We start from the raw sequence: 54,015 nt of genomic DNA, 5'->3' as shown, positions 1-54,015 counted from the left end.
CCTCGACAAAGCATCCTTGCTGACGAACAGGAGGCGTCGTCGAAAGGCAGTAGGGCTCTCGGCGACCAGCACGCCCTTCAGTGATTGCAGGCCGCCGGCAAAGAACGGCTCCCTCAGCCCATTACCATGATCCTCGGTCCATTCCGGCACTGGTAATCCGTGAACGCGCGCAAGATGCTCCGCTACTGCCGCCACGTAGGCGTCATGCAAAGCATCAATCTGATCCGGGCGCCCCTCGATCGCCTGCTGACGCGCGTGCGGATTCATGTAGAACCAATCGAGAAATTCGCGAAGTGACGGATCAAACTTCTGTTGACCAGCTCTTACGCGCCGCACGACATCACTTAGCGTTCTGGGCTTGTTGTCAAACAGGCTCATGGCGGGCTCGACCTCGGCGTTTCGTCGCTCTCTGATCCAATCGTCAGATTTGAGAAGATCTCCTCGAGCCCCAGGCGGGTTTTGGGTTGGAGCATATTATGCGGGTAGAATCTCTCGACCAGGGTCAGTGCGTCCTGGCTATTCTTTATCCCTATTGCGCGCGCGAGCAGCTTGATGTCGTCGATGTCCGAGTTCGTTTCAATACCGCCGACACGCATTGCTCGGCATTTCATGGCAAACAAGTATTCCGGTTTTGCCGTGTAGACGCGAAGTCCCGGTTGGTCCTCTGAGGGGTAGGTCTTGAATAGAGCTCTAACTTCGGGATCGGAGTCTCTCTTGCTCAACCAGCCCTTCACCCCGTCGTTTAGCCAATTTTCATCCCACTCGAACTCCTCGGCCATCTCGGCCGCCAGCTTCTTGATGAAGTCCCTGTTTCCTTCGAAAACTGCATCGACATCGCCCGTGTTGATTTCGCGGTTCAAGGTCAGGAGAAGTGCCGATCCGCCGTAGATCACGATTTCGACCGTGCGGCCCGCAGCAAAGGCCCTTCGACCGAGCTCGGCCAGCGCATATTCCAAAGTTGCTCGATCGAAGTTCTTTTCGCTCATCGCCGGTTCCGCAATTCGCGGAACGATACGTCCACCAACTGAACCCGGCAATAGCCTAGCCTATCCAGGCCGCTGGCCGGATGATCTATTGGCATCGATGGGCAACGAGAGGACAAAACGACATGCGGCGCAGCGCTTGCGGGGTCGAGGGACCGACTCAAGGGGTGGACCGAACTTTCGAACTTCTCGCCGATCCGCGCGAATGGTCGCAAGAAGTCTTTAAAATCGATCATTCGCAGCTTAGATTAGTGCTGCTTCGCACACCGCTCGGCCAGCCTTGCCGGAGCGATGCACTCAGCCAGGAGAACTCCATGAGCACTCTGACCGAATGGAGGGTGCCGCCGGCGAACCAGCCGCGGGCGAGCGACTACGGTTTCGATCTCGACCGCGCACTCGGCTCCGTCGTCGGCCTGCACGCCATCATCCCGCCGGACGCCTTCAGTGCCGAGACGCTGGGCACCGAACGCGCCGGCAACGGCGTCGTGATCGATGACGGCCTGGTGCTCACGATAGGTTATCTCATCACCGAGGCAGAGTCGGTCTGGCTGCACCGCGCCGACGGACGCGTGGTGGAGGGCCATGCGCTCGGTTTCGATTCCGAGACCGGGTTCGGGCTGGTGCAGGCGCTCGGTCAGCTCGACATTGCGCCGCTGCCGCTCGGCTCGTCGGCAGCGGTACGGATCGGCGACCGCGTCGTGGTCGGCGGCGCCGGCGGACGCACGCGCTCGGTCGCGAGCCAGGTCGTGGCCAGGCAGGAATTCGCCGGTTACTGGGAATATCTGCTGGACGAGGCCATCTTCACTGCTCCCGCGCATCCGAACTGGGGCGGCACGGCGCTGCTCAACGAACGCGGCGAGCTGATCGGCATCGGCTCGCTCCAGCTCGAGCGTGAACGTGACGGCAAGGCCGAGCACGTCAACATGATCGTGCCGATCGACCTCCTGAAGCCGGTCCTTGAGGACTTGCGAAACTTCGGCCGCGTCAACAAGCCGGCACGGCCCTGGCTCGGACTCTACTCGACCGAGATCGACAACCGCGTGGTGGTGATCGGCATCTCCACCAACGGCCCGGCCGCCCGTGCCGAGCTCAAGACCGGCGACGTCATTCTCGCCGTGAACGGCGACAAGGTGACGAGCCAGACCGCCTTCTACAAGAAGATGTGGGCGCTCGGCGCCGCCGGCGTCGACGTGCCGCTCACGGTTCATCATGAAGGCGTCACCTTCGACGTCACGGTGACGTCGACCGACCGCTTCAAGCTCCTGAAGGCGCCGAAGCTGCACTGATCCCTAAGGGCTCTGAGGAAGCGGCGATGACCGAGGCCGTGGTGGACGACATCGTGGCCGTGCTGCCGCCGCTGCTCAACGCGCTGGAAGCGCTCGGCTTCTTCCAGCGGCATCTGCATCCGCCGGCCTTCGCTTCGGTGATGGATGCGATCGGCACACCGGACGAGGCGCTGCAGACGGCGCACGCCGCAATCGGCGATTGGCCGGAGCAGTTCGCTGGGCTGCGCGAGCGACTGGATCGCGCCTGCGGCGAGACGCTCGCTGCCTTTTCCGGAATTCGTGAGGTCGAGCGTGGCCGTGGCGATCTCGTCGCGGTGTTCCGCGCCTTGCGCCATGTCCCGCGCGCGCAGGAGGCGCTCTATCCGCTGGCGGTGCAATTTCCGCCGGTGAGCAGCTTCTTTCTGAATGCCGCCAATCGCGACAATGCGGATGTGTTGTCGCGGCTCCAAGCCGGCGCGAACGAGGACACCGGCATCTTCCAGGACCACAACGAGCCTGGCAGCCGCGGCGGCTTCTCGGTCTATGTCCCCGAATATTATGCGCCCGAGCGTGCCATGCCGCTGGTGATGGCGCTGCATGGCGGCAGCGGCAACGGACGCGGCTTTCTGTGGAGCTGGCTCCGCGACGCCCGCAGCCTCGGCGCGATCCTGGTGGCGCCGACCGCGACCGGACAGACCTGGGCGCTGATGGGCGAGGACACCGACACGCCGAACCTCATGCGCATCATCGAGGAGGTGCGCGGCCGCTGGCGCATCGATCCCTCGCGCATGCTGCTGACCGGCATGAGCGACGGCGGCACCTTCTGCTACGTCACCGGCCTCGACCATTCCTCGCCCTTCACGCATCTCGCGCCTGTTGCGGCGACCTTCCATCCGCTGATGGCCGAAATGGCCGACGCAACGCGCCTGCAAGGCCTGCCGGTCTTTATCACTCACGGCAAGCTCGACTGGATGTTTCCGGTGCAGACCGCGCGGCAGACGCAGGCGGCGCTCTCCGCCGCCGGTGCCCAAGTCACCTATCGCGAGATCGACGACCTCAGCCACACCTATCCGCGCGAGATCAATGCCGAGCTGATGACGTGGCTGAATGGAAAATGAACGACCTCTCCTTAGATGCGCCGCATGGTCGCGGAACCATCACTCCGGGCCGACGTTATTGCCCGTCACCGGAGGTTCGCCATGCAGACTTTTTTCGGAATGATCCTGGGCGCGCTGCTGCTTGCGGGCGGCGTCTACGTCTATGATTCCATGCAGACGTCGTCGGTCGCCAAGGGCGATGTCGCGGCCGCCAACCGCACCATCGTGAACTGGGACGTCGCCAAGGCCGATTGGGATGCGCTGCGCGATCGCGCGCACAAGGACTGGGTCCGGATCTCGTCGAAGTAATTTCGTTCGATCAACATGAACAAGGCGCCGTCGCGAGCTCCGCGGCGGCGCCTTTGTATTGCGTCCAGAAATAGCGCCGGCTCAGTTCATCTTGGCCTTGCGGGCGTCGGCGATGACCTGCTCGAACTCGGTCATGCTGAGCACGCCGGGCACGCGGTACTTTCCGACGATGAAGGACGGGGTGCCCTGGAAGCCGAAGGCTTCAGCCTGCTCGTTGTTGCGCTTGAGGATGGCGTCGATGTCCTTGGCGTGGCCGGTGAGATCGCGCTTCAGCCGGTCCATGTCGACCCCGGCGGCCGCAAGCAGCTCGTTGATGCGGGGTTCGGTCAGGCGCGAAGAGACGCCGATCATGGCGTCATGGGCCTGGTGGTACTTGCCCTGGAATTTGGCCGCCAGCGCGCTCCGCGCCGCGGTGACCGACACCGGCCCGAGGATCGGCCAGTCCTTCATCACCAGCCGCACCTTGCCGTCGTCCTGAACGACCTGGCGCAGCTCGGGCTCGAGCTTGCGGCAATAGGGACAATTGTAGTCGGACCATTCGACGATGGTGATGTTGCCGTCGGGATTGCCTGCGACGGGCGTGTCGGGATCGCGCAGCACCTTGGCTTCGGTCAGCACCTCCTCATCGCTAGCCGCTGCCCGCGCAGAGGTGATGCCGCCCGCAACGAGCGCCGTCGCTCCGATCAGCGTCAGCGCCGCACGCCGGGTCGGTACCAGACGGCCCTTGTTCCCAAATCCAGTCATATCTCGTCCCGTTTCGGTCCCATCTTCGGCAAATACGGCTGAGGACCGGGCATTGTTACCGACCATATAGAGTGTCGCGGCGGCGATGTCATCGCACCAGCAGTGTGACCGCCAGCGGCACCAGGAACGAGGTCACCAGAGCGTTCAGGCTCATGGCGATGCCGGAAAAGACGCCGGCGATCTCGTCGACCTGGAACGCGCGGGCCGTGCCGATGCCATGCGCAGCAAGGCCGGCGGCAAAGCCGCGGGCCCGGTAATCGGTGATGCCGGTGCGGTTCATCAGCGGTGTCACGATGATCGCGCCCATGATGCCGGTGAGGATCACGGCGACGGCCGCCAGCGAAGGATCGGCGTGCAGGGATTCGGCGATGCCCATGGCGACGCCTGCGGTGACCGATTTCGGCGCCAGCGACAGCACGACATCGCGCGGCAGTCCGGCGAGCTCGGCCAGCAGCACCACAGACACCACCGCCGTGATCGATCCCACGATCAGCGCCACCAGCATCGGCACGATCGATGCGACCACGCGCTTGCGGTTCTCGTAGAGCGGCACGGCGAGCGCGACGGTCGCGGGGCCCAGCAGGAAGTGCACGAACTGCGCGCCGGCGAAATAGGTCGTGTAGGAGGTACCGGTCAGGAGCAGGAACGCGCCGATGATCCACATCGCGTGCAGCACGGGGTTGACCAGCGGATGGCGCCGCGTCGCCAGCGAGACCGCGTCCGTAGTTGCATAGACCAGCAGCGTTACGGTCAGCCACAGCAGTGGCGATTGCGAAAGATAGACCCACAGCGAGAACGGATTGTCCTTCATCGCGCGTCCTGTTGCCTCAACAGGCGGCTGACGAGGCGAAAGGTCAGCACGGTCGCGAGCAGCGTGACGACCACGGACAGCGCGAGCACAAGGGTGATCGCGATGCCGTGAGAGGCGAGCAGGTCGAGCTTCTGCACGACGCCGACGCCGGCCGGCACGAACAATAGTGAGAGATGGGCCAGCAGGCCCTTGCTTGCCGTCTCGACACCGTCATTGCGCAGCGGCCCGCGCGCGAGCAGCGAAAAGCGGTCCCGCGTCATCAGCAGGATCAAGAGCAGCAGGAGGCCCAGCACGGGTCCCGGCAACGGCAGGCCGAGGCCGCGCACGACGGCTTCGCCGATCAATTGGCAGAGCAGGATGAGGCCGAGACTTGCAAGCATGACCATCGCATCAAGGGATGCGCTGGCACGCTTGTCAATCGCCGCTATGCACGCGAATCGCGCCGGCCCAGCTAAGCCGCCGGCAGCATCGCCATCAACGTCCCGCTCATCGTCGCGATCAGCGTGGTCTTGCCGTCATGCTCGGCATAGGCCTTTGCCTCGCAGAAGGTCAGCGTACGGCCGGGCTTGACCACTTCGGCCTTGAAGACGAAGCGCTCGCCGCGGGCGGGCGCGAGCAGCGTGGTCTTGAATTCGACGGTGAGGATACCGGCCTCCGGCGGCATCAAGCTGAAGGCCGCGACGCCGCAGGCGTTGTCGAGCCCGGTCGTGATGATGCCGGCATGGATGAAACCGTTCTGCTGGGTGAGGGCCGGCGCGTGCAGCATTGCCAGCTCGACCTCGCCCGGCGCGAGACGGACGATCACGATGCCGAGCGTGCGCATGGCCGGTTGGGCATCGAACATGGTGATGGCCGCCGCGCGATAGCCCGGGTTCTTCGGCTCGAAGGCGATCATGGCCTACGCCTCGGCCGGTTCGTCGAGATGCTTCAAGGCAGCCTTGCGAATGCAATCGGCGAACGGGGCGGACTTGCGGAGCTGACGGTCCATGTGCACGCCGGTGATCTCGCACGTCGCGGCGAGCTCGCCGGTCTCGGCATTCGTCATGTCGTGCCGGAAGCGGATCGACTTGTCCCTGATCTCGAGCAGATGGCTGCGGATCTCGACGATGTCGCCGGCGAGCAGCTCGCGCTTGTAGGCGATGTTCTGCTGCACGGCGGCCATGCCGCGGCCGGAGGAGCGCAAATAGCTCGGCGTCAGGCCGAGGCGGGCGAACAGGTTCCAGTTGGCCTCGTCGAATTTGCCGACATACCACATGATGTTCATGTGCCCGACATGGTCGCATTGCCACGGATAGACCGTGCCGCGATAGGTTGCCTCCTGCTCCATCGCATCTCCCTCCAGCGATTTCGTCTTTTGATCGTTGATACGGTAGCGTATCAAACCCGCCTAGCGTTAGCAATACGGCACCGTATCAAGTCCGGGTGAGGCTTCCTTCATGAGCGACGGCAAGGGCGATGTCTGGGTCGAGGCTGGATTTGCCGAGCTCGCCCGCGCGGGGGTGGAGGGCGTGCGGGTCGAGGTCCTCGCCAAGAGCCTGGGCGTCACCAAGGGCGGCTTCTACCGGCGCTTCGCCGATCGCGCCGCGCTGCTCGAGGCCATGCTCGAGGCCTGGCGCAAGGGTCGCATCGCCGCGATCGCGCAGCAGACAAGTCTCGGTGGGCAAGAACCCCGCGAGCGGCTGAAGGCGGTGATCCAGCTCTATTCCGAGCGGCTCAATCCCGAAGGCATGGCGATCGAGCTCGCGATCCGGCAATGGGCCCGCTCGGACCAGAACGCCGCGGCGGCGGTGGCGAGCGTCGATGCGACGCGGCTCAAGCACGTCGGCGACCTCTATCGCGCGACCGGCCTTGCGACTGAAGAGGCCGACGCGCAGGCCTTCCTGTTCTACTGCTTCATCTTCGGCCAGAGCCTGTTGTTCGTCGAGAGCGGTCCGCGCAGGCGGTCGCAGCTCGTGGCGAAATCGGCCGAGAAGCTGCTCGACTAGGCTCGGGTCAAACAAATGGCCGGAGCTTTGCTCCGGCCATTGCGTCCTGTTGCGTCAAGGCTCAGGCGGCGCCCTTCAGCTTCTTGGTGCATTCGCTGTAATAGCCGCCGCCTTTCTGGATCCACTTCAAGCCGCCGTTGCCGTTGGTGGTCTTGTTGGCATTGTACTGGTCGACGCAGGTGTGCAGGCGCGCCTTGCCGGGAGTCTCCTTGGCATATTTCGGGTCGACCGCGTTCGGATAGACCGCCGGTCCCGCCGGCAGGGCCGGCGTAGCGGCGGGTGCCTCTTCCTTCTTGGCCTGCTTCGGCTCCGCGGGAGCTGCAGGCGCAGCCGCGGCCGGCGCAGCGGCGGGCGTCGCATCGGCCCCGCACTGGGCCTTGCGGAAGTCATTCCACTTCATGGTGCCGAGCGAGCCGTCCTTCTTGGCGGCCTGGTACTTCGCGCCGCACTCCTGCGCGGTCAGTGCCTGCGCCGGCGCGCTCGCCAGCAATGCCGCGACACCGGACGCAGCGATCGCACACAACAATTTCGTCTGAATGGTCATCCCTGGGTCTCCTGCTTGGTCTTCCCGACGGAAGTGAATTGAGGATTGCTATCCTAGCGTGCCGGCCGCTTGCGACAAGGATGCGATGAGTTGCGCCGGCAAAATATAGTGATCCCGCCGCTCAACTCATTCATGTCGCGTTCAGCAACGTGAGCCGACGTTTCAGCCCTTCGCAATTCTCGCAAGCAGAGTGCACCACATGACCTTCACGTCCCGCCTCGCCGCCGTCGCGCTCACCTCCCTGCTCGTGACCGGCACCGCCTTCGCGCAGACCACCGCGCCGGCCACCAAGACCGACACTGCCGCCCCTGTGGCCGACAAGAAGGCAACGAAGGAGCGATCGGCGGAATCGCTGGAGTGCTCCAGGCAGGCGGACGCCAAGGGATTGAAGGGCAAGGAGCGCAAGAAATTCCGTCGCGAATGCAAGAAGGAGGCGAAGGCCGGCAGCGCAGCCGCCGCTCCCGCCACTCCCGCAGCCGACAAGAAATAGGCCCGTCACGATTCCTTCCGAGCCTCCGCGGGAGAGCTCGCGCATTGCGGCATGACCAGCCTGCAATTGTGCGCCTCGCGCCGATTTGCGATAAGGTGGCGTGAAGCACATCACCGCCTCCCTGTCGTTCGAATGGCCGAGCCGTGCCAAGATCCTGAGCACGGTGGAGACGCTCGTCATCGGCACCGCCGGCGGGCTCGTATTTCTGCTCGCCGGCCTTCCCGGCGGGCTGATCTCGGGCTCGATGATCGCGGTCGGAATCGCCGCGATCGCCGGCCGTCAGCTGACCTTGCCGCCGATCCTGACCCAGACCGTGCTGGTGCTGCTCGGCATCTCGCTGGGCTCGGTCGTCTCGCGCCATCTGCTTCAGCAGGTCAGCGCCTATCCCGTCACCATCGGCCTGCTTGCGCTCGCCACGTTCTGCTCCACGTTCGGTTCGAGCTATTACCTCCAGCGCATCCATGGCTGGGACCGCACCTCTGCCTTCCTGGCCGGCAGTCCCGGCGCGCTGTCGCAGATCACGATCCTGGCGGTCGAGCGCGGTGCCGATTTGCCGGGCATTGCGGTGGTGCAGACCATGCGCGTCATCATCCTGACCGCCGCGCTGCCGCTGGTGCTGGCGATTGCAGGCGTCACGCCCTCCGCTGCACCGTCGCTGACGACGGCGATCGCCTCGCCGCTCGACCTGCTCGAGCTGGCCGCCGCATCGCTGGCCGCAGCGCTGGTGTTGCGGCTGATCAGGTTTCCCGCGAGCTGGATGTTCGGCGCGATGATCGGCTCCAGCGTGCTGCATGGTGCCGGATGGGTCGAGGGCGGCCTCCCGGACTGGATGCGTGGCGTTGCGCTGATCGGGATCGGCGCACTGATCGGCAGCCGTTTCGCGCGGATGCGGATCAAGACGCTCGCCGGACACCTCCGCGCGGCACTGGGCTCGTTTGCCGTGGCCATCGCCGTCTCCGCCATCTTCATCGGCATCGTGGCGCTGACCACCGAGGTGAAATTCTCCGACGTCGTCGTCGCCTTCGCGCCCGGCGCGATGGACGCGATGCTGGCGCTGGCCTTGACGCTGCACATCGACCCGATCTTCGTCGGCGCCCACCATTTGTCGCGTTTCGTCTTCGTGACGATCGCAACGCCCGGCATCGTGCACCTGTTCGGACGCACGCAGGACGACGTGGACGATTGAGCTAAAGCGCGATGCGATTAGGATGAATAGTCATCGCGCTTTAGGTTGTTGTTTGGGCATGATCTTTTCGGAAAACCGCTTCACACTTTTCCGGATCATGCTCTAGCGCTTCATTGTCCGCACGAATCCCCACGCGGCGATCGCGGCCATCGAGAGCGAGATCAGCACGTTGTAGCCGGCGAGCGAGAGGCCGAGGAAGCGCCACTGCACCTCGTCGCAGCGCACCACCTTCACGGTGTCGAGCTTCGACAAGAGATCAGCAGCGCTGCCGAGATTGACGACGGGACCGGAGCAATCGGTCGGCCCCTTCCAGAACCCCCATTCTACGCCGGAATGGTAAGCGCCGAGGCCGGCATTGGCGAGCATCGCCAAAGCGAGGATCGCGAGCCCCGCCAGCAGCAGCGGACGCGGCGCACCGCTTCGCGCCGCGAGCGCCGTCAGCGCACCGAGCGGTATCGCGAGGTAATAGGCGTAGCGCTGCTCCAAGCACAACGGGCAGGGCAGGATCTCCAGGACGAGCTGGAAGAACCAGGCGCCCGCAATCGTGGCTGCGCCGATCAGCGTGACCAGGACCGCGGAGGTCAGCGCCGGGCTGGTGGCGGCCGGCTTGAACGCAGGTACGGCGGCACTCTGGGTGGTCACGGCAGCCTCTTTCGCATCTCTCGCGCGCCCCAAGCCTCTAGCCCCGGCCCATGCGGCTGTCGAGAACGACCGGGATCACTTTGGCGCGGGTTGACCCCGTCCCGTCCATGGCTATAGTCCGCCGGCTTCGCGACGCCGCCTATGGGGCCGACCGAGGGCCCCTGTGGCGGAACTGGTAGACGCGCTCGACTCAAAATCGAGTTCCGCAAGGAGTGCTGGTTCGATTCCGGCCAGGGGCACCACGCTTCGCCCTTCGGGCTTCGCGTGGCGCAGCCAGGCGGGGCCCAAAGGGCGAAGCGTGTCCGGCGAAGCCTCTTGGCGAAGACGGACTGGTTCAGCAAACTCAAGACACACCTGTCCCCTCTCGCGGCGCATCACGCCCGAGTCTTTTGCCTGCTCTTGACGCCCCTTCATCGGAAAGGGCGCAGGGAAGACCGGGCGCCGGCTGGCACCCGCGGTCCGCTGTGCGCAAATTGCGCGAAGACAGATGCACAGCGGCATACCGGGCAGCCTGGGGCATCCCGGCCGTCCCTGCGCAGTGGTTTGACGGCTTATGGCGCGCTGTCCCCGGGGAGCGATGCACTATTGCCCCCGTCGTCTTGCCGATAGCTGATGCGCGCGCCCGGTCGGGCCGCCTCACCACCGCAAGCCTTGACGCACAGACTCCGGGCGCCAGGACCACACGCTTTTGCCGTACGCGAAACGCACCGGTCGTGTGCGCGCCGCTCAATCGCTCACAGGCCAAACCCGCCCTGCAATTGCTGGCGCGGCGACGCAGATGCCGGGAACCCCACCGTGGAAGTTTGCTTTATCTACAAAGGAAGCAAGACATGGATACACGCGTCAGACATCGCAGGGTCCGGATCGGATCCGTGGACACCTTCTACCGGGAAGCAGGTCCTGAACGCGCGCCCGTCGTTTTGCTGCCGCACGGCTATCCCTGTTCATCCTACGAATTCCGCAATCTGATGCCCCGACTGGCCGACAGATGGCGGCTGATTGCTCCCGATTATCCCGGGTTCGGCTATAGCGGGACACCTGATGACTTCGATTACAGCTTCGACGGCCATGCCGCCTGGCTCGACCAGTTCGTGAAACAGCTGAAGATCGAACGCTTCGTGATCTACCTTCATGATTTCGGCTCACCGATCGGGGCCAGGCTGGCGATCATGCGGCCTGAGAGAGTGGTGGCCCAGATCATCCAGAACGGCGACATACCTTACGAAGATGCGCTTGGCCCGGCATACGCCGATATCGAGAAGTCCTGGTCACTGCCCGATCGGGAGCTGCGTGCGGCGATGAGGGAGGCTGTCACTGAAGAGAATTTCCGCGACGAGTTCCTGAACGATTTGCGTGCGGATCTGGCCGGACTGATCGCGCCGGACCTTTGGCGATTGCACTGGTCGCTGATGACCGAGCGGCGGAAGGACGCCGCCGCAGACGTTCTGTTTGGCCTCAAGGCGAACCGCCAATGGTTTCCCGAGCACCGCCGATATCTTCGGCAGCACAAGCCGCCGACATTGATCCTGTGGGGCCCGCAAGATCATTACATGCCCGAAAGGTCGGCGCGAGCCTATCTCCGCGACCTGCCGGATGCCGAACTGCATCTCCTGGATGGCGGCCATTGGTTGCTCGAAACCAACCTCGATGAGGTTGTCTCGCTGACGCGATCATTTCTCGAACGGATCGAATCCTGACGGGCAACGACGGCCATGCCGCTCGCCGACGGCACTCGCGGCCGGCTTGCCTGATCCGATAGGGCGTTCGACTTCCCCCGGATATTCCCTATATCGTGCGGCAACGATTGTTGACGCAGCGGGACAGCTTCAATGGCCAGGAGACGCGACACGGACGCCGCCGACCTTCCCCGCTATTTCGTCTGGGTCCGGGGCCTCGAAGGACCCGAGCCGCAGAAATGGACGGCGATGGATTTCGGCATTGGCGATTGGAAGCGGCCCCTCGTGCTGGCCTATCTGGAGCTGCCGGAAGACGAACGGCCGCTGTCGCTGTCAGTCCTGGCGCGGCGCTATCCGCCGCCGCGGGTTGATCTGTCGTGAGCCGGATTGGCGGCGGCGCCCTCGCCTGACAACGTCAGGCCGGCACATGGTGGTCCGTGACCTTCACGCCCCCATGATTATGGGTGTCACGGCATCCCCCCTCCGGCTAGACTTGCCTGGCGCCGCGGGGGACACGCGGGTCGCGGGACCATGGACATGACCGAACAGGGCGAGACGGGTGAAGCCATCACCATCCTCCTCGTCGAGGACGACGCGCCGACCTGCTGGCGGCTCCAGGATGCGCTGGCCAAGGCCGGTTACGAGGTGCGCAGTGCAGGTACGCTCAGCGAGGCGCGGCAGGCCCTCGCCGCCGGTGCGCCGCGCGTGCTGCTGACCGACCTGCGGCTGCCCGACGGCCACGGCGTCGAGCTGATCCGCGAGATGCGGCAGCGCTTCCCCGACACCGAGATCATGGTGATCTCCGCGCTCGGCGACGAGGAGAGCGTGATCTCCGCGATCACGGTCGGCGCCACCGGCTACCTGCTCAAGGACGCCTTCCCCACCGACATCGCCACCACCGTGCGCGACCTGGTCGCCGGACATTCACCGATCTCGGCCTCGATCGCGCGCTTCATCGTGCGCAGGACGCAAGGGGCCGCGCAGAGTTCGGCGGAGCCGCCGCCCGGGCCCGCCCTCAACACGGCGCGGCTGACCCCGCGCGAGATCGACATTCTCTGGGGCATCGCCAAAGGCTTCAGCTATGCCGAGATCGCCAGCCATCTCGGCCTGTCCAAGCAGACCGTGCCCGGCCATATCAAGAACATCTATCGCAAGCTCGAGGTGCACACGCGCAGCGAGGCGGTGTTCGAGGCGGTGCAGCAGGGCCTGATCAAGCTGTGAGCGAGATCGCGGCGAAGGCGGCTCTAAAGCCCGCGCGGCGCCGGCTGCTGGCCTCGCGCCTGGTGCCCTATCTGCTGCTTCAGGCTCTGATCGTGATCGTCACGATCCTTGGGCTTCGGCTGCTGCAGCCGAGCGATCCCGAAGACTACGCCGTGACCGATTTCTCGGCGCGGGAGGACGGTCTGACGCGCCCCGTGACGCTGCCGCATTTCACGTCCTCGCGCCACTCGCTGGCCGACCCGCCGTTCTACGCCGGCACCTTCACATTCCGGAGCGGCGACGCGGCCTCGGGCTGGTCGGTGTACCTGCCGCGCTTCAGCAACGCGGTGGAGGTCGCCGTCAACGGCGTCGTCGTGCTCGACTCCCGGCGCGATGCCAACGCCAACCGGCCCGACCGCAACACGCCGCAGATCGCCGTCATCCCCGCCTCGCTGCTGCGCGAGGGCGCCAACGAGATCACGGTGCGGCTGTTCGTGTGGGGACCGCTCAAGGGCTTCCTCGATACCGTCTATGTCGGGCCGGATGCCGCCTTGCGCCCGGCCTATGAGACGCGCACGCTGCTGTTCGTCACCCTGCCGGTCGTGTTCTCCGCCTGGCAGGCGATCCTGGGCGTCATCCTCGCCATCATGTGGCTGATGCGGCGCCGCGAACCGGTCTACGGCGTGCTCGCCGCGGCGATGGTGCTCGGCGTGGTGCAGGCGTTCGCGCCGCCGCCGGTGCCGCCGGCCACGGTCTCGAGGCTCGCCGCGGTGCTGCTGGCCTCCGCACCGATCGAGAGCGCGCTGGTCGTCGCGTTCGGCGTGCTGTTCTTCGGCTGGCGCTGGCCGCGCTACGGCACGCTGCTGTTCGTTCCTGGAATCGTCGTGTTCGTGGTCGGGCTGATCGGGGGCCCGCCGCTGCCGCGCATCCTGTTCCTGGTGCTGGGCATTCCCACCGTCGGGCTCTGCCTGTTCCTGATGGCCTGCGTCACGGCCATCGCGGTGGTGCGGCGGCAGGACGCGGCGAGCTTCACGATCGGCTGCGCGGTGACCATCGTGCTGGTCTGCTGGGTCCATGACATGCTCACCGTGCTCGAGTTGGTGAACAACGACCGCATCTTCGTCTCGCGCCTGTCCTATTCGGCGATGCTGGTCGCGATCGGCGCCGGGCTGACCTGGCGCTTTGCCCGCGCCCTGAACCAGGTCGACAGCTTTGCCGGCCAGCTGGTGACGCGGGTGCGCGAAGCCGAGGAGCGGCTGAAGGCGAGCTTTGCCCGCGAGGAGGAGCGCGCCCGCGCGGCGGCGCTCGCCAACGAGCGCACGCGCCTGATGCGGGACCTGCATGACGGTCTCGGCGGCCAGCTCGTCAGCATCGTCGCGCTGTCGGAGCGCGGCCATGAGGGCACGGCCATCACGGACGCCGCCCGCGCGGCGCTGAAGGATCTCCGTCTCGTCATCGATTCCATGGACGATATCGGCGGCGACCTGATGCTGGCGCTCGGCTCCTGGCGCGAGCGGGCCACGGCACAATTGCGGCCGCACGACATCGCGCTCGACTGGCGCGTGGCGACGCCGCAGGGCCTGCCGCTGCATCCCGAGCTGAGACCATGGCACGTCATCCAGATCGTGCGCATCCTCGACGAGGCCGTGACCAATGCGGTCAAGCACGCGCAGGCCCGCCGCATCGCGGTCACCATCGACACGTTCGACGCAGGCCAGGGGGCGTACGGCGTGATCAGCGTGACCGACGACGGTAGCGGCTTTGCGCCGGCCGGCAATGGCGAGGCCGCGGGCGCCGGCCAGACCGCACGTGGCCTGCGCAACATGAAAGGCCGCGCGGCGCGCTGCGGCGCGGTGCTCGATCTGACGTCTGATAACTCCGGCACGCGCGTGCGGCTGAAATTGCCGCGGCGTTTTCCCGACAGCGACCTGGCCGCCGGCTGAAAGGCCCCCTCCCCGAACGTGTGGGGCGCACGGAGAGAGGGGACGGGCCGGGGTAAAATTACCCGCGGAGGACGGGGGGTGTTCGTCCGCAGGCCCCTTGGCCCGAAGCGATCCAATCAATTCAATGAAGCGGAAATATCAGCGCACGCCGACGCGATTGACCGGGCCGCCGCGATTCATCGGCGTGCCGGCGCGCACGCCGACACCTGGCGCGCCGACGCCGGGGGTCGCGACGGCAGCCCGCGCGACCGGCGCTCCCACCACCACCGCACCAGCCGGCCGCACCACGCAGCCCTTCGGCACGCCGACGGTCTTGCAATAGACCACCGCCTGCGCCGGACTCGTTCCCAGCGACACCATCGCCGCGCCGGCCAGCACCATGACCGTCAGCCCCGCGCCCAGCGCTCCAGCTCTCTTCGACATTCTTGCTCTCCTGCTTCCCGTTCGGCGTCCCGATGCAATCACCGGGTTTAGCCGCCGAGGTGCAGCCTGAATGACAAAAGTCGGCGCGCGGATACATGCCATGAAGATGGGGGTACCGCGGGCGGGAGGACTGGCCGCTGCCATGAACATGGCATGGACCCAAGGCCGGGCTTTGCGAGATGGTCCGGCCCGATTGATCCCGGTCGGGACCAACGAGAATTCCAAAGAGGTGCTCTATGAAGATTTCGGTTCTTGCCGCGCTGCTGCTTGCAGCTGCCGCCCTGCCTGCTGCCGCGCAGTCCGGTCCATCCGTCCAGGAGCAAATGGCCTGCCGCGGCGACGCCAGCAAATTCTGCGCCGAGCATATCGGCAAGCCGCCGCAGATGAATGCCTGCCTGCGCGAGAACAAGCCGAAGCTGTCGGATTCCTGCCGCAAGGTGGTTGAATCCCGCGGAGGCTAGTCCCTTTATCCCTCTCTCTCGGGAGAAGACAGAGAGGGCGGCGCTCTGCCGCCCTCTCGATAAAATGTCGAAGGCGTGCCGCTATTCCTGCATCGTCTCGCCGCTGCCGCCGAACTCGGCCGGAAAATCCTTCAGCTTGGGCAGGCCATCGCGCATCGGCAGCACGGTTTCGGCATAGTTGACGTGGACGCCGGGCGTGAACGCGAGCGTGGGTATGGTGGCGGTGAAGACGTCGACCAGACCGAACGGCGGATGGTTGGTCATGAGATGGCCGCCGCACGTCCTGCAAAACTTGCGCTGGCTGAGCGGCGTCTTGGCGAAAGTCTCGACATTCTGAGCGCCTTCGGTGACGCGCACGGCCTCCGGCTTCCACAGGCTGAAGGCGTTGACCGGACCGCCCGACCACGAGCGGCAGGAGCGGCAATGGCAATAACCCATCGCCTCCGGTGCGCCCGTGACCTCGACCGTGACCGCGCCGCAGAAGCAGTTTCCGACATGTTTCATTTGGGCGTCTCCCTTTTTCTGATGGATTGTTATTGCGCGTCGGCGCCGCGCGCGCCCTTCTTTCGATTGGACGCGCGCGGCTTGGCCGAGACTATACCGACCGGCGCCAGGGAATAAGCATCGAGACGCGTTGCTTGTACTGCCGGTACTCGTCGCCGAAGAGATCGACGAGATCGCTCTCCTCCAGCGCGATGCCGACGAAGATGTAGAGCGTGGTCACGACCGCGAACAAAAGATGACCCGCGGTCATGACCGGCGCCGCCCAGAACGCGACGATGAAACCGAGATAGATCGGGTGGCGGACGAACTTGTACAGCAGCGGCGTCTTGAAGCGCGGCGGCTCCATCTCCTTGCCGACGAGATGGTTGGTCACCTGATGCAGGCCGAACAGCTCGAAATGGTTGATGATGAAGGTCGAGGTGAACACCAGCACCCAGCCGGCGAAGGACAGCGTGACCATTGTCACGGCAAGATCCGGGTTCTCGACGCTCCATATGACCGACGGCAGCGGGCGCCACTGCCAGAACAGGAGCAGCAGTGACAGGCTCGCGAACAGCACATAGGTGCTTCGCTCCACCGGCTTGGGGACGAACTGGGTCCACCAATCCTTGAATTGCCGGCGTGCCATCACGCTGTGTTGAACCGCGAACAGCGACATCAGCAGCAGATTGATGACGACCGCACGAACGACGGGCGCTTCGGCACCGGTGTCGATGGTCTTGGGCACCATCACCCCCATGACGAAGCCGATCGCATAGAGAATGGTGACGAAAAACACGAGATACGCCGCAATTCCGTATAGAAAGGCAATGAACCTGAAAATGCGAGAGCCCGTAACATCCGGGCCGAGGGAATGAACCTGGTGATCAAGTTGGGTCATAGAACACTCCGTTGTGCCGAGGCATCGACACGGTTTGGTCTTCGCACCATGCCGGATCGGACGTCCCGCGGCTTTCGCGGACGGTTGATTTTCGCCTGAGACGACTTTGATTTTTGCTTGAGACGACGAAAACGTGCGATTTCGCTTTGAAAACAACGTGCTCGACGGTGACCTTCGGGAGCTCACTTGCGACGGGGCGGCCGTTCCGTTGCAGCCGCAAGTGTTCGATCTCTTGCTTTATCTGGTCACGCAACGGGCGCGAGTGGTCAGCAAGGATGACCTGATCAGCCAGGTCTGGAACGATCGCATCGTCTCGGATTCCGCCCTCAACAGCCGGATCAACGCCGCGCGCAAGGCGCTGGGCGACGACGGCGCGACCCAGCGCCTGATCAAGACCATTCCGCGCAAGGGCTTTCGTTTCGTCGGCGAGGTTCGCGAAGAGGCGGCTGCATCGCCCGCGCAGGCAGTGTCCAGGCCTGCTCTCGCGCGCGCGGCAGAGCGCCCGGCAATCGCGGTGCTCGCCTTCGAGAACATGAGCGGCGATCCCGCGCAAGACTATTTCGGCGACGGCATCAGCGAGGACATCCTCACCGCGCTGTCGAAGCAGCGCTGGTTCATGGTGATCGCCCGCAACTCGTCCTTCACCTACAAGGGACGCGCGGTCCATCTCAGGCAGATCGCCGAGGAGCTCGGTGTCCGCTACATCGTCGAAGGCAGCGTGCGCAAGGTGGACAAGAGGGTACGCATCACCGCGCAGCTCAATGACGCCGTGTCGGGCAATCATCTCTGGGCCGAGCGCTATGACCGCGAGCTCGTCGACGTATTCGCCGTGCAGGACGAGATCACCAACGCGATCGCCGCGGCGATCGAGCCGCAGATCCATGCAGCCGAGAATTTCCGCAGCCATCGCAAGCCGCCGGCGAGCCTCGACGCCTGGGACCTCCTGATGCGCGCGCTGTCGCATTATTGGCGCGTGACGCGCCAGGATCACGAGGCCGCGAAGGCGCTGCTCGCGCGCGCGATCGCGGTCGATCCGAATTACGGCCAGGCGCTGTCGCTGCTGGCCGTGAACGACATGTTCGGCGTGCATCTCGGCTGGGTCGAGCTGGCCGCGGTCGCACCGGCCGCGGAAGCCGCAGCGCTCAAAGCGGTGCGCTGCGACCATGAGGATGCCTGGTCGCATGCCGCGCTCGGCAGCGTCTGCTTTTCGACCCGCAGGCTCGCAGACGCGCTGTCCGAGTTCGAGCAGGCGCTCGCGCTCAACCCGAACTTCTCGCTGGCGCAGGGCTATTACGCGCTGGCGCTGTCCTATGCCGGACGCGCGAAGGACTCGTTCGAGGCCGCGCAAAAGGCGATCCGGCTGTCGCCGCGCGATCCGTCACTGGCGATCTATCACGGTATTGCCGCCTATGCGCGCTTCACCGAACGGCGCTATGGCGAGGCCATCGCGCTGGCGCGCGAGGCGATCCGGCACCGCGGCGACCTCACCGGCGCCTACCGCGTGCTCGCAGTTTCCGCCGGCATGACCGGCGAAAGTGCGCTTGCGGAAATGGCGCTCGGGGAGCTCCGCCGCACCCAGCCGGGCATCTCCCTGCACTGGATCGCGACGCAACTGCCGTGGGCCAACGAGCGAGATCGCGACCACTATCTGGAGGGCTTCCGGCGCGCAGGGTTGCAGTGAGCGGGTGGGCGCTAGGCTGGCTTCCGGCGCAAATGGACGATGACGTCGAGCCGCGCGATCTCGTGGCCGGGAAGCGCCTCAGGCATCTTGGTGAAAGCGAGGCCCTCGGCAACGTCGACCAGCACGTCCTCGCCCTCGAGATAGAAGTGCGGATGCACCGACGTGTCGGTGTCGAAGAACGACTTGATGCCGTCGGCCGCGATCCGCCGCAACAGGCCGGCTTCGGTGAACTGGTTCAGCGTGTTGTAGACGGTCGCGAGCGACAGGTACGCGTTCGCGGCCATCGCCTCTTCGTAGAGACTTTCTGCGGTGACGTGACGATGGCCGCCCAGGAACAGCAATCGGCCAAGCGCCAGGCGCTGGCGGGTCGGACGCAAGCCGGCATTGCCGAGCAATCGCAGGCAGTACCGCACGCCCGCATCCGACGCCGCATCCAGACCGGCGACATCAGATCCGCTGACGTCCTCCGCAGGGATAGTCGTGGCCTGAATGTCCATCGATCGATCGTCTCATGGCTCAAGGGAACAGGACGCGCCCCGGCATCCCGCTATTCGCCATTCGATCGCAAGAGCGCCGGGCCGGCTTTGATCCGGATCAAATTTGACGCCGACCGCCTCTGATCCCGCCTCTGACTTGGCGCAAGGCGGTCCGGCTCGTTCCCGGCCAGAATGCGGAGCCATCGATGAGGTTCGCATGTCCAAGCCGGTTCCCGACAAGGCAGAGGTCGCACTCGAATATCCCGACAAGTTCTATGTCGGCACCTTCGAGCATTCATCCCGCTTCGAGGCGAAGCTCGACGGCAGCGGCGTCGCGCTGGTGCTGCAACATCCGGGCGCGCCCGACGAACGCAAATCGGTGCACCTGCACATCAACTTCGGCCTGCTGGCCGGCATCCTGCGGGAGCTCGCCGGCAGCGTCGCCGCGATCCCTGCGGACGACATCGCGCACCGCGAGCAGCTTGCTGAGGCGCTCGACGAATTGCGGCGGGCGCTCGGCACAACGTGACGGCCTGATGCTTTTGGTCGCAGGGCGCGGACTTGTGCACCGCCACGGCACGCTCTGACCACGACTGAACGCCGCCTGATCCCTCGGAGCGGGCCGATCTGCCGTGTCGTCGCACATTTGGAAAAACAGGACGCGCTGTACATTTTTTGGGCGAGCACTGTCGCGACTTTCATCTTGCCGCGCCGAACGGGACTGTGTGAGCCTCGGTGGTGGATGGGGACTGGGATGGACCGACCGTCGCTTTGCGCGCGAGCACGCCCGCGAAGCGCTGACGGCTGGTCTTGCTTGAGAAAGATACGACATGCCAAAACGAGTGTTGCTTGGTCTCCTGCTGGCTTGCGGCCCCGGCGCTGGCACAAGAGCCGAAGACGGGCGGTGTGATCAATGCCGTGATCCAGCCCGAGCCGCCCGGCCTGATGCTTGCGCAGGTCCAGAACGGCCCGACCCAGATGGTCTCGGGCAACATCTTCGAAGGCCTCCTGCGCTACAGCCCCAAGCTCGATCCGCTGCCGGAGCTCGCCGAAAGCTGGAGCGTCAGCGAGGACGCCAAGACCTACACGTTCAAGCTGAAGAAGGGCGTGACCTGGCACGACGGCAAGCCCTTCACCGCCGCCGACGTGCTGTTCTCGATCGAGATGCTGAAGCAGACCCATGCGCGTGCCCGCACCAATCTGGCGCAGGTCGACAAGGTCGAGACGCCGGACCAGCATACGGTGGTCTTCACGCTGAAGCAGCCGTTCGGCCCGTTCCTCGGCATCTTCGAGGTCGGCTCGATGCCGATGGTGCCGAAACATCTCTATGACGGCACCGACTGGAAGACCAATCCCTACAACAACGCGCCCATCGGCACCGGGCCCTTCATGTTCAAGGAATGGCAGAAGGGCTCGTTCATTCGCCTGGTCAAGAATCCGAACTACCACGAGAAGGGCAAGCCCTATCTCGACGAGATCTACTGGCAGATCATCCCCGACGCCGCGGCGCGCTCGGTGGCGTACGAGACCGGCAAGGTCGACGTGCTGCCCGGCGGCTCGGTCGAGAATTTCGACGTGCCGCGGCTGTCCAAGCTGAAGGACACCTGCGTCACCGGCGCCGGCTGGGAATTCTTCTCGCCGCTGGCCTGGCTGTGGCTCAACAACCGCCAGGGTCCGCTCGCCGACAAGCGGGTGCGGCAAGCGATCATGTATGCGATCGACCGCGATTTCGCCAAGGACGTGATCTGGAACGGGCTCGGCAAGGTCGCGACCGGTCCGTCCGCCTCGACCATCAAGTTCTATACCGATGACGTGAAGAAATATCCCTACGATCCGGCCAAGGCCAAGGCGCTGCTGAAGGAAGCCGGCTACAAGGGCGAGAAGATCCGCATGCAGCCGCTCGCCTATGGCGAGACCTGGCAGCGTTGGGGTGAAGCCGTGAAGCAGAACCTCCAGGACGCCGGCATGACCATCGAGACCATCGCCACCGACGTTGCCGGCGGCAACCAGAAGATCGCGGAATGGGACTACGACATCGCCTTCACCTATCTCTACCAGTATGGCGATCCCGCGCTCGGGGTGGGGCGCAACTACATCTCCAGCAACATCGCCAAGGGCCAGGTCTTCAACAACGTCGAGGGCTATTCCAACCCGGAGATCGACAAGCTGTTCGCCGAGGGCGCGGTTGCGACGCCCGACTCCAAGCGCAAGGAGATCTACGAGAAGGCGCAGAAGATCCTGGTCGAGGACGTGCCGGTGGCCTGGATGCTCGAGCTGCAATTCCCGACCATCATGCGCTGCAAGGTCAAGAACCTGATCACCACGGGGATCGGGGTCAATGACGGCTTCAAGGACGCATGGCTCGACAAGTGAGGGCGGCGCCCACCTCTCCCTCCGGGAGAGGTCGGATCGCATCGTCACATGCGATCCGGGTGAGGGTTTACGCTCTCTCGTGGAACCTGATCCCCCTCACCCGCGCCTTCGGCCCGACCTCTCCCCGTTGGGGAGAGGTGTCGCGTGCGGCACGGCCGCTCCAACCAATTAGTTTGCGAACTTAGATGCTCTCCTTCGTTGCTCAGCGTGTCCTGAAGGGCGTGATCGTCCTGCTCGCGATCGTGGTCCTCAACTTCTTCCTGATCCGGCTGGCACCCGGCGACCCCGCGGTGGTGATGGCGGGCGAGGCCGGGGCCAGTGACCAGGTCTTCGTCAAGCAGCTCCGGGAGAAGTTCGGCCTCGACAAGCCGCTGCCCGAGCAGCTCTTCATCTACGTCAAGGGCGTCTTGACGCTCGACCTCGGCTTTTCCTTCCGCCAGCAGGCGCCGGTCGCAAAGCTGATCGGCGAGCGGCTGCCGGCGACGCTGCTATTGACGCTGACTGCCTTCGCGATCTCGCTCACGCTCGGCATCCTGTTCGGCACCTTCGCCGCGCGCTTCGCCGGAACCATCCTCGACACCGGCATCACCGTATTCGCGCTGATCTTCTACGCCATGCCGATCTTCTGGGTGGCACTGATGGGCATCCTGCTGTTCTCGGTCACATTCGATTGGCTGCCGAGCTTCGGCTACGAGACGGTCGGCGCCAACCTCAAAGGCCTTGCCCATGCGGTCGATGTCGCAAAGCACCTGATCATGCCGGCGATGACGCTCGGCCTGTTCTTCATGGCGACCTACACCCGCATGACGCGCGCCTCGATGCTGGAGGTGAAACGCCTCGACTTCGTCAAGACCGCGCGCGCCAAAGGCCTCTCGGATGCCGTGATCCAGCGCCGCCACGTGCTGCGCAACGCGCTGCTGCCGGTGGTGACACTCGCCGGCGTGCATTCCGGCACGCTGATCGGCGGCGCCGTCATCACCGAGACCGTGTTCGCCTGGCCCGGCATCGGGCGCCTGATGTACGACGCGCTGCTGCAGCGGGACTACAACCTGCTGCTCGGCGTGTTCGTGATCTGCTCCGCCATGGTCCTCATTTTCAACCTCGTCACCGACCTCGTCTATCGCCTGGTCGATCCGCGCATCGAATTCGCCTCATGAAACAGTTCTGGAAATCGATGCTGAAGAGTCCCAGCGGCGTCATCGGGCTCGTCATCCTCCTGCTCGCAATCTCGGTCGCATTGTTCGGACCGATGCTGTTCCCGAACTCGCCCTGGCGCATGGTGCAGCGGCCATTCCTGCCGCCCTTCACGCTCTCGACTGTGCCGCTCGGCACCGACGCGCTCGGCCGCGACGTGTTCGCCGGCATGATCTTTGGCGCCCGCGTGTCACTGCTGGTCGGCCTCGTCTCGACCCTGGTCGCCCTGATCGTCGGCATGCCGATCGGCGCCATGGCCGGCTATTTCGGCGGCAAGGTCGACGACGCGCTGATGCGCTTCACCGAGTTCTTCCAGACCATTCCGAGCTTCGCGCTGGCGATCGTGCTGGTCGCGATCCTGCAGCCCTCGATCTATTCGATCGTGGCCTCGATCGCCATCGTGAGCTGGCCGCCGGTGGCCCGCCTCGTCCGCGGCGAGGTGCTGTCGCTGCGCACGCGCGAATATGTCCAGGCCGCGGTGGTCACCGGCCAGAGCAACAGCTGGATCATCCTGCGCGAGATCCTGCCGAATGCGCTGTCGCCCGTGATCGTGCTGGCCTCGTTGATGGTGGCAACCGCGATCCTGCTGGAATCCTCGCTGTCCTTCCTCGGCCTCGGCGATCCCAATCTGATCTCCTGGGGCTACATGGTCGGCGCCGGCCGCACCGTGATCCGACAGGCCTGGTGGATCACCGTGTTTCCCGGCGTCGCCATCCTGATCTCGGTGCTCGGCCTCAATCTGATCGGCGAAGGCCTCAACGACGCGCTCAATCCGCGCCTGTCGCGCGAGGGCCGCTGATGATGACCGCACTGCCCGCCGTCACCATCAAGAATTTGAGGATCGCGCTGCCTGAGGGAGCCGAGCGCCCGTTCGCCGTCGACGGCGTCTCGCTCGATTTGCGGCCCGGCAAGATCGTCTGCGTGGTCGGCGAGTCCGGCTCCGGCAAGTCGATGTGCGCGCATGCGCTGATGGGGCTGCTGCCGGATACGGTGTCGGTCACATCAGGCGAGATACAGTTCGAGGGCCGCGACCTGCTCAAGCTCGACGACGACGGCTGGCGCGACCTGCGCGGCCGCAGGCTGGCGATGATCTTCCAGGAGCCGATGACCGCGCTCAATCCGCTGATGCGGATCGGCGACCAGATGGCGGAGATGTTCGAGGCGCACGGCCTGCTCACGCCGAAGGAGCGGCGCGCCAAGGCGCTGTCGCTGGCTCGCGAGGTCGGCCTGCCCGACCCCGAGCGCATCGTGCGCGCCTATCCGCATCAGCTCTCCGGCGGCCAGCGCCAGCGCGCCATGATCGCGATGGCGCTCGCGCTCGAGCCTGCGGTGCTGGTGGCCGACGAGCCCACCACCGCCCTCGACGTCACCACCCAGGCACAGATCCTGAAGCTGATCCGCAATCTCCAGCGTAACCGCAACATGGCGGTGATGTTCATTACTCATGACTTTGGCGTCGTCGCCGACATCGCGGACCAGGTCGTGGTGCTCCGCCACGGCAAGGTCGTCGAGGAAGGTCCGGCTAGGGCCATCTTCAACGATCCACAGCACGACTACACCAAGGCATTGCTTGCCGCCGTGCCCTCGATGGATCCGCCGCTGCGACAGCCGCTGGACGATCGGGTCAGGGCCGTCGAGGTGATCGGCCTGGACAAGACCTATGTCACATCGGGTGGTTGGTTTCGCGAGGATCGCCGCGTCGATGCGGCGCGCGCGGTCAATTTCAACATTCTCAAGGGCGAGACGCTCGGCCTGGTCGGCGAATCCGGCTCGGGCAAGTCGTCGGTGGCGCGTCTGGTGATGCGGCTGATCGAGGCCGATCGCGGCACGGTGCGGATCGGCGAGACCGATCTCACCTCGCTGTCCGGCAAGGCGCTGCGCGCCGAGCGCCATCGCATCCAGATGATCTTCCAGGACCCGTTCGCCTCGCTCAATCCGCGCCGCAAGATCGGTCACATCATCGCCGACGGCCCGATCGCAGCCGGTACGGATCCGAAAGTTGCGTTCGACCGCGCCCGCGATCTCCTCAAGATGGTGGGCCTGGATGCCGGCGCGCTCGAACGCTATCCGCATGAATTCTCCGGCGGCCAGCGCCAGCGCATCGGCATTGCCCGCGCGCTAGCGCTCGAGCCGGAGATCATCGTCGCGGACGAGGCTGTTTCCGCGCTCGACGTCTCCGTGCAGGCGCAGGTGTTGAAGCTGCTGGAAGACCTCAAGGCGCGCCTCGGCCTGTCGATGCTGTTCATCACCCACGATCTGCGCGTCGCGGCCCAGATCTGCGACCGCATCGCGGTGATGCAACGCGGCGCCATCGTCGAGCTGAAGCCGACCGCGCAACTGTTCGCCGCGCCGGAGCACGCCTATACCCGCGAATTGCTCGCCGCCGTGCCCGGACGGAAGGAGCACGCGCCGGCGGCCTGAGACGGCTCGTCTTCGTTCATCGATTTCCGTGATGGTTCCAAAAACTTGCACGCTGAACGCGACGAAACCAATTCGATCTGGCAGCATTTGCCTTCGTGAGACCATCCTTGCTCAGGTCGGCAAGGGGTGGGTTGATCCAAATACTCGCTCGTCGCGGCTGGCGCCGCACAACGAACGTGACGTGGTGATCAGCTCTACAACCCAGCAAGCGAGACGCACCGGGATGCTGGGAATCGCGCGGCGCGGTCACGCGCTTTTTATCCGGTCGTGACCGGACCCGCCGCTTCAAAGCCGAAGGCGGCACCATAGATGACGATTGAATGATCGACGTCATCTCATGACGGACTCACACTGATATTCGGAGCCAACATGGGCGAAGTTATTCGATTTGTTTCAAAATCCGAGCGCGAGCGAGCACGCCTCATCGAGGAGGCACGCGCGATCTACGACAGCGTCTTCCCGCCGGCCGATCCGGCGGGCGAGGACCAGGGAAAACCGGCGATCGGTCGCCCGTTCATCGGCCGCGACGGGGGTAACGTATCGTGATCAAGATCATCGCCGTGCTTTGCAGCCTCGCCTCTCCCTCCAATTGTCACGAGCAGATCGTCACCACGTCGGACTTCGCGCAAATCTCGGTACAGTCGTGCCTGATGGGCGCGCCGCAGCTCGCCGAATGGATGAACCAGCATCCGGCCGAGCGTCTCGCGGCATGGCGTTGCGTGATCGGTCAACAGCCCGGCCGCGGGATCTAAGCGCGGACGTCTTGCTTCCGCGGAGTAGGCCGGTTTCGTACCCCGGACGCAGCGCAGCGCTTCAGCGGCGCGCTGCAGAGCCGGAGCCCATAGCAGCGCGCGTTCTTGCAGCCTCTGGGTCGCGGCCCGCGATTCGCGCGTCCGAAACACGCCTGCGCCCGCCGAACGTTGGGCAGTGACGTCACTGCTTCGTCGGAGTAACCTTTCGTTGCGGCCATTCGCAGCAAGGGGGACGCCGGATGGAAGTCGCCAGCCTCGTTCTTCCGGTCTTCGCCATCATCGTCACCGGCTGGCTCGCCGGCGAGTTCGGCTATCTCTCGCGCGCGCTCGCCGATGCCCTGGTTCACTTTGCCTACAACGTGGCGATGCCGGCGCTGTTGATCGTCACGATCGCCCAGGAGCCGGCGCACAACCTGCTGGAATGGCGCTTTCTGCTCGCATTCGGCGGCGGCTCGCTGATCTGCTTTGCACTCGTGTTCGTGCCGGTCCGCGCAAGCGGCAAGCACGATCTCGCCAGCAGCACCATCCATGGCATGGCAGCGTCGATGACCAACACCGGATTCGTGGCGCTGCCGATCCTGCATGCGATCTACGGCCAACCCGCCGTGCTGCCCGCGGCCGTCGCGACGGTGTTCGTGGCCGCGGTGATGTTTCCGATCACGGTGATCCTGCTGGAAAAGCGCGACGCACGCGGGGCCTCCGTGCAGTCGACGGGACTGGCAAAGCAGATCCTGCTCAATCCCATGGTGCTGTCGACGTTGATCGGCCTCACCTGGGCGGTGACGGGACTGCCGATTCCGGCAGCGGTCGCGGCCTACCTGAACATGATCGCTGCCGCGCTCACGCCATGCGCGCTGTTCGCCATCGGGCTCGGCCTGTCCGTCGAGGGCCTTAGGTCCAATCTGAAGGCGTCGTTTGCACTCGCGGCTGTGAAGCTCGTGGTCATGCCGCTCATCGTCTACGGGCTTTGCGTCGTGATCGGCCTCTCTCCTCTCTACACGGTTGCGGCCATCATCTGCGCGGCCGTGCCGACGGCGAAAACCGTCTACGTTCTCGCGCACGAGCACAAGGTCGAGGAGAAGCTGGTTGCGGCCACGGTCTCGATCACGACGATGCTGTCGGTCGCGACATTGCTGATCGCGCTTTACCTGCTCTCGGGATCGGCGAGCGGCATGCGTTGATTCGCCGGTGGCCTCCGCCTGGAGCCATCTCTATCTCGTGGTATTGCTCCAGGTCGGAACCGAGTTGGTCACGCCGACCGAGGGCCAATTGTATGATCCGACCGACGGCGCGGTGACGGTGCCGACCGTCTGGCCCGACGTTCCATAGGACGCCCTCGGCTGAGCGGCAGGCGCTCCGGCTCCGCTATAGGTCGGCGCCGCCACGCCAGTGCTGTACTGCCGGCTCGCCCGGACCTTTTTTGCTTCAGCCGCGAAAGGTGCGGCAAGAAGTCCGGTGGCGACGAGCGCGGCGATGGCAAGTCTGAGTGTCTTCATGGCTGGTCCTTTCGCCCGCTACACACTCCGATATGCCAAGTGTTCATGGATCGGAAAATTTCCATGGGTTTGCCATCATAACTCCGCGAGCGGACGGAGGTGCCGGAGCACGGCACACTCCCGACGCCTTCGGATGGACCCGAATCAGCGCTAGTGCATTGCTTTCAGTGACTTCCCTGGACTCAAAGCATGACCGGCGCCGAACTGAAGCAGCTTCGCAACGACCTCTCCGAAGCCCTCGAGCGCAAGCTCAGCGCGGCCGACATGGCCAAGCTTTGCGGTTTGCCGGGGACGAGCGGCGCCGACACCATCCGGCGCTGGGAGGTCAGCGGCCCGACGCCGGAGGCGACCAGGATTTTGCGCGTGCTCGCGATGGCGAGCGAGCGCTATCCGATCCTGGAGAAGTTCGACATCTTCGATCGGCACGACGTTCGCGAGGAAGACAGGCCGGCGAAGCGGGCCGCCTTTCGCGCGCAATTGCGCGATGAGGCGCTGCGGCGCCTTGGTTAACACGAGACCCGCGCAAGTTACCGACAAGGCCCGCCGTTAAGCCTTCCTTCACCACTTCTTAAGTCGTCATTAAGCACGAAAATCATTTACAGCCCAACAAGTTAGGTTGGGCCTCGCTGTGCCACGGATGTGACAGCATTTTCGTCAAAAGCGAGCTATCTGCAAAACCAATGCGGCGCAGAGAACGCGCCTGCCGGGACATTTACGTGTTGGAGTTCAAGACCATGAAGAAGATTCTGTTTGCGACCGTTGCGCTGCTCGTGCTGGGCGCGGCTGCGCCGGCCGTCGGCGCCGATCTCGGCAACCGCAACTATTACAAGACGCCCGCGCCGGCCTACGCCGCGCCGATCTACAACTGGACGGGCTTCTATCTCGGCGCCCATGTCGGCGGCGCGTTCTCCAGCGACAACAATTTCAACGGCCTTTCCACCGGCAACAACGGCAACGGCCGCTTCCTCGGCGGCGTGCAGGTCGGCGGCGACTGGCAATTCCACCCGAACTTCGTGGTCGGCGTCGAGGGCCAGTATTCCTGGCTCTCCGGCAGCGTCGGCGCGGTGTTCCCGGGCGGCATCGCCTACACCAACGACCAGCGCGGCCTCGGCTCGATCACCGGCCGCGTCGGCTACACCTGGGGTCCCGGCCTGGTCTACGTGAAGGGCGGCTACGCCTATTCCGACAACAACGAGAAGGTCACTGTCGGCGGCGTGCCGACCGCCTTCGTCATCACGGGCGACCACCGCAACGGCTACACTGTCGGCGCCGGCCTCGAATACATGTTCGCCCCGAATTGGTCGGCCAAGGCCGAGTACCAGTACTACAATTTCGGCGACGCGAGCTTCACCGGCGGTCCGCTCGCGGGCACCGGCAGCTTCACCACCGACGACCACACCTTCAAAGCGGGCGTCAACTACCGCTTCAACTGGGCAAGCCCGGCTATGGCGCGCTACTGATCGGTTACCAAAACATTACAGTGAAAAGGGGCCGGCGACGTTGCCGGCCCCTCTTTTTTCGCTCTGCGGAACGTGCGCAAGCGATTGCAGCAATTGCGATTTTTTAACCGCCCCGCCCGATACTCCCCGCCACAAAACATAAGCAAGGGCGTGGGGGAATTTCGATGGCGATCCGTTTCAGTCTCGGCCGTTTCAAGCCGCGTTTCAAAATGCCCAAATGGGGCGTGCGCGGCAGCCTGTTCGCGGCCTTCGCATTGATCGCGGGCATGGGCCTCGTGATCGCGGCCGGCGCAGGCCTTGCGCTGCAGACTCTCGGCGGACGCATTTCTGAACTGAGCGGACGGGACATTCCGCGCCTTTCCGCCAGCCTGCAATTGTCGGCGCTGAGCGCGAGCCTCGCGGCACAGGGACCGGCCCTGCTTGCGGCACAAAGCGAGGAGGCCCTGAACGAACGCATCAAGAAGCTCAGGGAATTGCAGGAGCAGACGCAGCAGAAGCTCAACGAGATCATCGAGCTCGGCGGCGACAAGAGCGTCGTCTCAGGGCTCAGCGAGACGATGAAGAGCATCAACGAGGCGGCTCAGAGCCTGACCAAGGCTGCTCGCGAACGGCTCGACATCGCGGCGCTGCACGAGAAGCAATATGACGCGCTTCGCACCGCGCAGGGCGCCTTCGTCGGCGCAGCGAGCCCGGCGATGCTGGACGCGCAGACCCGCGTCAATGCCATTCTCGGTTCAGCCGACCTGTCCGCCGCAGATGCGACCGACGCCGCGCAGACCGTCGGTCAGCTCGGCAATGTCGTCGCCAGCGGCAATCTCGCGGCCGCCAACATGAGCGCGGCGCTTTCGGCGAGCACCAGCGACAAGCTCGACGACATCCAGAAGGAATTCAAGACGGCGCAGGGACGGCTGCGGTCGAACCTCGATCTGTTGCCGGACAACCAGGGCAACAAGATGCTGCGCGACACCGCGGAAAAGCTGCTCGCGCTCGGCACCGGCAAGACCGGCGTGTTCAATCTGCGCGAAAAGGAGCTCGACTCCATCGACTACGGCCAGACCATCCTGGACGAGACCCGCAAGCTCAATGTCGGCCTCGGCATCAGCGTGCAGCAGCTCGTGGACGGCGTGCAAAAGGAGACCAACAGCTCGACCCTCCAGGCGCGGCAGGAGATTTCGCTGGCGACGTCGGTCATGCTGGCGCTGGGCGCGCTGATGCTGGTCGGCTCGGCGCTGTTCGTCTGGCTCTATGTCGGCCGCAACATCCTGCGCCGGATCGGCGCCCTGCAGCAGTCGATGCAGCTGCTCGCGAACGGCGATCTCGAAACCGAGATCTACCGCTCGAAGAGCCACAACGACGAAATCTCCGTCATGGCGAACACGCTGCAGGTGTTCCGCGAGAGCATGATAGAGACCCGCGCGCTGACGAGCGAGCAGGACAAGGACCGTATCGCCAAGGCCGAACGGGCCGCGCGCATGGAAGCGAAGATCGCCCAGTTCGAAAGCACGGTGCGCTCCGCGCTCGACAATCTGGCGCAATCGGCCAATTCGATGCAATCGACGGCGCAGAGCATGTCGACCACCGCCGACCAGTCCAACGCGCTGGTCAACGCAGTCGCCTCCGCCGCGGAAGAGACGTCGGTCAACGTGCAGACCGTGTCGGCCGGCACCGAGCAGCTGTCCTCCTCGATCCAGGAGATCAGCCGCCAGGTCGTGACCTCGGCCGAGATCGCCAAAAAGGCGGTCGACGAAGCCGGAGCGACCGACGCCACGGTGCAGAGCCTTGCCGACAGCGCAAGCCGCATCAGCGTCGTCGTCGACCTGATCCAGACCATCGCCTCGCAGACCAATCTGCTCGCGCTCAACGCCACCATCGAGGCGGCGCGCGCCGGCGAGGCCGGCCGCGGCTTCGCGGTGGTTGCCTCCGAGGTGAAGAGCCTGGCGAGCCAGACCGCCAAGGCGACGGACGAGATCCGCACCCAGATCGCCAGCATGCAGTCGGTCACGACCTCCGCGGTCGGCGCCATCCAGGGCATCGGCCGGATCATCGGCGAGATCAACGACGTCACCACGACGATCGCAGCCGCGGTCGAGGAGCAGGGCGCCGCCACGCGCGAAATCGCCCGCAACATCCAGCATGCCGCCGGCGGCACCAGCGAGGTCTCCAGCAACATCGTCGGCGTCTCCACCGCGTCCGCCGAAGCCGGCGCTGCGGCCACCGAGGTGCTGGGCGCCTCGGACGCGCTGCGGCGCGAGGCCGACATGCTGCGCGGGGAGATCGACACCTTCCTCAACGACATGCGGGCGGCCTGATTGTCATTCCGGGGCGGCGCGCAGCGCCGAACCCGGAATCTCGCGCAACAACCTCTGGATTCCGGGTTCGCGCTCACGCGCGCCCCGGAATGACTGCTTTTTTTTGCAGGCTTCAACCGGCGTGCGGAAAAACGCCGCCCGGCATGACCACCATGCGGAGACCGCGGACGGTCCCTTTTTCGGCTGGCGTCCCGCCGTATGTGCGGGTACCGATAATGCATGAGCTCAAAAACCGACACCGTGCAGTCCTCGGCCGAGGCCCTGCGTTACCCCTGGGAACAGCATCCCGGCCCCGAACAGGTTGTCGAGGTCAGGCCCGGCGTGTTGTGGGCGCGGCTGAAGCTGCCGTTTCGCCTCAACCACGTGAACATCTACCTGCTCGCCGATGGCGACGGCTATGCGATGATCGATGCCGGCTTCGGCAACGAGGAGACGATCGAGGCCTGGACCAAGCTGTTCGACGGACCGCTGAAGGGCGTCAACATCACACGCCTGATCGTCACCCACTCGCACCCCGACCATGTCGGTCTCGCCGGGTGGATCGTCGAGCGCTTCAACTGCCCGCTGGTGATGTCGCAGGTCGAATATCTGCAATCGGTCTATCACCAGAACCGCGGCACCGAGGAGCGGCGCGAAGCGCAGCGGCTGTTCTTCCGCCGCCATGGCATGGACGAGTCGCTCACGGAAAAGCTGCTCGGCCGCGGCCAGGATTATCTGAAGCGCGTCTCGGTGCTGCCGCCGTCCTACCGCCGCATCTCGCATGGCGACGACGTCGTGATCGGCACGCGCCGCTTCAAGGTCATCACCGGCGGCGGCCACGCGCTCGACCAGGTGATGCTGTATTGCGCCGACGACAAGCTGTTCCTCTCCGCCGACCAGGTGCTGAGCAAGATCTCGCCGAATGTCAGCGTCTGGGCGGTCGAGCCCGACCAGAACTCGCTCGGCGAATATCTGGCCTCGCTCGCCAGCCTCACCACGACGCTGCCCTATGACGTGCTGGTGCTGCCCGGCCACGGCGTGCCGTTCTACGGATTGAAGACCCGCATCAAGCAGCTCGCCGACCACCACGAAGAGCGCTGCCGCCTGATCGCGGAAGCCTGCCGCGAGGTGCCGCAAACCTCGCGCGCCCTGGTGCCCGTCGTGTTCAACAAGCATGTGCTCGACGAGCACCAGATGGGCTTTGCCGCCGGCGAGCTCGTGGCCCACGTCAATTACATGATCGTCGAGGGCCGCCTCACGGCCGAGGTGCAGGACGGCGTGCTGCAGTTTCGGACGACGTGAGTTCTTCGCCTCTCCCCACCTGCGGGGAGAGGGAGAAGACCTCACTTCATGTTCGCGATCGCGTGCAGCGCCGCGATGTAGCCGAACGGCCCCAGCCCGCAGATCACGCCGGTCGCCACGAACGAAATCTTCGAGTGGCGGTGATATTCGTCGCGGGCGTGGATGTTGGAGATGTGCACCTCCAGCACCGGACCTTCGAAGGTCTTGATCGCATCCATGATCGAAACCGAGGTGAAGGACAGGCCGGCCGGATTGATGACGATCGCATCGGCATCCTGCCGTGCCGACTGGATCAGGTCGACCAGCACGCCTTCATGGTTGGACTGGTGGAAGGCGAGCTTGAGGCCGAGCCTTGTGGCCGCTTCCTCGCAGCTCGCATTGACCTCCGCGAGCGTCGTGGTGCCGTAGATGTGCGGCTCGCGGATGCCGAGCATGTTGAGGTTGGGACCGTTGAGGATCATCACGCGCTTCATGGAGGGGTCCTTTCGAGAGCCTGGGTGAGCAAGGAAAGCGCGCGCCGGGCCGCAACGGAAGACCAAAGGCCGGGGCTGAACCCTCGCCCGGGCACATGGTGCAGAGCAGCATGATATGTCGGGCAGGGTTGATCGGGATCAAACTGCGACGCGCCGGATAGGGCATTTTGCCCAAATGCTCCACAGATCCAAATGTGGGATAGCGCATAGACATTGGAGCTGGAAAAGCTCTAAGTAGATGCGTCCCCTGGTCAGGTTCCGTTGCAGGTTTGCCGATGGATTACGCCCAATTCTTCGATTCCGCCCTCGATCGCCTCCACACCGAGCGGCGCTATCGCGTTTTCGCCGACCTCGAACGCACGGCCGGCCGGTTCCCGCACGCGGTCTGGCACTCGCCCAAGGGCAAGCGCGACGTCGTGATCTGGTGCTCCAACGACTATCTCGGCATGGGCCAGCATCCCAAGGTGGTCGGCGCCATGGTCGAGACCGCGACGCGCGTCGGCACCGGTGCCGGCGGCACCCGCAACATCGCCGGCACGCATCATCCGCTGGTCCAGCTCGAAGCCGAGCTCGCCGATCTCCACGGCAAGGAAGCCGCGCTGCTGTTCACCTCGGGCTATGTCTCGAACCAGACCGGCATCCCGACCATCGCAAAGCTCATTCCGAACTGCCTGATCCTGTCGGACGAGCTCAACCACAATTCGATGATCGAGGGCATCCGCCAGTCCGGCTGCGAGCGGGTTGTGTTCCGCCACAACGACGTTGCACATCTCGAAGAGCTGTTGAAAGCGGCCGGCCCCGACCGGCCGAAGCTGATCGTCTGCGAGAGCCTTTATTCCATGGACGGCGACGTCGCGCCGCTCGCCAGGATCTGCGATCTCGCCGAGAAATATGGCGCGCTGACCTATGTCGACGAGGTCCACGCCGTCGGCATGTACGGCTCGCGCGGCGGCGGCATCGCCGAGCGCGACGGCGTGATGCATCGCATCGACATTCTCGAGGGCACGCTGGCCAAGGCGTTCGGCTGTCTCGGCGGCTACATCGCCGCCAACGGCCAGATCATCGACGCCGTGCGCTCCTATGCGCCGGGCTTCATCTTCACCACCGCGCTGCCGCCAGCGGTCTGCTCGGCCGCGACCGCCGCGATCAGGCACCTGAAGACGTCGAGCTGGGAGCGCGAGCGCCACCAGGACCGCGCCGCCCGCGTCAAGGCGATCCTCAATGCCGCCGGCCTGCCGGTGATGTCGAGCGACACCCACATCGTACCGCTGTTCGTCGGTAATCCCGAGAAGTGCAAGCAGGCCTCCGACCTGCTGCTTGAGGAGCACGGGATCTACATCCAGCCGATCAACTATCCGACCGTCGCCAAGGGCACCGAGCGCCTGCGCATCACGCCCTCCCCCTACCACGACGACGGCCTGATCGATCAGCTCGCCGAGGCGCTGCTGCAAGTGTGGGACCGCCTCGGCCTGCCGCTCCGCGAAAAGTCGATGGCGGCGGAGTAGGCCTTTTTCTTCTCTTACCCTCCCCTGGAGGGGGAGGGTCGCTATGCATGGAGCGAAGCGGAATGCATAGCGGGGTGGGGTGACAGCCCCTCCACGAACACACTGCCCGTGCTGAGAGATCACCCCACCCCGCTCGCGCTTCGCGCGATCGACCCTCCCCCTCCAGGGTGTTCAGACCGGGGACATGGTGGACGGGTGTTCGGAGACATCGTGGACACTTTCTGTGCTTCCGTCGAGAGGCCGGATGTCGACGGTAGCAATTGTCTGGGTTCTGAAGACGACGCTGAAGACGCCGTCCTGAGCCGTTGGCCGAAACGCGAGGGCCTTCCCGTAGAAGGCCTTCGGGACTTTGATTTTGCGACCGCGGAAGCTGACGTGACCGCCTTGCTGGATCCGGCGCACCTCGTCGCCCGGAGCGTATTCGAAGGGAGCGATGGTCTCGACATAGTCACGCGGGCTGGGTTGATAGCGGCTGGCAGGGACAGCGAGTTCGAGCGCCTCGTGCGGCCGTTGGGTGTTGTAGATGGTGCGCCAGCGCTCGAAGGCATGTTCGGCAGCAGCGAGATCGGCGAAGGGCGGGCCGGACAGGACTTCGGCCTTCAGGCTGCGGTGGAAGCGTTCGTCCTTGCCCATGGTTTGCGGATGATAGGGCCGCGAATGGCTGATCTTGATGCCATGCTCGATCAGCCAGACCCCGAGCGGGGTGAACGGGCTGCCCGGTCCGTCGCCCCAGGGCGAGCCGTTGTCGGTGATCATCCTCTCGGGCAAGCCGTAGCGGCGGAAAGCCGCGATGAGATGCTCCTGAACCGTCTCGGTGCGTTCGTTGGTGCACGCCGCAAGTGCAACCGAGAAGCGCGAGTGATCGTCGAGCACGGTCAGTGGATGAAGTCGGCCAGTGTGCATGGCCACGTGGCCCTTGAAGTCCATTTGCCACAACTCGTTTGGTCGCGATCGTTCGAAACGGATCAAGGCAGGCGAACCGCCGCCGAATTTGCCAAGTTCCACCCCATGTCGCCTCAGGATCGCCGTGACCGTCGAAGGCGCCGGAACGGCTTCCTGTCCCAGATCCTTCAGCCGCCTGGCAATCTTCCGTCCGCCCCAAGCCGGATGCTCGGCTCTCACCGAAAGCACGGCCGCCTCGATCGCCGCGGCGCTGCGCGCGGGCGACGTCTGTGGGCGCCGCGGCTGCTCCACAAGTCCAGCCGCCCCGTCCAGCCGCCAACGCTCCAGCCACTTGTAGCCCGTCGTCGGGCTGATCCCGAAGCGACGGCACAGCTGCCGAACATTGCTGCCCTCTTCCGAGGCCAACATCACAAACTCCAACCTCGCGTCCATCCGAGACACCTCGCGGAACGGCATCCGACAGCCTCCTTGCTTTGCTGTCGAAAGTGTCCACGATGTCTCCGAACACCCGTCCACCATGTCCCCGGTCTGAACACAGGGGAGGGTGAGGACCGGCACTCGACCTCCGGCTTAACGACATCGCCAGTTCCCCTCCCCACGCGCCATTTCGCTGTCGCCTCCATCCCGCCAACGCGCTAGGTTTGCAAGGAAAATGAGCTCGGGCGCCGTCGGTGCCCTGGGAGAGAGCCCCCGACCCATGCTGCACGATTGGGGCGTGATCGCCGCCGCCTTCGGCTATATCGGCTTCCTGTTCCTGGTGGCGAGCCATGGCGACCGGCGCTCGCCAGCCGGGCGCGGCCGCGCTTCCGGGCTGATCTATCCGCTGTCGCTGGCGATCTACTGCACCTCCTGGACCTTCTTCGGCTCGGTCGGCTTCGCCACCCGCACCTCGACCGACTTCCTCGCGATCTATCTCGGCCCGATCCTGATGATCGGGCTCGGGGCCGGCGTGCTCCGCCGCGTGATCCAGCTGGCGAAGGCCCATAACATCACCTCGATCGCCGACTTCATCGGGGCGCGCTACGGCAAGAGCCAGGCGGTGGCGGCGACCGTGGCGCTGATCGCCATCATCGGCTCGGTGCCCTACATCGCGCTCCAGCTCAAGGCGGTGGCCTCCTCACTCGAAACGATCCTGACCGAAGACCAGGCCTTCGCCCACATCCCGCTCGTCGGCGACGTGGCGCTGATGGTGACGCTGTCGATGGCGGCCTTCGCGGTGCTGTTCGGCACGCGGCAGACCGACGCCACCGAACACCAGCACGGCCTGATGCTGGCGGTCGCGACCGAATCCATCATCAAGCTGGTCGCCTTCCTCGCCGCCGGCATCTTCGTCACCTTCTGGATGTTCTCGCCGCACGAGCTGATCGAGCGCGCGATGAGGACGCCGGAGGCGGTGCGCGCCATCAACTATTCGCCGTCGATCGGCAATTTCCTCACCATGACGCTGCTGTCGCTGTGCGCGATCATGCTGCTGCCGCGCCAGTTTCACGTCAGCGTGGTGGAGAATTCCTCCGATGCCGAGGTCGGCCGCGCCCGCTGGCTGTTCCCGCTCTACCTCGTCGCCATCAATCTGTTCGTGATTCCGATCGCGCTCGCCGGACTCGTGACGTTCCCGTTCGGCGCCGCCGACCCCGACATGTACGTGCTGGCGCTGCCGATGGAGGGCGGCGCGGACCTGCTCAGCGTCGCCGTGTTCGTCGGCGGGCTGTCGGCGGCGACCGCGATGGTGATCGTCGAATGCGTCGCGCTCTCCATCATGGTCTCGAACGACCTCGTGGTGCCGCTGGTGCTGCAACGCCGGCCGGAGGGGCGCGCCGGCGGCGCCGATTTCAGCAACTTCCTGCTGCGCTCGCGCCGGCTCGCGATCTTCGCCATCATGGTGATGGCCTATTTCTACTATCGCGCGCTCGGCAGCACCCAGCTCGCGGCGATCGGCCTGCTCTCCTTTGCCGCCATCGCCCAGCTTGCACCGAGCTTCTTCGGCGGGCTGCTGTGGCGGCGCGCGACCGCACGCGGCGCCATCGGCGGCATGGGCGTCGGCTTTGCCGTGTGGCTCTACACGCTGTTCATCCCCAGCTTCATGGATTCCACGTCGGGGCTCCTGCTGCTGCAGCACGGCCCGTTCGGCATCGAAGCGCTGCGGCCGCAGGCGCTGTTCGGCGCCGATCTGCCGCCCCTGATGCACGGCGTCATCTGGTCTCTCTCACTCAACATCCTGACCTATGTGCTGCTCTCGCTGGCGCGTAGGCCGTCTTCCATCGAGCTGTTGCAGGCCGACCTGTTCGTGCCCAACACGATCGCGCCGATCTCACCGAGCTTCCGCCGCTGGCGCACCAGCGTCACCGTGCAGGACATCCAGACCACGGTCGCGCAATATCTCGGCCCCGACCGCGCCCGGCAGTCCTTCGAGGCCTTCTCGGCGCAGCGCAACGTCCGGCTGGAGCCCGGTGCGCCCGCCGATTTCGAGCTGCTGCAACACGCCGAGCACCTGATTGCCTCCTCGATCGGCGCGGCCTCCTCCCGCCTCGTGATGTCGCTGCTGCTGCGCAAGCGGACGGTCTCCGCCAAGGCCGCACTGAAGCTGCTCGACGATTCGCACGCCGCGCTGCATTTCAACCGCGAGATCCTGCAGACCGCGCTCAACCATGTGCGCCAGGGCATCGCCGTGTTCGATGCCGATCTGCAACTGATCTGCTCCAACCGGCAGTTCGGCGACCTCCTCAATGTGCCGCTGCATTTGATCCAGTTCGGCACGCCCTTGCGCGAGATCCTGGAATTCATCGGCCTCGGCGATCCGAACGATCCGCTCGAGCGCGAGGCCCTGCTGGAACGGCGCCTTGCCGCCTACACAACGGACAGCGAGCCTTATCTCGAACGCCTGCCGGAACGCCACATGGTGATCGAGGTGCTCACCAACCGCATGCCCGGCGGCGGCTTCGTCATCACCTTCACCGACGTCACGCCGACCTTCGAAGCCGCCGAAGCGCTGGAGCGCGCCAATGCGACGCTGGAAAAGCGCGTGCGCGACCGCACCGAGGAGCTGACGCGGCTGAACTCCGAGCTGGCCCTCGCCAAGAGCGCGGCGGAGGACGCCAGCATTTCCAAGACGCGCTTCCTCGCCGCAGCCAGCCACGACATCCTGCAGCCGCTGAACGCGGCGCGGCTCTACGTCACCAGCCTCGTCGAGCGCCAGCACAACGGCGAGGAGACGCGGCTGGTCGAGAACATCGACGAATCGCTGCAGGCGATCGAGGAGATCCTCGGGGCGCTGCTCGACATCTCCAGGCTCGACGCCGGGGCGATGACGACCTCGATATCGAGCTTCAAGATGGCCGATCTGATGCGCTCGCTCGAGATCGAGTTCGCGCCGATCGCGCGCGCCAAGGGCCTGGAACTCGTCTTCGTGCCCTGCTCGCTGCCGGTCGAGTCGGACCGCCTGCTGCTGCGGCGGTTGCTGCAGAACCTGATCTCGAACGCGATCAAGTACACCCCGCGCGGCCGCGTGCTGGTCGGCTGCCGCCGCCGCGGCGCCTCGCTCAAGATCTGCGTCTACGACACCGGCGTCGGCATCCCGCCGGTCAAGCGCGGCGAGATCTTCAAGGAATTCCATCGCCTGGAGCAGGGCGCGCGGATCGCGCGCGGTCTCGGCCTCGGCCTCTCGATCGTCGAACGGCTGGCGCGCGTGCTCAAGCACGGCATCGCCATCGACGGCAATCGAAGCGGCGGCTCGGTGTTCTCGGTGACCGTGCCGACGGCGAAGGCGGTTACCCACACCGCGGCCGTGACCAGCGCAACGCCGCTGGCGCGCACGCCGATCTCGGGCGCGCTGATCGTCTGCATCGAGAACGATGCGGCGATCCTCGACGGCATGCGCACGCTGCTCAAGGCCTGGGACGCCGAGGTGATTGCGGTGGCCGATCCGGAAGGGGCGATCGCCGCCCTCGAAACCGCCGGGCGGCGCGTCACCGGCCTGCTCGTCGACTATCACCTCGATCGCGGCAACGGCATCGCCGCCATCCGCGAGGTCCGCCGCCGCTTCGGCGACGGCATCCCTGCCATCCTGATCACCGCCGATCGCAGCCCCGCCGTGCAGGTCGCCGCGCGCGACGAGAAGATCGCCGTGCTCAACAAGCCGGTGAAGCCGGCTTCGCTGCGTGCCCTGCTGGGACAATGGCGCACGCAGCAGATGGTGGCGGCGGAGTGAGGCGCACCGCTCTGCTCTCGCCACATCGTCATTGCGAGCGCAGCGAAGCAATCCAGAAACTTTCCGCGGAGACATTCTGGATTGCTTCGTCGCAAGGGCTCCTCGCAATGACGGAGCGAGGGGAAGCATCGCCATCCGCCAGCATGCATTGAAATCGTAGGCACACATTCGCCTTCTCGCGGCGCGTTTCGCCCGAGTTTTGCGCTTCGCTTAACGCCCTCTTGTAGAAAGGGCGCAGGGAAGGCCGGGTGCTGACATCGCACCCGCGGTCCGCTGCGCGAAATGCACACGCAGAAAGAACCGCACAGCAGCATACAGGTGGAGCCGAACACACGGCCTTCCCTGCGCGATGGTCGGACGGCTTATGCCGCGCTCTCCCGGGAGCCGAGTTCCCTCTGGCCTCCCTCGCTCTCACGAAAGTCACCGACACTGCGCCGGTTGACGCAGATGCCGCATCCGCAAGCGCTTGACCGTAGCAACGACGGCCAGGACCACACGGTTTTGCCGTTACGCGAACGGCGCCGTTCGTACAACGCGGCTTGCGAAACGCTCACGGGGCTCGGCTCAATCCATCACCCCGCCCTGCGCCTCACATCCGCGACGGCGCCAACGCGTCCACCGCAGCCCGATCCGCGGCTCGTGACGACGTACGACCGCCCCTTTTCGCCGGATCAGGATGCGCGACACATACGAAAAATCCGAATTTCTGTAAAGCAGAATCTTGACGGCTGCTCGATTGACCTAGGCGTTGCTGTTTTGCGCGACGATGACCCAACCCTTAGGGGTGGCTCTGTCTCATCCCCGCAAATCACGTTTCGACGAACGCGCACATGATGTGCCGTCATCTCCAGCAGCAGCGCGAAAAGCGGAGGGCGTCAGCCGTCCGGGTTGGACGAGGAAGTACCTCGGTTGACGTCCCTCAGTTCTTGGGCTGCCCGAAATCGACCAGCGGCGGCGGCAACTCGACGTCCGGAATCTCGATCTTGATCTTATCCAGATCCACCTTGATCGGGGCGTCCAGCAACCCGGTGACAGTGATCGGGAATGCGATCACGACCGCAACCATGATCGCCTGCAGTCCGATCCACGGCACCGCGCCCCAATAGATGTCTGAACTCTTGACTTCCCTCGGCGCCACGCCGCGCAAATAGAACAGCGCGAAGCCGAAGGGGGGATGCAGGAAGGAGGTCTGCATGTTCACGCACAGCATGATCCCAAACCAGATCAAGGCGGCATCCGCTCCGACGACAGGGGTGAGGAGCTTGAGGGCGGTCGGCGCGATCATGGGGACGATAATGAAGGCGATCTCGAAGAAGTCGAGGAAGAACGCGACGAAGAAGATGAACAGATTGATGAAGATCAAGAAGCCCCATACACCGCCCGGCAACGATGTCAGCATGTGTTCGAGCCAGAGGCCCCCGTTGCAGCCGAGAAAGACAATCGAGAAACAGGTCGATCCAATGAGGATAAAAGTCACCATGCAGGTGATGCGCATGGTGGTCTCATAACCCTGCTTTACCAGCAAGCGCAGGTCGGGAATCCTGATTACCTCGAGACACACCCAGGCCACTGCCAGATAGGCAATCGCGAACGCAATTTTGAACGGAAGATTTGGCGTGAAGTAGATGCCGATGATGGTGCCCACGCCGGCCGCGGCCACGCCCACCAGCAAGACCTTGTGACCGGCAGAGCTGAAATCCTTGTGATGGATGACGGCGAGGACGATTGCGCCGACGGCGCCCATGGCACCCGCTTCGGTCGGCGTGGCGAGCCCCATCATCATCGTGCCGAGCACCACGAAGATCAAAACGGCCGACGGAATGATGCCCAGAAGGCATTTGCGCCAGAGTGCCCAGCCCTTGAGCGTCCTCGCTTCCTTCGGCACCGCCGGAACATGGCCCGGTTTGACGATGCTCAGAACGAAGGTGTAGCCCGCGAACAGCGCGATCTGGAGTATCGATGGCCCCCAGGCGCCCAGATACATGTCACCCACCGACTTTCCGAGCTGGTCCGCGAGCACGATCAAAACCAGCGAGGGAGGCACCAGCTGGGTTATGGTGCCGGAGGCTGCGAGCACGCCGGTGATGTAGCGCACGTTGTAGCCGTAGCGGATCATGACCGGCATCGAGATCAGCGCCATGGCGATGACCTGCGCCGCCACTGTGCCTGTGATGGCCCCGAGGATGAAGCCGACGATGATCACGGAATAGCCAAGACCGCCGCGAACGGGACCGAACAGCTGCCCCATCGAATCCAGCATGTCCTCTGCGAGGCCGCATCGTTCGAGGATCGCTCCCATGAACGTGAAGAATGGGATGGCCAGCAGCAGCTCGTTGGACAGAACGCTGCCGTAGATGCGCTCCGGGATCGCCTGGAGGAAGCTGAACTCGAAAAATCCCAAATGGATCGCGAGAAATCCGAACGAGAGCCCGAGGGCAGCCAGCGTGAAGGCGACCGGAAAGCCGATGAGCATCGCCAGCACAAGTCCGCCGAACATCAGCGGCGGCATCATCTCGATCGTGATCATTGGGTCGGCCGCTCGTATTTCGCATCGATGGTGACTTCACCGCGCAAGGCGGCGGCGCGCTTGATGACCTCCGAGATACCCTGCAAAGCCACCATGAAGAATCCGGCCGGCAGGACGAACTTGATCGGCCACCGCAGCAGGCCGCCAGCATTGTTCGACATCTCGCCGATGATGATCGAGCTGTAGAACATCCCCCACGACAAGTAGCTGAGGAGAAGACATGCCGGAATCAGGAACACCAGCGTCCCGATCAGGTCCAGCCACAGCTGGCCGCGTTCGGAGAGCATGAGATAAAGGATTTCGACGCGGACGTGCTCATTGCGCTTAAAGGTGTAGGACGCGCCGAACATCACGATGACGGCGAACATATACCACTGGGTCTCTAGCCAGCTGTTCGAACTGTAGCTAAACGCATACCGAATCATCGCATTGACAGCACTCACGACGCAGGCCGCGAGCACCAGAATATTGCAGACGTTGCCGACCTTTTCGTTCAGCCAGTCGATAGCCGTACTCATCGCCAACAATGGGCGCATCGATGCCTTGTCCCCGCTCGCTGAGTACTATCCCCCAGGCGAGCAGGACCATGGCGCTGCATCAGTTGCCTGCCACGTCTGCGCGGGAGCTAGTTGACCCCTCCTGATGCTTCCGCCCGTTCTTGCTGTCGGTTTTCGGCAAGACACGTTCAGGTCTCAGCCGCCGCGTGAAGCAGGGCCACCTTTACCGTCGGCCAATTCCCGGTCAACAGGGAAATGGACAGTTTGCCGCAGCAATGTCTAAGTTAGCGTCACTAGGCTTAATTGGGTTGACCTTCGGGGCTTACCGGCGACGCGACCGGCGGAGGACAACCTCCAGCAAGATATCACTGCTCCAGAGGAGGATTTCGTATCGGCGCATTCCTGGTCGTCTTGTCGATCGCTCTCCTCTGGGTCTTCCTGCCTCGCAACGGGCAGTCACATCGGTGGATGGAGCTGCCATTCTTTGAGACAGGAGTCCCCCTGGTGATCATCATGGCCTTGTCAGCTGGCCTGACGATGGTGATCGACCGCATCTTCTGACCGGTGTCGGCTGTCGAGGCGCGCCTAACCCTCGACGTCGTACTGCCTGCAGAGGTGATCCCCAATCTGGACCAGCATGGCAACGCATTCAGGATAGCCCGGCCGATCAGAGGTCGCCTGATCAGCGCTGGCCCGAAACTCCCAGGATTTCCCGTCGCGGAGGATGGAAATCGTCATTCCATCGGGACAGTCGGCGTGGACCTTCAACTCGGCTCTCGCCATGGCGACGAGTTCGCTTTCAGATTTTACGGGCTTGCTCATTCGTTGGCCCTTAATCTCCTAGCGAACAACCCCAGCGGCATCATCGTCGCCCGGCATCACCCAATCAAGGGCGAGCAAGCAAGCTTCCAGCAGAACGAAAGCAACGAGGCCGCCAAGAAGACCGAAAAACACGATGGAAAAAGTCCCCAACAAAAGCGCGCAGAAGGCATCTGCAAGCACCTTAGACGCGCGATCGGATTAGGTCTGGTTGGCTGCGAAGTACGGCATCTTCATCCTCCGGAGTTTGCCCCCAACTTAGCCACATCAGCCATTGGCGGTCTATTCCAAACGGCGGCTTGGCGGTCCAGCTAATCCATTGATCGAAATGCCAACAACGGGTCAAACCGCCGAAGCTCTCATCGCACCGAATGATTGCGCTCTGCCGCGAGCCCGGACATTCGCCAGTTAACGCGTAAGCGCTATCCCGTCGGCGTGCCCTGCTTCCACTGGCCGCCGGCGATCTTGGCGGCGGCGATCACCGCCTGCGTCCGGCTCTCGACGCCAAGCTTCTGCAGGATGGCCGAGACGTGGGCCTTGATGGTGGCCTCGGAGACACCGAGCTCGTAGGCGATCTGCTTGTTGAGAAGGCCTTCCGACAGCATCATCAGGACCCGAACCTGCTGCGGCGTCAGCGTCACCAGGCGGTCGCGCAGGCGGGTCATGTCGGGGTCGGCGGCGGCGGAGAGGTCGGTATCGGCGGGAACCCAGACGTCGCCTTCCATCACCTTGAGGATGGCATCGCGCAAGGTCTCGACCCCGAACCGCTTGGGGATGAAGCCGGACGCGCCGAAATCGAGCGAGCGGCGGATCGTGGCGCTGTCGTCGGAGGCCGAGACGATCACGACCGGAATCGCCGGATATTGCGCGCGCAGATAGATCAGGCCGGAAAAGCCGGAGATCCCGGGCATGGAGAGGTCGAGCAGGACCAGGTCGACCTCGGAGATCTGCTCCAGAAGCTTGGTCAGGTCCTCGAAGGATCCGGCCTCGTCGATCCTGGCTGACGGCAGAACACCCGCCACCGCCTGCCGCAACGCATCGCGGAACAGGGGATGATCATCGGCGATGACGAGATGAGTCGTGGGAGCGTTCATCGTTCTCTTGCTGTCGTTCGCGCCGAGCCGGCGAACAGATCTCGGGTGCGTCAATTCTTCCCCGAGCGGCCGTGGCATGCAAGTGCACATTATCCCTTTGCTGCAAAGGGGTTAATCCCTGGGCCCGGCATTGCACACCGGCGCCGGATACCACAGCGCCAGTGCGCAAGGCCGAAAGTCGTATTGGGGAGGGTTTCACGCCGATGTTACCTTGTGGCCAAGACCTGGGCTGATCCGGCACGTCCGGACATTCTGGGGGCGAGAGGAAACGATTTTCGGGGAGCGACTCAACATGTCGACAATGGCTGTGTCTCAATCGAGCGCGCAGGGGATGACGAAGGACGAACGATTCGTCATTCTCGCCTCCTCACTCGGTACCGTCTTCGAGTGGTACGACTTCTATCTCTACGGTTCGCTGGCCGGCATCATCGGCGCGCAGTTCTTCTCGGCCTATCCGCCGGCAACCCGCGATATCTTCGCGCTGCTGGCGTTCGCCGCGGGCTTCCTGGTGCGTCCGTTCGGCGCGATCGTGTTCGGCCGTGTCGGCGACATCGTCGGCCGCAAATACACCTTCCTCGTCACCATCCTGATCATGGGTCTGTCGACCTTCATCGTCGGCCTGTTGCCCAACGCGGCGACCATCGGCATCGCGGCCCCGATCATCCTGATCGTGCTGCGCCTCGCCCAGGGTCTGGCGCTCGGCGGCGAGTATGGCGGTGCGGCGACCTACGTCGCGGAGCATGCGCCGAACGGCAAGCGCGGCTACTACACCTCCTTCATCCAGACCACGGCGACCCTCGGCCTGTTCCTGTCGCTGCTGGTGATTCTGTTCACCCGCACCGCGCTTGGCGAGGCCGATTTCGCAGCGTGGGGCTGGCGCATTCCGTTCCTGGTCTCGGTGCTGCTGCTCGGCATCTCGGTCTGGATCCGGCTTCGCCTCAACGAATCGCCGATCTTCCAGAAGATGAAGGAAGAGGGGAAGGGTTCGAAGGCGCCGCTGACGGAGGCCTTCGGCAACTGGCAGAACGGCAAGCTCGTGCTGCTCGCTTTGCTCGGTGGTGTGATGGGCCAGGGCGTGGTCTGGTACACCGGCCAGTTCTACGCGCTGTTCTTCCTGCAATCGATCCTGAAGGTCGACGGCTATACCGCCAACCTCCTGATTGCCTGGTCGCTGCTGCTCGGCACCGGCTTCTTCATCGTGTTCGGCATGCTCTCCGACAAGATCGGCCGCAAGCCGATCATCCTCGGCGGCTGTCTGATCGCGGCGCTGACCTTCTTCCCGATCTTCAAGATGATCACGTCCAACGCCAACCCGGCGCTGGAAAAGGCCATCGAGACGGTCAAGGTCGAGGTGGTGGCCGATCCCGCCAAGTGCGGCGATCTGTTCAACCCGGTCGGCACCCGCGTCTTCACCGCGCCTTGCGACACCGCGCGCGCCTACCTGTCGCAATCGTCGGTCAGGTACACGACGACGCCAGGTCCGGCCGGCTCGGACGTGAAGGTCGTGGTCAACGGCAAGGACGTGCCCTACGCCAACGCCAAGGACAGCAACCCGGCTGTTCTCGCCGCTGTGCAGGCGGCTGGCTATCCCAAGGCGGGTGACGCCGGCATCGTGAAGATGTCGCATCCGCTCGACATCTTCCGTCCGCAGGTGGCGGCGATCATCGGCCTCTTGTTCATCCTGGTCGTGTTCGTCACCATGGTGTACGGCCCGATCGCGGCGATGCTGGTCGAATTGTTCCCGACCCGCATCCGCTACACCTCGATGTCGCTGCCCTACCACATCGGCAACGGCTGGTTCGGCGGCCTCCTGCCCGCCACCGCCTTCGCCATCGTGGCCTCGACAGGCGACATCTATGCCGGTCTCTGGTACCCGATCATCTTCGCCTCGATTACCGTGGTGATCGGCTTCCTGTTCCTGCCCGAGACCAAGGACGTCGACATCAAGGCGACCTGATCCCAGCAGAGATCGACGACACCAACCGGCCGCGGTCTTCCCGCGGCCGGTTTTGCTTTGTGTGGTTCTTGCCCGAAAGCTACCGATTGCTGCCGATGAATTGCAGAACGATCTCACGGCGGTGCGGGCGGCTGCGATGCTCGATCAGGTAGATCGCCTGCCAGGTGCCGAGCGCGAGCGTGCCGCTCAGGACCGGGACCTGGAGCGAGGTCTGCGTCAGCATGGTCTTGATATGAGCGGGCATGTCGTCGGGTCCCTCGGTGTCGTGGGTCCACCCGGCGTTCTCCGGTGCGAGCCGCGACAGGGCCGTGGTGAGATCGACCAGCACGGAGGGGTCGGCGTTCTCCTGGATCGTCAGCGAGGCCGAGGTGTGGCGGATGAACAGCGTCAAGGCGCCCTCGCCTGCGTGCGCCTCGGCGATGAACTTTGCGGCCTCGCTGGTCAGATCGGTGAAGCCGCGGCCGGGCGTCTGCACGGTCAGCAGCGATGAGGTGATCATGGTGGCTTGCGCTGAGGATGGTGCGGAGCGCGTGCTGGATCTGGCTGATGTCATGAAAGGTATCTCAACTCGAAAACGATCGTAGGGTGGGCAAAGGCGTTCTTACGCCGTGCCCACGTTCTTTCTCGACCACGAAGAATGCGTGGGCACGCTTCGCTTTGCCCACCCTACGGCAGCTCGTCACGCATCAGATCTTCCCCGACACGTCTTTCTGCACGCGGTTCGCCATGTCGATCAGCCGCCGCCAGGCCTTTTCCAGGAACGACATCACGCGGTCGACGTCCTGATCGCTCGGCAGCGGGATCTCGATCTTGCGCTCGCCCTCGGCGACCTTGGGCTCGGGTTTCCTGAGTGGATCGGATTTCGGCAGCGCCTCGTCGATCTTGCCCGACACCGTCGGTCCCGCCGCGAGTTGCCCCTTCAGCCGCTCGACCTCGGCCTGGAGCCTGCCGATCTCGGCGTCGAGCGCGGTCCGCTCGTCGGGCACCGCGTAGCAGGCCCAGCCGGTGCCGTTCTTGGTGCAGGTCGAGACCGTGCCGGTGCGCGTGTCGAGCCGCAGCACGCCCTCGGGGATGGGCGTCATGCTGTAGCGGCCGTTTTCGCCGTCGGGCGCCGATTGCGCGGCCACGAGGCCGGCGCTGACCACCGTCAAAGCGGCCGCCGCCGCGAGCCATGATGTCGTGGATGACGTCGCAGGTCTCATCATTGTCTCCGCCCCGGCACTGCTGCGGCTGCGGCTGCAATTCTACACCCCCCGCCGGCAATCCGCCGCCAAAAAGCCGCCCCTGAAATCAACGAACAAGGCGGCTTCTTTGATCCCACCAGCGCGGCGAAAGCACGGCTGCATCCGCCGATCCCGAGCAGACCTGCTGCGGTGCGGCGTCACGCTGTGTGCAGCGCTGCCGCGCGCGCCAATATCGTCAATAAAATCAAATACATAATCGGAAGCGACGCAATCGTGACTTGGCTTGACTTGATTATGGGCCATCAGTATGGTCCGCGCGGCTTTTGAGGGTGACGGGCGCAATTTCCATTCAGCCGCAGCGTTTCGGGTCTTCGTTGCATGACACAGGGCACGGGACACGGCGAGGATGGAGATCGCGATAGATCGTCCGAGGAAGCCGCGCTTTCCGATCGGCTCGGAAATCTTGATCAGCGGTTGTCGGAATTTCGCGACCGCAGGGCCAAGACCGAGCAACCCGCAGGTGACGATGGAGACAAAGCGGCCAGAGCCTCGGCGATGGCGCTTGGTTTTCGGTTATCCTCCGAGTTGGTCGCCGGTGTCGCTGTCGGAGCGGGGATTGGCTGGGGGTTCGACCGTTTGCTGTCGACGTCGCCTTTCGGATTCATCGTGTTCCTGCTGCTGGGCTTCGTCGCCGGCGTGGTGAATGTGGTGAGATCGGCAGGCGCGGGTCAAAACAGGCGCGGTGGTTCTTAGAGCTGGTCCCACCAGGAGAGGAATGATCGTGCCGGCCTCGCCGGTACGGGCCGGCCCGGCCGGCAGACCGAGACCCGCCGGCATTGCCCGGCAGACCAAGAGATGCCGCGCCGATGAAAATCGATCCGATCCACCAGTTCAACATCGAGCCTCTCTTCACCCTGGGCCATATCGGCAATCACACGATCGCCTTCACCAATTCGTCGCTCTACATGCTGATCGCGGTCGCGATCATCTCGCTCCTGATGCTTGCCAGCGGCTCGCAGCTGGTTCCCGGGCGCCTGCAGTCGGTCGCCGAGATCTCCTACGAGTTCATTGCGGCCACGATCCGCGGCAACGCCGGCGCGGAAGGCATGAAGTTCTTCCCGCTGATCTTCTCGCTGTTCATGTTCATCTGCGTCTCGAACCTGGTCGGCATCATCCCCTACACCTTCACGGTTGCGAGCCACCTGATCGTCACCGTGGCTCTCGCGCTGGTGGTGTTCTTCACCGTCCTGATCTACGGCCTCGCCAAGAATGGCCTGAAATTCTTCAAGATCTTCGTTCCCCACGGCGTTCCCGGCTACATCCTGCCGCTGGTCATGTTCATCGAGGTCCTGTCGTTCTTCCTGCGGCCGGTCTCGCACAGCATTCGTCTGTTCGCCAACATGCTGGCCGGCCACATCGCGCTGAAGGTGTTCGCGGGCTTCGTCGCCATGCTGGGCTTCTCGCTCGGCGCCATCGGCTGGGTCGGAGGCGTGCTGCCGCTGGCGCTCACGGTCGCGCTGTACGCGCTCGAGATCCTGGTCGCGTTCCTGCAAGCCTATGTGTTTGCGATCCTGACCGTCATTTACCTCAACGACGCCATTCATCCGGGACACTGAGCGGTCCGGGGAATTTCCACCCACAACCCAATCTTTCTTCCAAGGAGTCTAAAATGGATCCGGCAGCAGCAAAACTTATCGGCGCGGGCATCGCGTGCATCGGCATGGGCGGTGCGGGCGTCGGCGTGGGCGTGATCTTCGGCAACTACCTCGCCGCAGCCGTCCGCAACCCCTCGGCCGCTCAGGGCCAGTTCGGCAACCTGATCTTCGGCTTCGCCGTGACCGAAGCGCTCGGCATCTTCTCGCTGCTGATCGCGCTGCTTCTGCTGTTCGTTTTCTAAAGGAACGACTTCTTCGCGCCGCTTCATCCGAAGCGGCGCGTGACAGCAACAGGAGTACTCCATGGCCGAGAGTCATGGCGGGGCAAAAGGACCGGCGGCGGGTGCCCACACCGAAGCCGATGGCGGTCATCACAGCGGCGGCTTCCCGCCGTTCGAGAGCAGCACCTTTGCTTCGCAGCTGGTGTCGCTCGCGATCTTCTTCGTCCTGCTTTACGTCATCGTGTCCAAGCTCGCTCTGCCGAAGGTCGGCGGTGCGATCGAAGCACGCCAGAACAAGATCGAGGGCGACCTCGCCGAAGCGCAGAAGCTGAAGGACCAGTCCGAGGCGGCGCTGAAGGCCTATGAAGGCGAGCTCGCGTCGGCGCGTTCGCGGGCGCAGGCGATCGGCAACGAATCCCGCGACAAGGCGAATGCGCAGGCGGACGCCGAACGCAAGGCGCTGGAAGAGCAACTGGCGGCCAAGCTCGCCGAGGCAGAGAAGACCATCGCCTCGACCCGCACGGCCGCGATGAGCAACGTCCGCGGCATCGCGGCCGACGCGGCAGGCCAGATCGTGCAGCAGCTCACCGGGGTCGTTCCGGATGCCGCCTCGGTCAATGCCGCCGTCGATGCGTCCTTGAAGGGTTAGCCGCAGATGTTCTTCAATCCTGAAACCTGGGTCGCCGTCGCCTTCGTGATCCTGATGGTCGTGTTCGGCTATCTCGGCGTGTTCAAGTCGGCGATGACCGCGCTCGATCATCGCGCCGCCCGCATCAAGGCCGAGCTCGACGACGCCGCGCGCCTCAAGCAGGAGGCGGCCAAGGTGCTCGCCGACTACAAGGCGCGCAGTGCCACGGCCGAGCGCGAGGCCGCCGACATCATCGCCAACGCCAGGGCCGAAGCCGAGCGCATCGCCGCCGACGCCAAGGCGAAGATGGAAGACTTCGTCGCCCGCCGCACCAAGACCGCGGAGAGCAAGATCGCGCTGGCCGAGGCCCAGGCACTGGCCGACGTCCGCGCCGCAGCCGCGGAAGCCGCCGTCCAGGCCGCCTCCACGATCCTGTCGCAATCGGTCAGGGGCCAGGTCGCCGACGACCTGCTCGCCAAGGGCATCAGCGAAGTCCGGCAGAAGCTGAACTGAGGGATTTGCCTTTACCAATCGAAAAGCCGGCGCGATGAGCGCCGGCTTTTTTGTTGGCTGAAAGGCCCCCGTGTCCCGGACGCGGCGCGGCATGCAATGGCGCGACGCGGAGCCGGGACCCATACATCCGCAGCTCTGGGCCCCGGCTCTGCAGCACAGCGCTGAAGGAGCACTGCGCTGCGTCCGGGGCACGAGATATCACCTACTTCTTCTTCCGCCCCTTCGGCTCCGGCGAGAGCGCCTGGGGGTCGAAGCCGACATAGAAAATGTAGTTATCGGCGACCGCGGGCGCCGGCGTCGGATAGGCCAGATCCTCGGCGACGAAGGTGAAGGGCACGCTGCCACCTTCCGACATCGCCACCGTGGTCCGGTAGGCCTTCGAGGCGATCACCTTCTCGCCGACGCCGCCTTCCACGACGGCGATGCGCAGCGGCACCTCGACGGAGGCAGGCGCCCCGGCGGGGCCGGCGATGACGCGGCCCTGGATGCCGATCCGGGCTGTGATGCCAGCGCTGCTGCGCGAGCATTCGCGCGCCATCTTGGTGATCGAGGCCTGGAAGCGGATGTCATTGCCGACGGCCGGCTTGCCGCTGGCGCCGACCGCGTAGGTCGAGGCCCCCGCGCGCACCGTGACCTGCGGGCAATCGAGATCGTCTTCGGCCGGCTGCCCGGGCGCAGGCGCCGGCTTCGGTTCGGCCGGCTCGTCGGACTTGCCGCCGAACAGGCTCTTGAAGCGGTCGGTCAGCGACTGCGCCGCCACCGGCGTGACTGACGCCAGCGCAACCGAGAACGCCAGCGCGATCCCCGTTCCCAGCCGCAACGCATTCCGCGATGACCAAAGCTCCTGCACCATCGACGCCCGTACTCCATGACAATGGCCCGGCCGATCGCCGGCCGGGGCATGCGGTTATATCGCCAAAATCGGCGAACCCAAGGCAGTAAAGGGGAGGCCGCGGCCGCACGAGATGGCCGCTCAGCCGCGGAAATCCTCGTGCAGCAGGCCGAACAGCAGGTGATCCTGCCAGACCCCGTTGATGCAGAGATAGCGGCGCGCCAGCCCCTCGCGCGAGAAGCCGCACTTCTCGAGCACCCGGATCGACGGCGCATTGGTGGGGATGCAGGCGGCCTCGACCCGGTGCAGGTTGAGCTCACCGAACAGCGTCGGCAGCAGCACCCGCAGCGCGGCCGTCATGTAGCCGCGATGGGCATAGGGCTGGCCGACCCAATAGCCGATGGTGCCGGCCTGCACGATGCCACGCCGGACATTGGCGAGCGTGATGCCGCCGACCAGGGCACCGTCGAGCTCACGGAAGATCAGAAAGGGATAGGAGCGGTCCGCGGCGATGTCCTCGGAATAGCGGCGCAGGCGGCGGCGGAAGCCGGACCGGGTGAGATCGTCGGACGGCCAGATCGGCTCCCAAGGCGTGAGATAGTCGCGGCTGGTCTCGCGCAAATGCGCCCATTGCAGGAAGTCCGACATTTGCGGCGCGCGCAGGAGCAGCCCGTTGCCGCGCGGCGCGAGGGCGGCGGGTCCACTGGATGGCAGGCGAAAGAGGGCCATGGTGATGCTTCCCGGGGGCGAGGCAGCCCGCGCGCGGCTCCTAAACCAGCCGCGCCTTTAGTGTAGCCGAGCTTTGGCGCGAGCCCGGGTCAATCCTTCCGCAAAAGACACCGCCGTGTCCAGACCCCTGCCACTGCCCAATGCGACAACCGCTGGCCGGCTGCGCGACAGCAGCGCACGGGCCGCGTCCCGCGTCGATTCGATGCTGACGGCGTCGATCCGGGCGACCAGCTCCTGCACCGTCTGCGGCCGCCCATAGGCCAGCACATGCCGGGCGAGCTGCTCGGCGCGGGAGGAGCAGCTCTCCAGCGCCATCAAGAGACCCGCCTTCATCTGCGCCTTGGCCCGGGCGATCTCGGCCTCGGTCAGCGTCTCCACCGAATCGTTCATGATGTCGACCACCACCTCCATCATCTCCGGAGCGTCGGCGGGATCGGTGCCGGTGTAGAGGCCGAAAAAGCCGGTGTCACTGTAGGGTGCGTGGAAGGTGTAGATGGAGTAGCAGAGGCCGCGCTTCTCGCGCACCTCCTGGAACAGGCGCGACGACATTCCGCCGCCGAGGATGTTGGTGAAGACCTGGAGCGAGAACAGCGACAGATCGTTCTGGGGCACGCCTTCGAGCGCCAGCGTCAGATGCGCCTGCTCGAGCTCGCGATGCACCACCTTGGTGCCGCCCTTGCCGAACATGGCGGCCTGCGGCTTCGGACCCGGCGTCCCCTCGAAGCTCGCAAAACGCTTTTCGACCTCGGCAACGACCTGGGCGTGGTTGACCGCGCCGGCCGCCGCCACCACCATGTCGGGCCCGCGATAATGCGTCGAAAGGTAGCCGCGCAGCATGTCGCGGTTGAAGGCGCGCAGCGTCTTGGCGGTGCCGAGCAGCGAGCGGCCCATCGGCTGGTCGGGATAGCAGAGCTCGTTCAGATGCTCGAAAACGACGTCGTCGGGGGTGTCCTGCGCGGCGCCGATCTCCTGCACGATGACGTTCTTCTCGCGCTCCAGCTCGTCGGGCTCGAAGGCGGGATTGGCGAGGATGTCGGCGAGCACGTCGAGCGCGAGCGGCACGTCGGCCTTCAGCACCCGCGCATAATAGGACGTGGTCTCGGTCGAGGTGCCGGCATTGAGGTCGCCGCCGACCGCCTCGATCTCCTCGACGATCTCGCGCGAGGAGCGCTTGGTCGTGCCCTTGAACGCCATGTGCTCCAACAGATGCGAGATGCCGTGCTCGTTGGGCTTCTCGTCGCGTCCGCCGACGCCGGCCCAGACGCCGAGTGCCGCCGTCTCGAGGTGGGGCATCTCGTCGGTGACGACGGTGAGGCCGGAGGCAAGCTTGGACATCTCGACGCTCATCCGGCAACTCCCTGCTTTGCGGCGCGGCTGGCGGACAGCACGAACCGCTCGACCTCGGCCTGATCGTTCTTCATCACCCTCATGTGTTCGGATTTGGTCATCAGGCCGTCGAGCCAGGCCGGCAATTGCGGCCGCTGGCCGCAGGCCGCCTCGACGGCGTCGGGGAATTTGGCCGGATGCGCGGTCGAGAGCACGATGCTCGGCACCCTCGTATCGGTGGTGTCGCGGTCCGCGACCGCGAGCGCCACGGCGGTATGGGGATCGACCAGCTCGCCGGCTTCGCGCCAGGCGGCGCGGATCGCAGCTGCAGTCTCGGTCTCGTCGGCGCGCCCGGCATCGAA

At 64.8% G+C, this 54,015-nt stretch carries 60 protein-coding genes and 1 tRNA gene (2 of these 61 running past the window's edge); 34 read left to right on the top strand and 27 right to left on the bottom strand.

Features of this window, described 5'->3' with window-relative positions; translation table 11 throughout:
• Positions 1–378, bottom strand: the 5' portion of a protein-coding gene (locus tag BDOA9_RS08655; protein WP_025033543.1) for a hypothetical protein. It extends 21 nt beyond the left edge of the window; only the first 378 of its 399 coding nucleotides appear in the window; its start codon is at positions 376–378; its stop codon lies off the left edge, out of view.
• Positions 375–986 carry a hypothetical protein gene (locus tag BDOA9_RS08650; RefSeq protein ID WP_025033542.1) on the bottom strand — a complete coding sequence of 204 codons (612 nt, stop codon included), beginning with the start codon at positions 984–986 and terminating at the stop codon, positions 375–377. Before BDOA9_RS08650 ends, BDOA9_RS08655 begins: the two co-directional genes overlap by 4 nt.
• A 311-nt stretch (positions 987–1,297) precedes the next feature.
• Between BDOA9_RS08650 and BDOA9_RS08645 the strand changes: the two genes are divergently transcribed.
• The 3 genes from BDOA9_RS08645 (at position 1,298) to BDOA9_RS08635 (ending at position 3,654) form a co-directional block, all read left to right on the top strand.
• Complete coding sequence (locus BDOA9_RS08645) at positions 1,298–2,269, top strand: S1C family serine protease (protein ID WP_025033541.1); 972 nt, start codon at positions 1,298–1,300, stop codon at positions 2,267–2,269.
• Between the two features lie 26 nt (positions 2,270–2,295).
• Positions 2,296–3,366 (top strand): carboxylesterase family protein, encoded by a 1,071-nt coding sequence (locus BDOA9_RS08640; RefSeq protein WP_025033540.1) that lies wholly within the window; start codon positions 2,296–2,298, stop codon positions 3,364–3,366.
• A gap of 81 nt (positions 3,367–3,447) precedes the next feature.
• Positions 3,448–3,654, top strand: coding sequence for a hypothetical protein (locus BDOA9_RS08635; protein ID WP_025033539.1), 207 nt, complete (start codon positions 3,448–3,450; stop codon positions 3,652–3,654).
• Between the two features lie 81 nt (positions 3,655–3,735).
• Here the strand turns inward: BDOA9_RS08635 and BDOA9_RS08630 are convergent, their stop codons facing one another.
• From BDOA9_RS08630 to BDOA9_RS08610, 5 genes are all read right to left on the bottom strand, one after another.
• Complete coding sequence (locus BDOA9_RS08630; protein WP_025033538.1) at positions 3,736–4,398, bottom strand: DsbA family protein; 663 nt, start codon at positions 4,396–4,398, stop codon at positions 3,736–3,738.
• Between the two features lie 88 nt (positions 4,399–4,486).
• Positions 4,487–5,209: an LrgB family protein gene (locus BDOA9_RS08625; RefSeq protein ID WP_025033537.1), complete on the bottom strand. Its 723-nt coding sequence runs from the start codon at positions 5,207–5,209 to the stop codon at positions 4,487–4,489.
• Entirely contained in the window at positions 5,206–5,589 is a 384-nt protein-coding gene (locus BDOA9_RS08620) for a CidA/LrgA family protein (protein WP_025033536.1), read from the bottom strand. Before BDOA9_RS08620 ends, BDOA9_RS08625 begins: the two co-directional genes overlap by 4 nt.
• Before the next feature lie 71 nt (positions 5,590–5,660).
• Positions 5,661–6,104, bottom strand: a complete 444-nt coding sequence (locus BDOA9_RS08615; protein WP_042335840.1) for a PaaI family thioesterase — start codon at positions 6,102–6,104, stop codon at positions 5,661–5,663.
• A 3-nt stretch (positions 6,105–6,107) separates the two neighbouring features.
• Complete coding sequence (locus tag BDOA9_RS08610; RefSeq protein ID WP_025033535.1) at positions 6,108–6,536, bottom strand: acyl-CoA thioesterase; 429 nt, start codon at positions 6,534–6,536, stop codon at positions 6,108–6,110.
• 109 nt (positions 6,537–6,645) lie between these two features.
• Here BDOA9_RS08610 and BDOA9_RS08605 point away from each other — a divergent pair, with 109 nt between their 5' ends.
• Positions 6,646–7,194: a TetR/AcrR family transcriptional regulator gene (locus BDOA9_RS08605; protein ID WP_025033534.1), complete on the top strand. Its 549-nt coding sequence runs from the start codon at positions 6,646–6,648 to the stop codon at positions 7,192–7,194.
• 61 nt (positions 7,195–7,255) lie between these two features.
• On the opposite strand, the gene BDOA9_RS08600 is transcribed toward BDOA9_RS08605, so the two are convergent.
• Complete coding sequence (locus tag BDOA9_RS08600) at positions 7,256–7,738, bottom strand: hypothetical protein (RefSeq protein WP_025033533.1); 483 nt, start codon at positions 7,736–7,738, stop codon at positions 7,256–7,258.
• 199 nt (positions 7,739–7,937) lie between these two features.
• Here BDOA9_RS08600 and BDOA9_RS08595 point away from each other — a divergent pair, with 199 nt between their 5' ends.
• Positions 7,938–8,228, top strand: coding sequence for a PsiF family protein (locus tag BDOA9_RS08595; protein ID WP_025033532.1), 291 nt, complete (start codon positions 7,938–7,940; stop codon positions 8,226–8,228).
• A gap of 100 nt (positions 8,229–8,328) precedes the next feature.
• Positions 8,329–9,414 (top strand): AbrB family transcriptional regulator, encoded by a 1,086-nt coding sequence (locus BDOA9_RS08590; RefSeq protein WP_025033531.1) that lies wholly within the window; start codon positions 8,329–8,331, stop codon positions 9,412–9,414.
• A gap of 102 nt (positions 9,415–9,516) precedes the next feature.
• Here BDOA9_RS08590 and BDOA9_RS08585 read toward each other — a convergent pair whose 3' ends face one another.
• Entirely contained in the window at positions 9,517–10,056 is a 540-nt protein-coding gene (locus BDOA9_RS08585; RefSeq protein ID WP_025033530.1) for a disulfide bond formation protein B, read from the bottom strand.
• 157 nt (positions 10,057–10,213) lie between these two features.
• Between BDOA9_RS08585 and BDOA9_RS08580 the strand changes: the two genes are divergently transcribed.
• From BDOA9_RS08580 to BDOA9_RS08560, 5 genes are all read left to right on the top strand, one after another.
• Positions 10,214–10,298: transfer RNA gene (locus BDOA9_RS08580), tRNA-Leu, on the top strand.
• A 588-nt stretch (positions 10,299–10,886) separates the two neighbouring features.
• Positions 10,887–11,753 carry an alpha/beta fold hydrolase gene (locus BDOA9_RS08575; RefSeq protein ID WP_025033529.1) on the top strand — a complete coding sequence of 289 codons (867 nt, stop codon included), beginning with the start codon at positions 10,887–10,889 and terminating at the stop codon, positions 11,751–11,753.
• 132 nt (positions 11,754–11,885) lie between these two features.
• On the top strand, positions 11,886–12,113 hold the full coding sequence (locus BDOA9_RS08570; RefSeq protein ID WP_025033528.1) for a hypothetical protein: 228 nt from the start codon (positions 11,886–11,888) through the stop codon (positions 12,111–12,113).
• 156 nt (positions 12,114–12,269) lie between these two features.
• A complete protein-coding gene (locus tag BDOA9_RS08565; RefSeq protein WP_025033527.1) occupies positions 12,270–12,953 on the top strand; it encodes a response regulator in 684 nt (227 codons plus the stop codon).
• Positions 12,950–14,875 (top strand): sensor histidine kinase, encoded by a 1,926-nt coding sequence (locus tag BDOA9_RS08560; protein WP_025033526.1) that lies wholly within the window; start codon positions 12,950–12,952, stop codon positions 14,873–14,875. Before BDOA9_RS08565 ends, BDOA9_RS08560 begins: the two co-directional genes overlap by 4 nt.
• Before the next feature lie 138 nt (positions 14,876–15,013).
• Here BDOA9_RS08560 and BDOA9_RS08555 read toward each other — a convergent pair whose 3' ends face one another.
• Entirely contained in the window at positions 15,014–15,298 is a 285-nt protein-coding gene (locus tag BDOA9_RS08555; protein ID WP_025033525.1) for a hypothetical protein, read from the bottom strand.
• A 236-nt stretch (positions 15,299–15,534) separates the two neighbouring features.
• Here BDOA9_RS08555 and BDOA9_RS08550 point away from each other — a divergent pair, with 236 nt between their 5' ends.
• Entirely contained in the window at positions 15,535–15,759 is a 225-nt protein-coding gene (locus BDOA9_RS08550; RefSeq protein WP_025033524.1) for a hypothetical protein, read from the top strand.
• Positions 15,760–15,840: 81 nt separating this feature from the next.
• Here BDOA9_RS08550 and BDOA9_RS08545 read toward each other — a convergent pair whose 3' ends face one another.
• Positions 15,841–16,263 (bottom strand): GFA family protein, encoded by a 423-nt coding sequence (locus BDOA9_RS08545; RefSeq protein WP_025033523.1) that lies wholly within the window; start codon positions 16,261–16,263, stop codon positions 15,841–15,843.
• A 91-nt stretch (positions 16,264–16,354) separates the two neighbouring features.
• Positions 16,355–17,143, bottom strand: a complete 789-nt coding sequence (gene mddA, locus BDOA9_RS08540) for a methanethiol S-methyltransferase (RefSeq protein WP_025033522.1) — start codon at positions 17,141–17,143, stop codon at positions 16,355–16,357.
• Positions 17,144–17,276: 133 nt separating this feature from the next.
• On the opposite strand from mddA, the gene BDOA9_RS08535 reads away from it, so the two are divergent.
• Positions 17,277–18,824, top strand: a complete 1,548-nt coding sequence (locus BDOA9_RS08535) for a winged helix-turn-helix domain-containing protein (RefSeq protein WP_025033521.1) — start codon at positions 17,277–17,279, stop codon at positions 18,822–18,824.
• An 11-nt stretch (positions 18,825–18,835) separates the two neighbouring features.
• Here the strand turns inward: BDOA9_RS08535 and irr are convergent, their stop codons facing one another.
• Positions 18,836–19,321, bottom strand: a complete 486-nt coding sequence (gene irr, locus BDOA9_RS08530) for a Fur family transcriptional regulator Irr (RefSeq protein ID WP_025033520.1) — start codon at positions 19,319–19,321, stop codon at positions 18,836–18,838.
• A gap of 196 nt (positions 19,322–19,517) precedes the next feature.
• On the opposite strand from irr, the gene BDOA9_RS08525 reads away from it, so the two are divergent.
• From BDOA9_RS08525 to BDOA9_RS08495, 8 genes are all read left to right on the top strand, one after another.
• Positions 19,518–19,829, top strand: a complete 312-nt coding sequence (locus BDOA9_RS08525; protein WP_025033519.1) for a hypothetical protein — start codon at positions 19,518–19,520, stop codon at positions 19,827–19,829.
• Positions 19,830–20,149: 320 nt separating this feature from the next.
• Entirely contained in the window at positions 20,150–21,673 is a 1,524-nt protein-coding gene (locus tag BDOA9_RS08520; protein WP_210183836.1) for an ABC transporter substrate-binding protein, read from the top strand.
• A 185-nt stretch (positions 21,674–21,858) separates the two neighbouring features.
• A complete protein-coding gene (locus BDOA9_RS08515) occupies positions 21,859–22,830 on the top strand; it encodes an ABC transporter permease (protein WP_025033518.1) in 972 nt (323 codons plus the stop codon).
• Positions 22,827–23,666, top strand: a complete 840-nt coding sequence (locus BDOA9_RS08510) for an ABC transporter permease (protein ID WP_025033517.1) — start codon at positions 22,827–22,829, stop codon at positions 23,664–23,666. Before BDOA9_RS08515 ends, BDOA9_RS08510 begins: the two co-directional genes overlap by 4 nt.
• A gap of 2 nt (positions 23,667–23,668) precedes the next feature.
• Positions 23,669–25,288 carry an ABC transporter ATP-binding protein gene (locus tag BDOA9_RS08505; protein ID WP_025033516.1) on the top strand — a complete coding sequence of 540 codons (1,620 nt, stop codon included), beginning with the start codon at positions 23,669–23,671 and terminating at the stop codon, positions 25,286–25,288.
• 369 nt (positions 25,289–25,657) lie between these two features.
• Positions 25,658–25,834, top strand: a complete 177-nt coding sequence (locus BDOA9_RS38745; protein ID WP_192859547.1) for a hypothetical protein — start codon at positions 25,658–25,660, stop codon at positions 25,832–25,834.
• A complete protein-coding gene (locus BDOA9_RS08500; RefSeq protein WP_025033515.1) occupies positions 25,831–26,040 on the top strand; it encodes a hypothetical protein in 210 nt (69 codons plus the stop codon). Before BDOA9_RS38745 ends, BDOA9_RS08500 begins: the two co-directional genes overlap by 4 nt.
• A 239-nt stretch (positions 26,041–26,279) precedes the next feature.
• Complete coding sequence (locus tag BDOA9_RS08495) at positions 26,280–27,221, top strand: AEC family transporter (RefSeq protein ID WP_025033514.1); 942 nt, start codon at positions 26,280–26,282, stop codon at positions 27,219–27,221.
• Between the two features lie 30 nt (positions 27,222–27,251).
• Here the strand turns inward: BDOA9_RS08495 and BDOA9_RS08490 are convergent, their stop codons facing one another.
• Complete coding sequence (locus BDOA9_RS08490; protein ID WP_042335836.1) at positions 27,252–27,536, bottom strand: hypothetical protein; 285 nt, start codon at positions 27,534–27,536, stop codon at positions 27,252–27,254.
• 189 nt (positions 27,537–27,725) lie between these two features.
• On the opposite strand from BDOA9_RS08490, the gene BDOA9_RS08485 reads away from it, so the two are divergent.
• From BDOA9_RS08485 to BDOA9_RS08470, 4 genes are all read left to right on the top strand, one after another.
• Positions 27,726–28,046, top strand: coding sequence for a hypothetical protein (locus tag BDOA9_RS08485; protein WP_025033513.1), 321 nt, complete (start codon positions 27,726–27,728; stop codon positions 28,044–28,046).
• Positions 28,047–28,270: 224 nt separating this feature from the next.
• Positions 28,271–28,996: an outer membrane protein gene (locus tag BDOA9_RS08480; RefSeq protein WP_025033512.1), complete on the top strand. Its 726-nt coding sequence runs from the start codon at positions 28,271–28,273 to the stop codon at positions 28,994–28,996.
• 164 nt (positions 28,997–29,160) lie between these two features.
• Entirely contained in the window at positions 29,161–31,305 is a 2,145-nt protein-coding gene (locus BDOA9_RS08475; protein ID WP_025033511.1) for a methyl-accepting chemotaxis protein, read from the top strand.
• Positions 31,306–31,524: 219 nt separating this feature from the next.
• Positions 31,525–32,586 (top strand): MBL fold metallo-hydrolase, encoded by a 1,062-nt coding sequence (locus BDOA9_RS08470; protein WP_025033510.1) that lies wholly within the window; start codon positions 31,525–31,527, stop codon positions 32,584–32,586.
• Positions 32,587–32,627: 41 nt separating this feature from the next.
• Here the strand turns inward: BDOA9_RS08470 and aroQ are convergent, their stop codons facing one another.
• Entirely contained in the window at positions 32,628–33,059 is a 432-nt protein-coding gene (gene aroQ / locus BDOA9_RS08465) for a type II 3-dehydroquinate dehydratase (protein ID WP_025033509.1), read from the bottom strand.
• 275 nt (positions 33,060–33,334) lie between these two features.
• On the opposite strand from aroQ, the gene hemA reads away from it, so the two are divergent.
• Entirely contained in the window at positions 33,335–34,564 is a 1,230-nt protein-coding gene (gene hemA, locus BDOA9_RS08460) for a 5-aminolevulinate synthase (protein WP_025033508.1), read from the top strand.
• 171 nt (positions 34,565–34,735) lie between these two features.
• On the opposite strand, the gene BDOA9_RS08455 is transcribed toward hemA, so the two are convergent.
• The gene (locus tag BDOA9_RS08455; RefSeq protein ID WP_025032165.1) at positions 34,736–35,923 is read right to left on the bottom strand and encodes an IS481 family transposase; all 1,188 of its coding nucleotides are present in this window, start codon (positions 35,921–35,923) and stop codon (positions 34,736–34,738) included.
• A 241-nt stretch (positions 35,924–36,164) separates the two neighbouring features.
• On the opposite strand from BDOA9_RS08455, the gene BDOA9_RS08450 reads away from it, so the two are divergent.
• Positions 36,165–39,671, top strand: a complete 3,507-nt coding sequence (locus BDOA9_RS08450) for a PAS domain-containing hybrid sensor histidine kinase/response regulator (RefSeq protein WP_025033507.1) — start codon at positions 36,165–36,167, stop codon at positions 39,669–39,671.
• Between the two features lie 919 nt (positions 39,672–40,590).
• Here the strand turns inward: BDOA9_RS08450 and BDOA9_RS08445 are convergent.
• From BDOA9_RS08445 to BDOA9_RS39380, 3 genes are all read right to left on the bottom strand, one after another.
• A complete protein-coding gene (locus BDOA9_RS08445) occupies positions 40,591–42,198 on the bottom strand; it encodes a TRAP transporter large permease (RefSeq protein WP_025033506.1) in 1,608 nt (535 codons plus the stop codon).
• Positions 42,195–42,734: a TRAP transporter small permease subunit gene (locus BDOA9_RS08440; protein WP_025033505.1), complete on the bottom strand. Its 540-nt coding sequence runs from the start codon at positions 42,732–42,734 to the stop codon at positions 42,195–42,197. The genes BDOA9_RS08445 and BDOA9_RS08440 overlap by 4 nt, the downstream gene beginning before the upstream one ends.
• Before the next feature lie 546 nt (positions 42,735–43,280).
• Positions 43,281–43,517 (bottom strand): hypothetical protein, encoded by a 237-nt coding sequence (locus tag BDOA9_RS39380; RefSeq protein WP_025033504.1) that lies wholly within the window; start codon positions 43,515–43,517, stop codon positions 43,281–43,283.
• On the opposite strand from BDOA9_RS39380, the gene BDOA9_RS38740 reads away from it, so the two are divergent.
• A complete protein-coding gene (locus BDOA9_RS38740) occupies positions 43,452–43,829 on the top strand; it encodes a hypothetical protein (RefSeq protein WP_192859546.1) in 378 nt (125 codons plus the stop codon). The two genes, BDOA9_RS39380 and BDOA9_RS38740, sit on opposite strands and share 66 nt — an antisense overlap.
• A gap of 107 nt (positions 43,830–43,936) precedes the next feature.
• On the opposite strand, the gene BDOA9_RS08425 is transcribed toward BDOA9_RS38740, so the two are convergent.
• Positions 43,937–44,608, bottom strand: coding sequence for a response regulator (locus BDOA9_RS08425; RefSeq protein WP_025033503.1), 672 nt, complete (start codon positions 44,606–44,608; stop codon positions 43,937–43,939).
• A 331-nt stretch (positions 44,609–44,939) separates the two neighbouring features.
• Here BDOA9_RS08425 and BDOA9_RS08420 point away from each other — a divergent pair, with 331 nt between their 5' ends.
• Positions 44,940–46,565, top strand: coding sequence for an MFS transporter (locus tag BDOA9_RS08420; RefSeq protein WP_025033502.1), 1,626 nt, complete (start codon positions 44,940–44,942; stop codon positions 46,563–46,565).
• Positions 46,566–46,644: 79 nt separating this feature from the next.
• Here the strand turns inward: BDOA9_RS08420 and BDOA9_RS08415 are convergent, their stop codons facing one another.
• From BDOA9_RS08415 to BDOA9_RS38735, 3 genes are all read right to left on the bottom strand, one after another.
• Entirely contained in the window at positions 46,645–47,118 is a 474-nt protein-coding gene (locus tag BDOA9_RS08415) for a secondary thiamine-phosphate synthase enzyme YjbQ (RefSeq protein WP_025033501.1), read from the bottom strand.
• Positions 47,119–47,251: 133 nt separating this feature from the next.
• Complete coding sequence (locus BDOA9_RS08410) at positions 47,252–47,767, bottom strand: hypothetical protein (protein ID WP_025033500.1); 516 nt, start codon at positions 47,765–47,767, stop codon at positions 47,252–47,254.
• 42 nt (positions 47,768–47,809) lie between these two features.
• Positions 47,810–48,052 carry a hypothetical protein gene (locus BDOA9_RS38735; RefSeq protein ID WP_192859545.1) on the bottom strand — a complete coding sequence of 81 codons (243 nt, stop codon included), beginning with the start codon at positions 48,050–48,052 and terminating at the stop codon, positions 47,810–47,812.
• A 75-nt stretch (positions 48,053–48,127) separates the two neighbouring features.
• Here BDOA9_RS38735 and BDOA9_RS08405 point away from each other — a divergent pair, with 75 nt between their 5' ends.
• From BDOA9_RS08405 to gspM, 5 genes are all read left to right on the top strand, one after another.
• Positions 48,128–48,502 (top strand): AtpZ/AtpI family protein, encoded by a 375-nt coding sequence (locus tag BDOA9_RS08405; RefSeq protein WP_025033499.1) that lies wholly within the window; start codon positions 48,128–48,130, stop codon positions 48,500–48,502.
• A 113-nt stretch (positions 48,503–48,615) separates the two neighbouring features.
• Positions 48,616–49,365, top strand: a complete 750-nt coding sequence (locus BDOA9_RS08400) for a F0F1 ATP synthase subunit A (RefSeq protein ID WP_025033498.1) — start codon at positions 48,616–48,618, stop codon at positions 49,363–49,365.
• 53 nt (positions 49,366–49,418) lie between these two features.
• On the top strand, positions 49,419–49,646 hold the full coding sequence (locus BDOA9_RS08395) for a F0F1 ATP synthase subunit C (protein WP_018643436.1): 228 nt from the start codon (positions 49,419–49,421) through the stop codon (positions 49,644–49,646).
• Between the two features lie 61 nt (positions 49,647–49,707).
• Entirely contained in the window at positions 49,708–50,274 is a 567-nt protein-coding gene (locus tag BDOA9_RS08390) for a F0F1 ATP synthase subunit B (protein WP_025033497.1), read from the top strand.
• Positions 50,275–50,280: 6 nt separating this feature from the next.
• Positions 50,281–50,766 carry a type II secretion system protein GspM gene (gspM, locus tag BDOA9_RS08385; protein ID WP_025033496.1) on the top strand — a complete coding sequence of 162 codons (486 nt, stop codon included), beginning with the start codon at positions 50,281–50,283 and terminating at the stop codon, positions 50,764–50,766.
• Between the two features lie 202 nt (positions 50,767–50,968).
• Here the strand turns inward: gspM and BDOA9_RS08380 are convergent, their stop codons facing one another.
• The 4 genes from BDOA9_RS08380 to thrC form a co-directional block, all read right to left on the bottom strand.
• On the bottom strand, positions 50,969–51,619 hold the full coding sequence (locus tag BDOA9_RS08380) for a hypothetical protein (RefSeq protein WP_025033495.1): 651 nt from the start codon (positions 51,617–51,619) through the stop codon (positions 50,969–50,971).
• A 120-nt stretch (positions 51,620–51,739) separates the two neighbouring features.
• A complete protein-coding gene (locus BDOA9_RS08375) occupies positions 51,740–52,327 on the bottom strand; it encodes a GNAT family N-acetyltransferase (RefSeq protein WP_025033494.1) in 588 nt (195 codons plus the stop codon).
• 57 nt (positions 52,328–52,384) lie between these two features.
• On the bottom strand, positions 52,385–53,674 hold the full coding sequence (locus BDOA9_RS08370; protein WP_025033493.1) for a M16 family metallopeptidase: 1,290 nt from the start codon (positions 53,672–53,674) through the stop codon (positions 52,385–52,387).
• On the bottom strand, positions 53,671–54,015 hold the 3' end of the coding sequence (thrC, locus tag BDOA9_RS08365) for a threonine synthase (protein ID WP_025033492.1). 1,074 nt of this gene lie beyond the right edge of the window; only the last 345 of its 1,419 coding nucleotides appear in the window; its start codon lies off the right edge, out of view; it ends in the stop codon at positions 53,671–53,673. The genes BDOA9_RS08370 and thrC overlap by 4 nt, the downstream gene beginning before the upstream one ends.

This window comes from Bradyrhizobium sp. DOA9 (assembly GCF_000617845.2).
Taxonomy (GTDB): Bacteria; Pseudomonadota; Alphaproteobacteria; order Rhizobiales; family Xanthobacteraceae; genus Bradyrhizobium.
Note: the sequence above shows the minus strand (reverse complement) of the source record. Positions and strands in the feature narration are given on the sequence as shown.

Excerpts from the sequence above, each read along its gene's own strand:
- BDOA9_RS08650 (WP_025033542.1), bottom strand. The coding sequence starts at position 986 with ATGAGCGAAAAGAACTTCGATCGAGCAACTTTGGAATATGCGCTGGCC.
- BDOA9_RS08645 (WP_025033541.1), top strand. The coding sequence starts at position 1,298 with ATGAGCACTCTGACCGAATGGAGGGTGCCGCCGGCGAACCAGCCGCGG.
- BDOA9_RS08640 (WP_025033540.1), top strand. The coding sequence starts at position 2,296 with ATGACCGAGGCCGTGGTGGACGACATCGTGGCCGTGCTGCCGCCGCTG.
- BDOA9_RS08635 (WP_025033539.1), top strand. The coding sequence starts at position 3,448 with ATGCAGACTTTTTTCGGAATGATCCTGGGCGCGCTGCTGCTTGCGGGC.
- BDOA9_RS08630 (WP_025033538.1), bottom strand. The coding sequence starts at position 4,398 with ATGACTGGATTTGGGAACAAGGGCCGTCTGGTACCGACCCGGCGTGCG.
- BDOA9_RS08625 (WP_025033537.1), bottom strand. The coding sequence starts at position 5,209 with ATGAAGGACAATCCGTTCTCGCTGTGGGTCTATCTTTCGCAATCGCCA.
- BDOA9_RS08620 (WP_025033536.1), bottom strand. The coding sequence starts at position 5,589 with ATGCTTGCAAGTCTCGGCCTCATCCTGCTCTGCCAATTGATCGGCGAA.
- BDOA9_RS08615 (WP_042335840.1), bottom strand. The coding sequence starts at position 6,104 with ATGATCGCCTTCGAGCCGAAGAACCCGGGCTATCGCGCGGCGGCCATC.
- BDOA9_RS08610 (WP_025033535.1), bottom strand. The coding sequence starts at position 6,536 with ATGGAGCAGGAGGCAACCTATCGCGGCACGGTCTATCCGTGGCAATGC.
- BDOA9_RS08605 (WP_025033534.1), top strand. The coding sequence starts at position 6,646 with ATGAGCGACGGCAAGGGCGATGTCTGGGTCGAGGCTGGATTTGCCGAG.
- BDOA9_RS08600 (WP_025033533.1), bottom strand. The coding sequence starts at position 7,738 with ATGACCATTCAGACGAAATTGTTGTGTGCGATCGCTGCGTCCGGTGTC.
- BDOA9_RS08595 (WP_025033532.1), top strand. The coding sequence starts at position 7,938 with ATGACCTTCACGTCCCGCCTCGCCGCCGTCGCGCTCACCTCCCTGCTC.
- BDOA9_RS08575 (WP_025033529.1), top strand. The coding sequence starts at position 10,887 with ATGGATACACGCGTCAGACATCGCAGGGTCCGGATCGGATCCGTGGAC.
- BDOA9_RS08570 (WP_025033528.1), top strand. The coding sequence starts at position 11,886 with ATGGCCAGGAGACGCGACACGGACGCCGCCGACCTTCCCCGCTATTTC.
- BDOA9_RS08565 (WP_025033527.1), top strand. The coding sequence starts at position 12,270 with ATGACCGAACAGGGCGAGACGGGTGAAGCCATCACCATCCTCCTCGTC.
- BDOA9_RS08555 (WP_025033525.1), bottom strand. The coding sequence starts at position 15,298 with ATGTCGAAGAGAGCTGGAGCGCTGGGCGCGGGGCTGACGGTCATGGTG.
- BDOA9_RS08550 (WP_025033524.1), top strand. The coding sequence starts at position 15,535 with ATGAAGATTTCGGTTCTTGCCGCGCTGCTGCTTGCAGCTGCCGCCCTG.
- BDOA9_RS08545 (WP_025033523.1), bottom strand. The coding sequence starts at position 16,263 with ATGAAACATGTCGGAAACTGCTTCTGCGGCGCGGTCACGGTCGAGGTC.
- mddA (WP_025033522.1), bottom strand. The coding sequence starts at position 17,143 with ATGACCCAACTTGATCACCAGGTTCATTCCCTCGGCCCGGATGTTACG.
- irr (WP_025033520.1), bottom strand. The coding sequence starts at position 19,321 with ATGGACATTCAGGCCACGACTATCCCTGCGGAGGACGTCAGCGGATCT.
- BDOA9_RS08525 (WP_025033519.1), top strand. The coding sequence starts at position 19,518 with ATGTCCAAGCCGGTTCCCGACAAGGCAGAGGTCGCACTCGAATATCCC.
- BDOA9_RS08515 (WP_025033518.1), top strand. The coding sequence starts at position 21,859 with ATGCTCTCCTTCGTTGCTCAGCGTGTCCTGAAGGGCGTGATCGTCCTG.
- BDOA9_RS08510 (WP_025033517.1), top strand. The coding sequence starts at position 22,827 with ATGAAACAGTTCTGGAAATCGATGCTGAAGAGTCCCAGCGGCGTCATC.
- BDOA9_RS08505 (WP_025033516.1), top strand. The coding sequence starts at position 23,669 with ATGACCGCACTGCCCGCCGTCACCATCAAGAATTTGAGGATCGCGCTG.
- BDOA9_RS38745 (WP_192859547.1), top strand. The coding sequence starts at position 25,658 with ATGGGCGAAGTTATTCGATTTGTTTCAAAATCCGAGCGCGAGCGAGCA.
- BDOA9_RS08495 (WP_025033514.1), top strand. The coding sequence starts at position 26,280 with ATGGAAGTCGCCAGCCTCGTTCTTCCGGTCTTCGCCATCATCGTCACC.
- BDOA9_RS08490 (WP_042335836.1), bottom strand. The coding sequence starts at position 27,536 with ATGAAGACACTCAGACTTGCCATCGCCGCGCTCGTCGCCACCGGACTT.
- BDOA9_RS08485 (WP_025033513.1), top strand. The coding sequence starts at position 27,726 with ATGACCGGCGCCGAACTGAAGCAGCTTCGCAACGACCTCTCCGAAGCC.
- BDOA9_RS08480 (WP_025033512.1), top strand. The coding sequence starts at position 28,271 with ATGAAGAAGATTCTGTTTGCGACCGTTGCGCTGCTCGTGCTGGGCGCG.
- BDOA9_RS08475 (WP_025033511.1), top strand. The coding sequence starts at position 29,161 with ATGGCGATCCGTTTCAGTCTCGGCCGTTTCAAGCCGCGTTTCAAAATG.
- BDOA9_RS08470 (WP_025033510.1), top strand. The coding sequence starts at position 31,525 with ATGAGCTCAAAAACCGACACCGTGCAGTCCTCGGCCGAGGCCCTGCGT.
- aroQ (WP_025033509.1), bottom strand. The coding sequence starts at position 33,059 with ATGAAGCGCGTGATGATCCTCAACGGTCCCAACCTCAACATGCTCGGC.
- hemA (WP_025033508.1), top strand. The coding sequence starts at position 33,335 with ATGGATTACGCCCAATTCTTCGATTCCGCCCTCGATCGCCTCCACACC.
- BDOA9_RS08455 (WP_025032165.1), bottom strand. The coding sequence starts at position 35,923 with ATGCCGTTCCGCGAGGTGTCTCGGATGGACGCGAGGTTGGAGTTTGTG.
- BDOA9_RS08450 (WP_025033507.1), top strand. The coding sequence starts at position 36,165 with ATGCTGCACGATTGGGGCGTGATCGCCGCCGCCTTCGGCTATATCGGC.
- BDOA9_RS08445 (WP_025033506.1), bottom strand. The coding sequence starts at position 42,198 with ATGATCACGATCGAGATGATGCCGCCGCTGATGTTCGGCGGACTTGTG.
- BDOA9_RS08440 (WP_025033505.1), bottom strand. The coding sequence starts at position 42,734 with ATGCGCCCATTGTTGGCGATGAGTACGGCTATCGACTGGCTGAACGAA.
- BDOA9_RS39380 (WP_025033504.1), bottom strand. The coding sequence starts at position 43,517 with ATGAGCAAGCCCGTAAAATCTGAAAGCGAACTCGTCGCCATGGCGAGA.
- BDOA9_RS08425 (WP_025033503.1), bottom strand. The coding sequence starts at position 44,608 with ATGAACGCTCCCACGACTCATCTCGTCATCGCCGATGATCATCCCCTG.
- BDOA9_RS08420 (WP_025033502.1), top strand. The coding sequence starts at position 44,940 with ATGACGAAGGACGAACGATTCGTCATTCTCGCCTCCTCACTCGGTACC.
- BDOA9_RS08415 (WP_025033501.1), bottom strand. The coding sequence starts at position 47,118 with ATGACATCAGCCAGATCCAGCACGCGCTCCGCACCATCCTCAGCGCAA.
- BDOA9_RS08410 (WP_025033500.1), bottom strand. The coding sequence starts at position 47,767 with ATGAGACCTGCGACGTCATCCACGACATCATGGCTCGCGGCGGCGGCC.
- BDOA9_RS38735 (WP_192859545.1), bottom strand. The coding sequence starts at position 48,052 with ATGGCCCATAATCAAGTCAAGCCAAGTCACGATTGCGTCGCTTCCGAT.
- BDOA9_RS08405 (WP_025033499.1), top strand. The coding sequence starts at position 48,128 with ATGACACAGGGCACGGGACACGGCGAGGATGGAGATCGCGATAGATCG.
- BDOA9_RS08400 (WP_025033498.1), top strand. The coding sequence starts at position 48,616 with ATGAAAATCGATCCGATCCACCAGTTCAACATCGAGCCTCTCTTCACC.
- BDOA9_RS08395 (WP_018643436.1), top strand. The coding sequence starts at position 49,419 with ATGGATCCGGCAGCAGCAAAACTTATCGGCGCGGGCATCGCGTGCATC.
- BDOA9_RS08390 (WP_025033497.1), top strand. The coding sequence starts at position 49,708 with ATGGCCGAGAGTCATGGCGGGGCAAAAGGACCGGCGGCGGGTGCCCAC.
- gspM (WP_025033496.1), top strand. The coding sequence starts at position 50,281 with ATGTTCTTCAATCCTGAAACCTGGGTCGCCGTCGCCTTCGTGATCCTG.
- BDOA9_RS08380 (WP_025033495.1), bottom strand. The coding sequence starts at position 51,619 with ATGGTGCAGGAGCTTTGGTCATCGCGGAATGCGTTGCGGCTGGGAACG.
- BDOA9_RS08375 (WP_025033494.1), bottom strand. The coding sequence starts at position 52,327 with ATGGCCCTCTTTCGCCTGCCATCCAGTGGACCCGCCGCCCTCGCGCCG.
- BDOA9_RS08370 (WP_025033493.1), bottom strand. The coding sequence starts at position 53,674 with ATGAGCGTCGAGATGTCCAAGCTTGCCTCCGGCCTCACCGTCGTCACC.